The 48497-nt window shown below is 41.4% G+C and carries 42 protein-coding genes and 1 tRNA gene; 16 read left to right on the forward strand and 27 right to left on the reverse strand.

The features are described 5' to 3' along the window. Positions 1-198 precede the first annotated feature (198 nt). The gene (locus I8751_RS26195; RefSeq protein WP_214442021.1) at positions 199-2247 is read left to right on the forward strand and encodes a DNA polymerase III subunit gamma/tau; all 2049 of its coding nucleotides are present in this window, start codon (positions 199-201) and stop codon (positions 2245-2247) included. A 269-nt stretch (positions 2248-2516) separates the two neighbouring features. On the opposite strand, the gene I8751_RS26200 is transcribed toward I8751_RS26195, so the two are convergent. From I8751_RS26200 to I8751_RS26225, 6 genes are all read right to left on the reverse strand, one after another. Further along, a complete protein-coding gene (locus I8751_RS26200; RefSeq protein ID WP_214442022.1) occupies positions 2517-3434 on the reverse strand; it encodes an ABC transporter permease in 918 nt (305 codons plus the stop codon). 47 nt (positions 3435-3481) lie between these two features. After that, positions 3482-4567, reverse strand: a complete 1086-nt coding sequence (locus I8751_RS26205; RefSeq protein ID WP_214442023.1) for a polyamine ABC transporter substrate-binding protein — start codon at positions 4565-4567, stop codon at positions 3482-3484. Positions 4568-4612: 45 nt separating this feature from the next. Next, on the reverse strand, positions 4613-5047 hold the full coding sequence (locus I8751_RS26210; protein WP_214442024.1) for a type II toxin-antitoxin system VapC family toxin: 435 nt from the start codon (positions 5045-5047) through the stop codon (positions 4613-4615). Next, a complete protein-coding gene (locus I8751_RS26215) occupies positions 5044-5301 on the reverse strand; it encodes a hypothetical protein (protein WP_214442025.1) in 258 nt (85 codons plus the stop codon). The genes I8751_RS26210 and I8751_RS26215 overlap by 4 nt, the downstream gene beginning before the upstream one ends. 224 nt (positions 5302-5525) lie before the next feature. Continuing rightward, the gene (locus I8751_RS26220; protein ID WP_214442026.1) at positions 5526-6035 is read right to left on the reverse strand and encodes a hypothetical protein; all 510 of its coding nucleotides are present in this window, start codon (positions 6033-6035) and stop codon (positions 5526-5528) included. 162 nt (positions 6036-6197) lie between these two features. Continuing rightward, positions 6198-7325, reverse strand: a complete 1128-nt coding sequence (locus tag I8751_RS26225) for an ABC transporter ATP-binding protein (protein ID WP_214442027.1) — start codon at positions 7323-7325, stop codon at positions 6198-6200. Between the two features lie 405 nt (positions 7326-7730). Here I8751_RS26225 and mrdA point away from each other — a divergent pair, with 405 nt between their 5' ends. From mrdA to I8751_RS26245, 4 genes are all read left to right on the forward strand, one after another. Continuing rightward, positions 7731-9545, forward strand: coding sequence for a penicillin-binding protein 2 (mrdA, locus tag I8751_RS26230; RefSeq protein ID WP_214442028.1), 1815 nt, complete (start codon positions 7731-7733; stop codon positions 9543-9545). A 264-nt stretch (positions 9546-9809) separates the two neighbouring features. Continuing rightward, complete coding sequence (locus tag I8751_RS26235; protein ID WP_214442029.1) at positions 9810-10871, forward strand: J domain-containing protein; 1062 nt, start codon at positions 9810-9812, stop codon at positions 10869-10871. A 128-nt stretch (positions 10872-10999) separates the two neighbouring features. Beyond that, the gene (locus tag I8751_RS26240) at positions 11000-13318 is read left to right on the forward strand and encodes an alkaline phosphatase D family protein (RefSeq protein ID WP_214442030.1); all 2319 of its coding nucleotides are present in this window, start codon (positions 11000-11002) and stop codon (positions 13316-13318) included. A gap of 195 nt (positions 13319-13513) precedes the next feature. Continuing rightward, entirely contained in the window at positions 13514-15097 is a 1584-nt protein-coding gene (locus I8751_RS26245; protein ID WP_214442031.1) for a mechanosensitive ion channel family protein, read from the forward strand. Here I8751_RS26245 and I8751_RS26250 read toward each other — a convergent pair. The 3 genes from I8751_RS26250 to I8751_RS26260 form a co-directional block, all read right to left on the reverse strand. Beyond that, complete coding sequence (locus I8751_RS26250) at positions 15094-15711, reverse strand: exopolysaccharide biosynthesis protein (protein WP_214442057.1); 618 nt, start codon at positions 15709-15711, stop codon at positions 15094-15096. The two genes, I8751_RS26245 and I8751_RS26250, sit on opposite strands and share 4 nt — an antisense overlap. Positions 15712-15878: 167 nt before the next feature. Beyond that, on the reverse strand, positions 15879-16808 hold the full coding sequence (locus I8751_RS26255; protein ID WP_214442032.1) for a lipid kinase: 930 nt from the start codon (positions 16806-16808) through the stop codon (positions 15879-15881). Between the two features lie 726 nt (positions 16809-17534). Next, on the reverse strand, positions 17535-19160 hold the full coding sequence (locus I8751_RS26260; protein WP_214442033.1) for a serine/threonine protein kinase: 1626 nt from the start codon (positions 19158-19160) through the stop codon (positions 17535-17537). A gap of 822 nt (positions 19161-19982) precedes the next feature. Here I8751_RS26260 and I8751_RS26265 point away from each other — a divergent pair. The 3 genes from I8751_RS26265 to I8751_RS26275 all read left to right on the forward strand — a co-directional run bounded on the left by I8751_RS26265 (position 19983) and on the right by I8751_RS26275 (position 22395). Continuing rightward, positions 19983-20687 (forward strand): CAP domain-containing protein, encoded by a 705-nt coding sequence (locus I8751_RS26265; protein ID WP_214442034.1) that lies wholly within the window; start codon positions 19983-19985, stop codon positions 20685-20687. Positions 20688-20822: 135 nt separating this feature from the next. Continuing rightward, positions 20823-21461: a CAP domain-containing protein gene (locus tag I8751_RS26270; RefSeq protein ID WP_214442035.1), complete on the forward strand. Its 639-nt coding sequence runs from the start codon at positions 20823-20825 to the stop codon at positions 21459-21461. 94 nt (positions 21462-21555) lie between these two features. Beyond that, positions 21556-22395, forward strand: a complete 840-nt coding sequence (locus tag I8751_RS26275; protein ID WP_214442036.1) for an alpha/beta fold hydrolase — start codon at positions 21556-21558, stop codon at positions 22393-22395. A 387-nt stretch (positions 22396-22782) separates the two neighbouring features. On the opposite strand, the gene I8751_RS26280 is transcribed toward I8751_RS26275, so the two are convergent. The 6 genes from I8751_RS26280 to carA all read right to left on the reverse strand — a co-directional run bounded on the left by I8751_RS26280 (position 22783) and on the right by carA (position 27377). Beyond that, a complete protein-coding gene (locus I8751_RS26280) occupies positions 22783-22956 on the reverse strand; it encodes an N-acetyltransferase (protein ID WP_214442037.1) in 174 nt (57 codons plus the stop codon). A 208-nt stretch (positions 22957-23164) separates the two neighbouring features. Beyond that, positions 23165-23467, reverse strand: a complete 303-nt coding sequence (locus I8751_RS26290; RefSeq protein ID WP_214442038.1) for a DUF1816 domain-containing protein — start codon at positions 23465-23467, stop codon at positions 23165-23167. Between the two features lie 87 nt (positions 23468-23554). Further along, positions 23555-24541: a 23S rRNA (guanosine(2251)-2'-O)-methyltransferase RlmB gene (gene rlmB, locus I8751_RS26295; protein WP_214442039.1), complete on the reverse strand. Its 987-nt coding sequence runs from the start codon at positions 24539-24541 to the stop codon at positions 23555-23557. A gap of 99 nt (positions 24542-24640) precedes the next feature. Beyond that, positions 24641-25123, reverse strand: coding sequence for a Mini-ribonuclease 3 (locus tag I8751_RS26300; RefSeq protein ID WP_214442040.1), 483 nt, complete (start codon positions 25121-25123; stop codon positions 24641-24643). A gap of 509 nt (positions 25124-25632) precedes the next feature. Then, positions 25633-26028, reverse strand: a complete 396-nt coding sequence (locus I8751_RS26305; RefSeq protein WP_214442041.1) for an STAS domain-containing protein — start codon at positions 26026-26028, stop codon at positions 25633-25635. A 182-nt stretch (positions 26029-26210) separates the two neighbouring features. Continuing rightward, positions 26211-27377, reverse strand: coding sequence for a glutamine-hydrolyzing carbamoyl-phosphate synthase small subunit (gene carA, locus I8751_RS26310; protein ID WP_214442058.1), 1167 nt, complete (start codon positions 27375-27377; stop codon positions 26211-26213). Positions 27378-27713: 336 nt separating this feature from the next. Between carA and I8751_RS26315 the strand changes: the two genes are divergently transcribed. Then, positions 27714-28763, forward strand: a complete 1050-nt coding sequence (locus I8751_RS26315) for a retropepsin-like aspartic protease family protein (protein WP_214442042.1) — start codon at positions 27714-27716, stop codon at positions 28761-28763. Here I8751_RS26315 and trpD read toward each other — a convergent pair. Both trpD and I8751_RS26325 read right to left on the reverse strand, forming a co-directional pair. Continuing rightward, a complete protein-coding gene (gene trpD / locus I8751_RS26320) occupies positions 28693-29748 on the reverse strand; it encodes an anthranilate phosphoribosyltransferase (RefSeq protein ID WP_214442043.1) in 1056 nt (351 codons plus the stop codon). The two genes, I8751_RS26315 and trpD, sit on opposite strands and share 71 nt — an antisense overlap. Positions 29749-29888: 140 nt before the next feature. Further along, the gene (locus I8751_RS26325; protein WP_214442044.1) at positions 29889-30797 is read right to left on the reverse strand and encodes a PspA/IM30 family protein; all 909 of its coding nucleotides are present in this window, start codon (positions 30795-30797) and stop codon (positions 29889-29891) included. A 193-nt stretch (positions 30798-30990) separates the two neighbouring features. Between I8751_RS26325 and I8751_RS26330 the strand changes: the two genes are divergently transcribed. Beyond that, positions 30991-32193: a Coenzyme F420 hydrogenase/dehydrogenase, beta subunit C-terminal domain gene (locus tag I8751_RS26330; protein ID WP_214442045.1), complete on the forward strand. Its 1203-nt coding sequence runs from the start codon at positions 30991-30993 to the stop codon at positions 32191-32193. Between the two features lie 32 nt (positions 32194-32225). On the opposite strand, the gene I8751_RS26335 is transcribed toward I8751_RS26330, so the two are convergent. Further along, positions 32226-32603, reverse strand: a complete 378-nt coding sequence (locus I8751_RS26335) for a GxxExxY protein (RefSeq protein ID WP_214442046.1) — start codon at positions 32601-32603, stop codon at positions 32226-32228. 40 nt (positions 32604-32643) lie between these two features. After that, entirely contained in the window at positions 32644-33876 is a 1233-nt protein-coding gene (locus tag I8751_RS26340; protein WP_214442047.1) for a methionine gamma-lyase family protein, read from the reverse strand. 86 nt (positions 33877-33962) lie between these two features. On the opposite strand from I8751_RS26340, the gene I8751_RS26345 reads away from it, so the two are divergent. The 4 genes from I8751_RS26345 (at position 33963) to I8751_RS26360 (ending at position 38691) form a co-directional block, all read left to right on the forward strand. Beyond that, on the forward strand, positions 33963-34781 hold the full coding sequence (locus tag I8751_RS26345) for an acyl-CoA desaturase (RefSeq protein WP_214442048.1): 819 nt from the start codon (positions 33963-33965) through the stop codon (positions 34779-34781). A gap of 192 nt (positions 34782-34973) precedes the next feature. After that, positions 34974-36026, forward strand: coding sequence for a fatty acid desaturase (locus I8751_RS26350; RefSeq protein WP_214442049.1), 1053 nt, complete (start codon positions 34974-34976; stop codon positions 36024-36026). Between the two features lie 276 nt (positions 36027-36302). Then, complete coding sequence (locus I8751_RS26355) at positions 36303-37382, forward strand: fatty acid desaturase (RefSeq protein ID WP_214442050.1); 1080 nt, start codon at positions 36303-36305, stop codon at positions 37380-37382. A 187-nt stretch (positions 37383-37569) separates the two neighbouring features. Beyond that, positions 37570-38691 (forward strand): fatty acid desaturase family protein, encoded by a 1122-nt coding sequence (locus I8751_RS26360; protein WP_214442051.1) that lies wholly within the window; start codon positions 37570-37572, stop codon positions 38689-38691. A gap of 95 nt (positions 38692-38786) precedes the next feature. Here I8751_RS26360 and I8751_RS26365 read toward each other — a convergent pair whose 3' ends face one another. The 6 genes from I8751_RS26365 to psbZ form a co-directional block, all read right to left on the reverse strand. Further along, positions 38787-39254 (reverse strand): GNAT family N-acetyltransferase, encoded by a 468-nt coding sequence (locus I8751_RS26365; protein ID WP_214442052.1) that lies wholly within the window; start codon positions 39252-39254, stop codon positions 38787-38789. A gap of 16 nt (positions 39255-39270) precedes the next feature. Then, positions 39271-40536, reverse strand: a complete 1266-nt coding sequence (locus tag I8751_RS26370; protein ID WP_214442053.1) for a glutamate-5-semialdehyde dehydrogenase — start codon at positions 40534-40536, stop codon at positions 39271-39273. 4 nt (positions 40537-40540) lie between these two features. Next, positions 40541-40948, reverse strand: coding sequence for a hypothetical protein (locus tag I8751_RS26375; protein WP_214442054.1), 408 nt, complete (start codon positions 40946-40948; stop codon positions 40541-40543). Between the two features lie 700 nt (positions 40949-41648). Continuing rightward, positions 41649-41720: transfer RNA gene (locus I8751_RS26380), tRNA-Gly, on the reverse strand. A 122-nt stretch (positions 41721-41842) separates the two neighbouring features. Then, positions 41843-42421 carry a 6,7-dimethyl-8-ribityllumazine synthase gene (gene ribH / locus I8751_RS26385; protein ID WP_214442059.1) on the reverse strand — a complete coding sequence of 193 codons (579 nt, stop codon included), beginning with the start codon at positions 42419-42421 and terminating at the stop codon, positions 41843-41845. 184 nt (positions 42422-42605) lie between these two features. Beyond that, positions 42606-42794: a photosystem II reaction center protein PsbZ gene (gene psbZ / locus I8751_RS26390; protein WP_214442060.1), complete on the reverse strand. Its 189-nt coding sequence runs from the start codon at positions 42792-42794 to the stop codon at positions 42606-42608. Positions 42795-43131: 337 nt separating this feature from the next. Between psbZ and I8751_RS26395 the strand changes: the two genes are divergently transcribed. Next, positions 43132-45840, forward strand: coding sequence for a CBS domain-containing protein (locus tag I8751_RS26395; RefSeq protein ID WP_214442055.1), 2709 nt, complete (start codon positions 43132-43134; stop codon positions 45838-45840). A 144-nt stretch (positions 45841-45984) separates the two neighbouring features. After that, the gene (locus I8751_RS26400; protein WP_318780374.1) at positions 45985-46941 is read left to right on the forward strand and encodes a glycosyltransferase family 2 protein; all 957 of its coding nucleotides are present in this window, start codon (positions 45985-45987) and stop codon (positions 46939-46941) included. Between the two features lie 330 nt (positions 46942-47271). Here the strand turns inward: I8751_RS26400 and I8751_RS26405 are convergent, their stop codons facing one another. Together I8751_RS26405 and I8751_RS29895 are read right to left on the reverse strand one after the other, a co-directional pair. Further along, on the reverse strand, positions 47272-47445 hold the full coding sequence (locus tag I8751_RS26405) for a hypothetical protein (RefSeq protein ID WP_214442056.1): 174 nt from the start codon (positions 47443-47445) through the stop codon (positions 47272-47274). A 131-nt stretch (positions 47446-47576) separates the two neighbouring features. After that, positions 47577-47993, reverse strand: coding sequence for a putative toxin-antitoxin system toxin component, PIN family (locus tag I8751_RS29895; RefSeq protein ID WP_225894429.1), 417 nt, complete (start codon positions 47991-47993; stop codon positions 47577-47579). Positions 47994-48497: the final 504 nt, after the last annotated feature.

Consider the following 48497-nt stretch of genomic DNA (forward strand, 5'->3'; position numbering starts at 1 on the left):
GCCTCTTTCTGCTCCCCTGCTCCCCTAGCCCCTAATCCCTAATTCTCAAAATGGTTCAAATGTACTATAATTAAAAACAAAGTGCTGAAATTATTTAATTGTCTCCAAGGGATATTCCTGCGTTTAGAATAATTGAATGCCAAATTGCGTACTTGTGTTACCAAATCAATTTATAAAAGGCATTGACACTTTCTATCTATGTCTTACGAACCCTTACACCACAAGTATCGCCCAAAAAGTTTTGCTGAACTGGTGGGTCAAGAAGCGATCGCAACTACCCTCACTAACGCGATTCGCACAGCTAAGATTGCCCCCGCCTATTTGTTCACTGGCCCACGAGGTACAGGAAAGACTTCTAGTGCCCGCATTCTGGCTAAATCTCTAAACTGTCTCAAAAGTGACAAACCCACGGCTGAGCCTTGTGGTATATGTGATGTTTGCCAGGGAATTACTAAGGGATATTCCTTAGATGTCATTGAAATTGATGCTGCTAGTAACACTGGTGTAGATAATATCCGCGAGCTGATTGAAAAAGCCCAGTTTGCCCCTGTGCAGTGCCGCTATAAAGTTTATGTGGTAGATGAGTGCCACATGTTAAGTACCCAGGCATTCAATGCGCTACTCAAAACCCTAGAAGAACCACCGAAACATGTAGTCTTTGTTTTGGCGACAACAGACCCGCAACGAGTATTACCAACCATTATTTCGCGCTGCCAAAGATTTGATTTTAGAAGAATTCAGTTAGAAGCGATGGTCAAGCATTTAAGTGCGATCGCCTCTAAAGAAAACATTCAGATTGCTCTTGATGCTGTAACTTTGATAGGTCAAATTGCTCAGGGAGGCTTGCGAGATGCGGAAAGTTTACTTGACCAATTAGCGCTATTGTCTGGTGAAGTGACACCAGACAAAGTTTGGGATTTAGTGGGTTCGGTAAGCGAAAAAGATTTACTAGCGCTGTTAAATGCGATCGCTCAAGATAATCCAGAAGCAGTTTTAGATTGTAGCCGTAATATCCTAGATCGCGGTCGGGAACCATTAATTATTCTGCAAAATTTCGCTGCTTGCTACCGCGATTTATTGATTGCCAAAACAGCACCCAGTCGCCACGATTTGGTTGCTTGTACCAGCCAAACCTGGACAGCCCTAGTCGAGTTTGCCAAGCAATTCGATGTCAGTACAATTTTGGCAGGACAGCAACACTTGCGAGCTGCTGAAGTACAAATTAAAAACACTACCCAACCGCGTTTATGGCTAGAGGTAACATTACTAGGATTGTTACCAAGTGCAAATATTCAGCCCACAGCTACAGGGGTTTCGCCTAGACTAACTGCACCGTCAAGCAATCATCGCCCATCTCCACCTCCACAGTATCCAGCAGAGAAAGCAGCTTCTTCAACTTCTCCATCACAACCCAACCATAACGAAAGTCGTCGGGAAGGCACTTCGTCTCCCTCAGCATCTTCAGTAAATCACACCTTTTCTTCTCATAACTCAGTATCTCCGCCACCGGCAGAAAATGGATCAACTCCTCAGCCACCTGTTGAAGAAAAGCCATTCGTTGTACCTACACAGCACATATCTCCAGAATTGCCACCAGAAGAAGTTAGTGAGGTAAAGCACTCTGACTTGACCCAGGATTGGCAAAAAGTACTTGCTAACCTCCAGCCAATCTCAAGGCGAGAACTGCTGCGCCAAATGTGCTTTCTCATGGAGTTTGATGGTACTGCTGCTTGTGTTGGTGTTAAATCTGTATGGTATGACAAAGTTAAATCTGATTTACCTATGATTACGGCTGCTTTCCAAAAGACTTTTGGTCGTGAAGTCCAGGTCAGCCTAGAGAAAGGAACTTTGTCAAACTCCGCCGTACCAAGAAAAGATCCACCAAAAAACGGCTCCTCTAATATTCAGCAGCCATCTCCTTCTGGCTACAATAACCAGAATCAGCCATCAACCCCAACACCACCACCACAACCAACTTCAATACCCGCACCCGCACCCACACCTTTGCCACCACCTGCAAAAACCGAGTCGGTAGCCAGAAATGGAAGTGGAATACAAACTTTAACTCCACCACCAACTCGAACACTCCCCAATGATTGGGAAACTGATGAAGTGGCGATCGCAGCTCAGCGTCTAGCGCAATTTTTTGATGGACAAATTATCCGCCTCACAGAAGATGTAACAGAAACCTCTGAATCCATATCTACATCTGAATGGACAGATGAATCAGAAACAGATGATGAATAGAATCGCTATATGGTGAATCTGAAAGGCTTTAGCCTGAAGGGGGTGACAAAGGGGCTGAAGCAGAGCAAATAAAGGAGCGTGACCGTTTTGGGGTAAAAAAAGATAGGTCAGGTATTCTCAAAAAGACCTATCAAATGATAATGTTGCCTAAATTCTACCAAAACTGCTTTGAAAATCTAGTAAGGGGCTGCATTTTTGAGATCTGGTGAGAGTATAACCATTGTCTCGCTGGCGTTTGATGCCTTTATTGTAAGTGAGTAACCAAAAGTTTAGCGTTTGGGTGTAGCTTCACCAAATTTAATCAAAAAAGCGATCGCAATACTTACAGCCAAAATTAACGTCATACTCAAAGCTGAACCAAATCCCCAGTTTTGTGTAACTCCTAAAAACTGATTGTAAACTAATCGTGCTGCTGTCATACTTGAAGCACCACCGAGTAATTCTGGGTCGACAAAATCCCCTAATCCTGTGATTAAGACAAGCATTGAACCAGCAGTAATTCCTGGCAAAACTTGGGGTACAGTCACTTGATAAAAAGTTTGGATGGGATTTGCACCTAAATCGGCTGCTGCTTCTAGTAGCCGCTTGTCTAACTTTTCTAAAGAGGCATATAAAATTACCACCATGTAGGGTAATAAGCTGTAGCTCATTCCAATTAATACGGCTGGAATACGGTTCAGTAATTCTAAAGCAGGTAGGCCCAAACTAGTTAATAAACTATTTAATAAACCAGTAGGACGTAGAATAGTAATCCAAGCATAAGAACGAAGTAAAGAAGAAGTCCACAAAGGTAAAATAAAGCTCAGTAGCAGCAAATTTTGCCAACGTTTTGGTGCTATGACAGCTATCCAATAGGCAACAGGAAAACCTAAAATTAAACAAATTACTGTTGTAGCGATCGCCAGCCACAATGATCGTAAAATTACTTGCAGATAAAGGGGATCAAGTATCCGGATATAGTTACTAAATCCACTCGGATTCACTAAATCCCCCGGTCTAATATCTGGTACTAAACTCAACTCAAAAATTATTAGCGTTGGTAAGACTAATAAAAGTAACAACCAAATTCCAGATGGCGCAAGCAATATCAATGGTTGCAGCCAATTTAACTGCGGGTGATGCAATTTTTTTATTTTGGCAATATCATCTGGAGAATCGAGTTGAGAAGAACTATTTTTTGTAGGCACAAGCTTAATTTATGATTTCAAAACTAATTATTTTAGCCATTTATTATTCAACTACTAGTTAATTGAGTCCAGTAACGCTCATAAACGTCTTCAAACTCTCCCAAAGGAGTAATACGTTCGCACTTTTCTAGAAGTGCGGCTGGGGGGAATAAATTAACATCAGTTTTTATTTTATTTGGTAATTGTTCAAATCCTGCACTATTAGGTATAGAAACATTCATGCGCTGACTAATCATAGCAGCTACTTCTGGCTGCAAAATAAAGTTAATCCAGGCATAGGCTCCAGGCAAGTTAGGGGCTGTTTTGGGAATGACAATCGTGTCAGTCCATAACGAGGAACCACTACGAGGAATTACGTATTTGAGTTTAGGGTTTTCATTACTAACTCGAATTGCATCTGCTGAATAACACATCGCTAATAATAGATCTCCTGCCAAAAGTTGGTTTTGCCAAGCATCGGTGTCAAATGCTGCGATCGCTGGTTTAATTTCTGTTAATTTTTCATAAGCCTGTTTCACTTCGTTTTCATCTTTGGAATTATACGAGTAACCCAACATTCGTAAGACTGCACCCATTACCTCACGGACATCATTAAGCAATGTGATCCGCTTATTGAGTATTGTCTGATTTTGCCAAAGATAGTCCCAATCTTCAGGCGCATCTTTTAGTATTTCAGAGTTGTATATTAAGCCTGTAGTTCCCCAATTAAAGGGGATACTGTAGCGGTTATTAGAGTCGTAACTAGGATTCTTAAATTGGGTAAATAAATTATCTAGACCAATTAAGCGATCGTGATTTATTTCTGTTAGCAAATCTTTATCCACCATCTTCTGTACCATATAATCAGATGGATAAATGAGGCTATAAGTACCTCCACCTCCAGCTAACAATTTAGCTAGCATGACCTCGTTAGAATCGTATACATCTACAAGTACTTTCATACCCGTTTGGGCACTAAAAGTTTGCAATAATTGTTTGTCGGAATATTGTGTCCAGGTGTAAACATCTAGTCTGTCACTGTTACCATTCGTAGTAGTATTAGCTCTCACATCAGCTAGCCTCCAGCCACAACTAGTTAAAGACAAACTAGAAATTGCTCCTATCCATTGTAAAAATTGTCTTCTAGTAGTCATTAGTTAATAGTCTATTAGATATTACTGATTGATTTTATCTTTTTGTCACCATCCTGATTGCGGAATAAATATACGCTCAAACGCTTGTTTGCGATAACGTCGGTAAATATCGAAATCACTATCTAGAGTGGCGATCGCACTAATTTCTAACCGTTCTGAAATGGCAATTAGACTTAAATCCGCAAAATCTCCTGGCAAGTCTGCATATTGAGTATTTAGTTCAGCAATACGAGTGAAATCTTGTGGAAATAGGGGTACACATTCGTAGAGTTCCCTCGCCAGATCTAACAAAAATTCGTTTTGAGTCCGCCAATTAGAACTGAGTAACCACATAACCTCCGTAACACAGTTATGAGTAGTAATTAAGCGACTGGTACAACCTTCTAAAAAGCGACAAACTTCTAGGTGATAGTTGTCAGTAGCACTGTAATAAGCCGTTAAAATCCCACTGTCGATTAGGGTAAGGGGATGATAAGTCATGAGTGCCGATGCTTGAGATAATCAGCGATTGCTTGTTTTCGTGTCTCTCGTTCCGATAAATCAGGGGGTGCATCATGTAAGAGATGCTGAGGATGTCCGCCTCGTCTTTCAACAAACGTCCTGTCTAACTTGAGGGTTAACCATCGTTCTTTAATCAGACGTTTAATGAGTTCACTGCGATTGATATTTTGTTCGTGACTTAGAATATCGGCTAATTGTTGCTCGGTTTCAGGATCTAATCTTACAGACAACATTACTTGTATTACTTGTATGACATACACAGTAATTGTAGCCAATTTTAATAGCGATCGGTGAATTCTGTACTTGGTGAGGGAACTGAATTTCTAATTTTCTTAACAATTAACGGAACTTAAACAGAAAAACAAAGGGATGGTTAGGATTAAGAGAATATCAAGTTCGGGATAAAACCAGTCTCACTTGGCATTTTATTCTGGTTTTCTGTGCCTATACTTTTATTCTAATGATTTCCTCTTTTGTATACGACAATCACTCTATCTAAGTAAAGTTCATCCGTTACTACTGAGATAGTTCGTATAAGCTGTTCGCCTTGAACTTCAATGCTATCAGCTATTTTAGTGTCACCATCGTCGTATCTGAGCTTTTTTTTATTAACTTCATCGCTAGGTACAGCCCACGATGGCAGATCATCAACCAATAAGAAAACTTTAGAGTCATAGAAACTTAGATGACCATTAAACGGTATAACTTCAGACTCCAATACCCCTTCTTTGTCAAACCAATAAACTTTTGGAGTGCCCGTTCTTTCTTCAGAGAATTTACCATCTGATGAAATAGTTAAAGTAAGTCCTTCGGTCGCTTCTACCTGAGCAATTAAATTGTTGCTGTTACTATTCAACCAATTTTCGATACCATTCGGATCTGGTTCATCACCGAAAAATTTAATTTGGCTGTTTATAGAAATGCTTCCCGTTAACAGCCATATTCCAATTAATAATTCTATGTTCATAAGATTTTTTCTAATTATTTATTATGCTTACACCTCACTAATAAGTAAGTCAGCGTAAATAATTATCGTTGGGATAAAGCAATAGGGTTGAGAGCATCCCATTTCATTTTTATGGACATAGTTTGATTTTATTGTGTCAATTTACTTACAGATTGCTATCAATTATTGACTAATAGCTAAACAATCACTTTCTTCCCACCAAGCATAAATAGGCGTATCGCGTTCTGGTAAATTGCCAAAGGTATTCGGCTGTAAAACATTGATATTGGCACCATTTGTTAATTCCACAACATAATTAACATGGGTTCCCAAATACATCACATTAACTAGTCGTCCTTCAAAGCAATTAGTTGATAGGCTGGGCGAATAAAGCGACAGTTGAATTTTTTCTGGGCGCACACTTACCATCACTGCTTGTGATAATTCAGTTGGTGTATCTTCATGGCGAGTTACAACAATTGTGAGTCCGGTTTTAGTCATAATTTGCACACAAGAAGATTCCACAACAGCAATTTCGCCGCTGAATAAATTGGTATCACCAATAAAATCAGCTACAAATGATGTCTGGGGACGTTCGTAAATTTGGTTGGGAGTGCCGATTTGCTCAATTTTGCCTTGATTCATCACCGCAATGCGATCGCTCAAGCACAGCGCTTCCTCTTGGTCATGCGTCACCATCACAAAGGTTAATCCCAAATTTCTGTGTAAATTTGATAACTCAAACTGCATTTCTTTACGCAGCTTTAAATCTAACGCCCCCAAAGGTTCATCTAGCAGCACCACAGCCGGACGGTTGACTAAAGCCCTCGCTAAAGCAACTCGCTGCTGTTGACCACCAGAAAGCTGACTAGGAAACCGCGATCGCAGACTTTCCATTTTTACCAGTTTCAAAGCGTCTTTAACTCTGGTATCAATTTCTGATTTGCGTAATTTTTGCAAACGCAGTCCAAAAGCAATGTTATCCCACACATTCAGGTGGTTAAATAAAGCATAGCTCTGAAATACAGTATTCACGGGTCGACGATAAGGAGGGACATGAGTCATCGGCTGACCCTGAATTAATACTTTGCCAGCATCGACCCTTTCAAATCCAGCAATTAAGCGTAAAGTTGTTGTCTTGCCACAACCAGAAGGGCCTAAAATACTAAAGAATTCCCCCTGTCTAACATCCAAATCTATTCCATGTACCGCGGGTTCTTCGTTGAAAAACTTGAACACGCTACGCAGTTCAACATCAAGTGGCTGAAAAGCCGTTATCCCCCTCTGATTCTGCATGAAAGTTTGGGCCATAATCTTCAGTAGAATGCCGTGATTTTACGTGATTTTGTTGAGTTAATGTAGTTTATTAAGCTCGCTACATTTAACACTTTGGTTTATTGTATCCGTCAAAAACAATTGTTCAGGAATATACTTTCTCAATTGCTACAAGCTCACTATCTAGCAAATCGTCAATAAATTGTATAAAATCATACTCAAATTTTAGTAATATGAACCAACTCACTCAAATAAATCAAAAACTAAGACTAATAATTCCCGCATCCAGTACTGGAAACTAAATTAAATATGAAGTATAAAAGCTAAAAGTTCATTCTTCGTTATTTATTCTTATCCTGATAGCTTTTGTGCTAAATACTCAAACAAAATATTAGTGTAATTGTATACATATAATACTGGTGTGAAAATCTTTTTAATCTTATGGCTTTAATGCAACCATCTCCACTCAGTGGAAAAAAAAATACCCGCACAGTCGGTCGGAGTTTTCAGCCTCTATTTTTAATTGTATTTACTTTATTAATGACGACTGGTATTAGCGTTCGTTTGGCTTACCTACAAATTGTCGAAGGAGCAGCCCTCCGCAAGCGAGCAGAAGCGAACCGAGTTCGAGTGATTCCCAAACAACCAGAACGGGGTAATATTTTTGACCGCAATGGCAAACTTTTAGCCAGTACGCGCTATCCGCGTTCTGTATATCTATGGCCAATGGCACACACCAAGCCTTCGTGGCCAGTTGTGGGTCGGCGTTTAGAGAAAATCTTAGAAATTCCCCAAGAAGAGATAGAAAAGAAACTACAAGAAGCAGGAGCTAATTCTTCTTCACTAATTCGGATTGCTCGTGACTTGAACGAAGCCCAAATTACGGCAGTGAAAGAGTATGAAAATGAACTCAAAGATGTAGAAATACATACTGAGGCCGTCCGCTACTATCCCCACGGCAAACAACTAGCTCATGTGCTAGGTTATACGCGAGAATTAACCGCTGAGCAGTTAAAAGCTAGGGAAGAAGAAGGCTACCGCCTAGGAGATGTGATTGGTCAGATGGGAGCCGAAAAAGCTTATGAAAAGACACTGCGGGGTGAATGGGGTGGTCAGCAAGTAGAAGTTGATGGAGCTGGACGACCACTGAGAATTTTAGGAGAGAAACAAGCAAAGGCTGGCAAAGATTTGCATCTAACTTTAGATTTAGATATGCAAAAAGCAGCAGAAAAAGCTTTAGGCGATCGCGACGGGGCGATCGTGGCAATCGATCCCAAAAATGGTGCAGTTCTAGCAATGGTGTCTCACCCCACCTTTGATCCCAATATCTTTTCTAAGCAAAAACTCTCTCAAAAAGATTGGGAAACGGTACAAGGTGAAGACCATCCCTTGGTGAATCGTGCCCTCAGTGCCTTTCCACCCGCCAGTACCTTTAAAATTGTCACTACAACAGCAGGGCTGGAATCAGGTAAATTTTCTCCAAGCACAATGCTACAAACTTACGGTTCCTTAACTATTGGTGGGACTCGATTTGGTGAATGGAACCACAAAGGATTTGGCCCTTTGGGCTTTGTCGGAGCATTACAGTGGAGTAGTGATACTTTCTTTTATCAAATTGGTAGGGGAGTCGGCGGCCCAACTTTAATTGAATGGACTCGTAAGTATGGATTTGGTCAAAAAACCGGTTTTGAGTTCGCCTCAGAAGAAACCAAAGGTTTAGTGCCAGATGAAGCATGGAAGCAGAAAGTTTGGAAAATACCTTGGACTGTAGGCGATAGCATTAATATGTCAATTGGTCAAGGCGCTTTACAAACTACACCTTTACAAGTCGCTGTCATGTTTGCTGTGCCAGCTAATGGAGGCTACCGAGTTCAGCCACATTTGCTCAAAGACAATGAAACAGCCAAGAACTGGCGAGAATCATTAAACATGAAACCAGCAACCATCAAAGTTCTCCGCGAGGGACTGCAAAAAGTTGTATCGGAAGGTACAGGTAAAGCTTTAAAACAGCCGACAATTCCCCCAGTCGCAGGCAAAAGTGGCACAGCTGAAGCATGGAAGCGAGGCGTTAAACAAAATCATGCTTGGTTTGGTGCTTATGCCCCTGTGAATCAACCGGAGATGGTAATCGTGGCATTTGCTGAACATTCTGGTGGCGGCGGCGGCAGCATTGCTGCCCCGATGATCTTAAAAATTATGGAAGATTATTTCCAGCGCAAGTATCCAGGCAAATATCAGAAACCAGAGACTAAATAATCAAAATGCAGGTATAAGGGCGCACAAGTTGTGTGCCCCTATTATTGTGATATTGGGATGTTGGTAAAGCTGTACCGTGCATCTTGATAGTACAGTTTTGGGATGACTGTATATATACACATATAAAATAGTAAGGTGGAAATATTGTTTAATCTGACAATACCAATTGCTTAAATTTATCAGTATTCAGATGCCTTGTGTAGACATCCAACTGAAAATTAATAGCAAATTCTGCTCTGTAATCCAATTAAACTTACCTTTTTTATGCATCGATCAGCATCATCTTCATCCCAACCCCACCCAACACAATCGCTGGCTTTATCTTCTTTACATATTCGTCTAGAAGCTTTAGATAAAGAACATCAATGGTTACTGAAACAAATTAAGAGAAAACGGACTGAGTTAAATAACTTTGTCGAGCAAATGCGTTCTTTAGCTACAGAAATATTTCGTCGATGTAATCCTAGTTTCCAAAAATTGGCGGATATCGACCGAGAAATTCATACTCTGTTTGATGAAATTTTTACTACGAGAAAGCTTGGGAAACAAAGCAAAAAAGATATTGAAGGAGTTTACCGTAGCCTCCAGTTAGCAGGAATCATCAGTCAAAAATTCGAGTCTGAAGATGAAGATACAGAATTAGACGAATTATTTGAAAATAATGAACAAGAGCAGAATTGTTTTCAAGAACCTACCGAAAACAGCCATCAATATCAGGAAGCACAACAAGAATTAGAATATTCTAGCGCAAATAAAAATAATTCATCAAGAAAAGTTCGTCAGACTTTTTTAAGGTTAGCTGAAATTTTTCATCCAGATAAAGTCAAAGATGGCGAAACGCAAATGCGCCATACAGAAATTATGAAGGAAATCAATAAAGCTTACCAAGAAGGAGATTTTGCTCGTTTATTAGAAATTGAGCAACAACATCAATTAGGTGCGTCTATTGATAGTAATAATGAGGATGATTTAACCCGCAATTGTAATCGTCTAGAACAAGAAAATGAATTTCTCAAAACTCAATATGAAAACTTGAAACGAGAACTACGCTTAGTAAAAAATACACCAGAAGGAGAAATGGTTTCTGATTGTCGAAAAGCTGCTAAAGCAGGTATAGATCCGATGAATCAGGTATTAGAACAAGTTGAAGCTCAGATTCAAGTTATTGCTTCTATCCGCGATTTTGTCAAGGATTTTCAAGAGAAAAAAATGACAATCAAAGAATTTATCCGTGGGCCAGAAATTCTGCGTTCCTTGAACCGACAAATGATGGAAGAAATGCTGGAGCAGATGCTTGAAGAATTAGGTGAGATTGTAGTGTTTTGAACTTTTAGCCACAATTGAATGCAATAATTGAATACTTGCCCTATATATCCATAAAACTTTCTTAAAAAAATGAGGTAAATAAGTTTTTAATCATACATTGATTTAACAATTTGTTTTTGCAATTGGGAATGAACTATCAATCTGGGAACGAGTATTTACACGACATGCCGCTAATTTTGGCGGGGCCAATGTTACAACATACAGAACCTGAATCAGTTACGGTCTGGATTGCGCTCCAACAGGCTTGTCAGGTAGAACTCAAGGTTTACGACACCACGAATAACGGTACAGTGTTAGGTGATTCTTTATTCCAGGGAAGACGTTCTACCATTGCCCTCGGCAAATCGCTACATATTGTTGCTGTAACAGCTCGCTCTTTAGATATGTACCGCCTTAGGAGCGATCGCATCTACGCTTACGATCTCCAATTCATTGACCAGACTGACCAAACTCAGCAAACGTTACAGCAAGCTTTATGTTGCAACCGCTTTCCTACGGTCAACATCAGCTATTTTGCCCACCAAAAACCAACGTTTGTCTTACCGCCTAATAATCTCCAAGATTTGCGAATTGTGCATGGTTCCTGTCGCAAACCCCACGGACATGGGTTTGATACACTACCTATTCTCGATTGCCTGATTGAGGAAACTGCCAGTCAGCCTCGACAACGCCCCCATCAATTGTTTTTGACTGGCGACCAAATTTATGGAGATGATGTCGCGGAGCCGCTATTGTGGGTTTCTAGTATGCTCGGTGACGCATTGTTGGGTTGGGAAGAACGGCTACCAGTCACTCAAAAACAGCCTGGAGATGTTGCTTATTACACGCCAAAGCAATTACCTCCCGGTGATCGGGCTGATGTGGTAACTCACCAAGGTGGCTTCACCGCAGGATTAGACAATAAGCGCGCTAAGGTTGTTAGTCACCTTCTGAGCCTGGGTGAGTATTATGCATCTTACTTATTAATTTGGTCTCCAGTGTGCTGGCCAAATGCTTTTCCTCAGGGACGGGAAATGATGAGAACTCGCAAAGCAACTCGCCAGTGGGATCAGCAAGTTCAAAATCTCCGGCAATTTATTCACACTCTTTGGAAAGTCCGCCGTGCCCTGGCAAATATTCCCATGTACAGCATCTTTGATGACCATGATGTCAGTGATGACTGGAACCTCAACCAAGCTTGGTGTTTGCGGGTACTGGGACAACCCTTGGGTCAACGAGCTGTACAAAACGCGCTGTTAGCTTATGCAGTTTCTCAAGCATGGGGCAATACACCTTGGCAATTTGAAGCCGAGCAATCTGGTGAAAAACTATTAGCGGCGGCTCATAAATGGTCTGCTTCTCAAGGAACAGATACTGCGGCTTATGAGGCGATCGCTCGTTATGTGGGAATGCCACCCAATAACGCCCACACTGGCTTACCTGAGTTTGTCCCAGATGGTTCAGTGTTGGTTTTAGATCGACATCCAGAGGCACTTACTTGGCACTATACGGTACGCAGCAATTGCCATGAAGTGATTGTTTTAGATACACGTACATGGCGGGGCTACCCTGCCGAACAAAAACCCACAGCACCACCAATGCTGTTATGCCCACAAACCTTTGAGCGCCAACTCTCCGTACCTTTACAACAAGCATCTGGGATTCCAGCCACAATGGTGATTGCACCGACAAATGTGTTTGGTTTAAAAGTAATTGATAAAATTCACCATTGGCAGTTGCAACGCGATAAAGTGTTTGCCACGGATGTTGGAGATGCCTGGAATATTAACTCCAAAGCATTGGCGAAATTTCTGACAACTTTATTTGAACAACGCCAAAAAATAGTAGTTCTATCTGGAGATATTCACTACAGTTCAGCTGTTCGTTTATCTTTTGCAGGTACTTCTGGAAATTTGGCAACCCAATCAGTCTTAGTGCAGTTAACTTCGAGTGCAATGAAGAATGAAGAAACTATTACTCGCATCCTGCATACACGACTAAAACACTGGCTATTGCCCGAAAAGGTACGACATTGGATAGGATGGCTCAATCCGCCCAATATGGTAGAACAAAGAGCTAAAAAATCCCACCGTGCCCAAATGAAACCAGATTGGAATTGTGCCCTGGAATGGATTCCTCGGCAAAACATTCAGACTCCCAACTTTGGCGATCGCATATCATGGCTCAAGACTCCCCGACAAACCGCCAAAAACGAAAAATGGCAATGGTTACAGCAGTTAATGTTCTGGAAATATCCTTGGTTTCAAGATGGACGAGAAGTGGTGGGAGTCAATAATTTGGGCTTAGTTCATTTTGAATTAACAGACACTAATAATTCTTACAAAGTTATGCAAGATTCGTACTGGTTTTCTTGCTGGTATCCTACCCAAATTGTTTATAGTCGCTTCGAGAGCCAACTATTGCCTAATCAATCTTTATTACCTATAGAGATGAATTTGAGGGCTTAATTCATGGTATGAAAAAGCAGCAAATATTCCAAATTTTCATTAATTAACTTTTCTTAGAGATTATTTATAAAGTACATCTTAAGTAAGATGTGTTAAAGCTTTAGCCTAATGCTTATTTTATTCCCTTACTAGCTTAAAATATATGTTTATTCAGCAATAAATAAGCAGTAAGCTTCTTGGTTTTTATATTCAAATATGGAATTATTACTAATCATGGCTGAAGTCAGCCTTGTAATCGTCGTTTTTTTGTTAGTTAATTGGGTTGTGGGCAAGGTATTTAAGCTATTTTTGAAAGACTCTGTAATTCAAAATGAAAAAAGAAGTATTAAAACTTTGCGTCGAAATATTAAGGGTTTATTGATACTCGTTTGCTTAACACTATGCATTCTGATTGTAGTTGCTAATGGTTTTCTCCTTTATCGAGGCGAGAACCTCCAACAATATACACTTTTGTTGATTCGTCGCATTCCACCAGGATTTTGGATAAGTTTAGGAATTGGTATCGCTCAAAGCATTGGTCTTTTGATTTTAGCGGCGATCGCTTTAAAATTTGTGCGTTATTGGCTGAAGGTAGCTAACATTCGTGCTAAAAACATTGAACAAAACACTGCCGACGATCAAAGTATTGATACGTTTTTTAATAACCTCAACAATATTATTACCGCTGGTATTTGGCTGTGGGCTGTCATTTGGTGTAGCAAGTTTCTCAAAGTACCACTAGTGGTGTCTGAGTATTTGTACATCCTATTACGAATTTATTTAATCATTGCGATCGGCTTACTCATACCTAAAGCAGTTACTGCTATTATTGATAGCCTAGATGCTCTCAGTATAAGATATTCCAGTCCTGAGAACCTGCTGAGGTTCTATGATCACCTCCGACATCTCATCCCTTTTTTAAAAAGGTGTCTGGAATTTGTGATTTATGTCTGCGTCGCAACACTGGTGATCCAGCAGGTGCAGCTAATTGCTAATATCGCAGTTTTCGGGCCTCGAATCGTGAAGATAATCGGTATTATCTTCATCAGTCGTGTTTTGTTTGAGGTTGTTTACTTACTGGTTGAAGAAGTCTTATTTAAAGACCAAAATCTAACTGAGATTCAAACCAGCAGACGACGCACCCTCGTACCTCTTATCCGTAGTTTTTTACAATATCTAGTTTACTTTGGTGCTACTGTCTCTATTCTCTATACCCTTGAAATTAATCCCACTCCTTTATTAGCTGGCGCAGGAATTGTTGGTATAGCTGTGGGTTTTGGGGCTCAGGCACTAATCAATGATATAGTCTGCGGCTTTTTTATTCTATTTGAAAACTATTACTTAGTAGGTGATTATATCCAAGCTGGGAAAGCCGAAGAAAAATTTGTAGAGGGGGTTGTAGAGGCGATTGAACTTAGAACTACTCGTATTAGACACCCAAATGGTCAATTGCAGATTATTCATAATGGCGATATTGGCTCAGTTACCAACTACTCCAAACAGTATATTTTTGCAGTGGTGGAAGTTAGCGTGCCTTATAACTCTAACTTGGTTCAGGTGTACAAAGTGATTGAAGAAGTAGGAGAACAGTTAAAAGCAAATAACCCAGATATTATCGAGCCTACACAGGTGGATGGAGTAGAAAGCCTTGGAGAAGTTCACTTATTGCTCCGTACATTGACGAAGGTTAAGCCAGGAAAGCATCTTCAGCTCCAACGCGTTATTCGGAAGGTTTTTATGAATGCTTTACAGCAAGAAGGAATTACAATTCCCGTTCGGGTTGAAAGTGCCGAAAATTAAAGTTGGGCTAGTCTGAACATAGATGGCAGCAAACTAGGAGCTAACCAAAAAGCATAACCAATAAATCCAAATAGCAATGTAATTAAAGCAGTGATCACATAGCTAATACAAATTAGTAAACCATCAGCTTCGATGGTAGCAACTGCCAAAAGTAAAATACCTACAGTAGGGATGGGATTGGTAAAGGGAATTGGCGAAATTAACAATATTGTCAACCAAGAGATGCAAAGCCCATTAATTCGCCAAATTAAAGGATTTTTGGCTATCTTTTTCAGTCGGGGACGAGCAATTTTCTCTAAGATTTTGGTAAGACGTTGCAGATTCTGTAAAAGTAGTTGAGCAAAAGGGCGAGGAAATTTATAACGGGAAATTCTTCTAGGTAGCCAAGGCGATCGCCTGCCCAAAACCATCTGCACTGACAACAGCAAACAAGCCCCACCAAAAGGCCCTGTTAATCCCGGTGGCATGGGAAGCAAAAAAGGCAAAACTAATAATGCGATCACCAAGCTGAAACCCCGTTCTGAAGTTTCTGCCAGAATCTCGCCGAGAGTCAATTGCTGTTCCGTTAAACGTTGCAGCAAGGACTTAATTTCTTGAGAAAATCTCAAATGCATTTGGCGTGAGTTGATGTGAACTGCCACAATACCCAACTGAAATTAAATATACAAATATAAGTATTCATACAAATGCACCCACAGCTATTTCTGATCATATCAAATTGTTATTTACTGCAGACATAGCTTCAATGATGAGACATCAGCTATACTTCAAAACTCAACATTCAAAACGTTTCAAATGGCGGCACCAAAATAGCTAGAGCATTTGGTACAACACGGAAATGGGCAGGTGTATATGTCGTAATTTCACCATCAGTATTGATCGGACGTGGTTTACGGGTAAAAATCTCAATATTCTGCCCTTGAATGGCACGGACACCCCGGCGATAAATATGTCTTCCTTGTCGCATCGCTGGAAGTAAGGGTATAATTTGCCACCAATGCTCTATCTCTAAGCTATACAGGTCTAATCTTTGATCATCGATTGTCGCATCATGAACTACTGCCATACCGCCGCCATAATAGCGCCCATTACCAACAGCGATTTGTACAGTTTTTACATGTAAAGATTTACCGTTGATGCGAATTTCTGCACTAAAAGGCCGAGATTCCCAAATCACTTGTAATGCAGTAGCAGCATAAGCTAATATTCCCCAACGGCGTTTAACTTCTTTGGTAAGTCGCTGAGTAATCTTTACGCTCAGTCCTAAACTAGCAACATTAAAAAAGTATTTGCCGTTCACCAATCCTAAGTCAACGCGGCGTAGATCTCCATAAGCAATCACTTTACAAGCTTCGTTTAAAGAATTAGGAATTCCTAAAGTCCTCGCCAGATCATTAGCAGTTCCTAAAGGTAAAATTCCCAGAGGTAATTGGACTTCAACTAAAGCATCTACTGCGGCATTGAGCGTGCCATCACCACCACCAACAATTACCAAGTCAACTTCATGCTGATAGCGGAGTATCAATTCAGAAATATTTTTGGGATTTTCTATTGATTCTTCAACCACATTAAAGCCTAATTGTTTGAGACAATTAATCGCTTCCGAAAGACGCTTTTCTCCTTGACGAGCATGACGATTTATTAATAGTAATGCGCGGGAACTTATGGGTAGTGCCCTTTGTAGTCTATACGTCCAATTTTCCGCGTCCATATACTGTACTTGCAGTTGATTAACAAAAAGTGTTGAGGCTGTGATGAAATCTACCAATAATTTCGTTTATCAACGGTGATTATTTCGTGATATTTATTATTTTTGAACTTATTTATTTTTGCTAGCGAGCGCTCTTGCTATACGCAGACAATCAAGTGATTGCTCACAACATCGCTTTAACTTGGATATTTTATTTTTCACACAGGGATTTATTCTTATATTATAGGGTTAATCAAAAACTAAAGTTTTGCAGCTATAGGTATATATTTGTAGATCAAATTTATAAATATAGTAGTAATAGTTACAAATATTTAAAATTGACTTACTGTTATAGTGATTATTTATGTCAAGTCTTTATGTGTCAGATTGATGATTGTCCACGAATTTCACATAATGGTTGATATTAACCATTCACTTTTATGAATGCTAAAGAGTATCAATTAAAGCCTGATTATTGAGAGGTTAAAAGTCAAATTTAAACGCAAATGGACGTAGCATATTGCTTTAAGCTCATCCCTCAAGTTGGCGCATAAGAAATTTTGTGGATATGAGGTTATTGATTGTAGCGTTTTCTACCCTGAAAAGAGTTGTCATTAAAAAAGGTAAAAGTAGCAGGTGAAATTGTGTCCTTTGAACTTTTACCTAATTTCTAATTTTTCGTTGGCGATCGCATTTATAGCTTTGAAAGGTTCATCTCAAATACTGTAAAATTATTTTTAACAATTCCTAATTGTTATCTTCTTGCAGCTTTTCTTGAAGTTTGTCATACTTTTGAGTTTGAATATCAGCAGAAGAAGAATTTTGCTTCATCTCTAAGGTTGGTACTACGACAGCAGGAGGATCTGACCGTTTTGATTCCGCAGATGGCGATGCTGGTATGATTACAGGATTCGATTGCCTTAAAAACTGGGGTGGGGTTGATTCTTTATTAGAAGAGGGTGAAGTCTTTTCTGATGATGATGCGGGGGAAGCACTACGAGAAGAACGAATTGCCCGTAGCCTTTCTACTAATGATGGTGTAGGAGAAACTGAGGGTTGCTGAGAATTACGGCTTGGCGATTCTCCTGAATTAGATTGTGATGATTTTTCTGTAGAATTACTGCTATTTGTAGATTCTTCTTGTCTTCCAGAAAGATTACGCCTGCGTCGTCTAGAAGCCGAAGTGGACGCAGATTCACTTGTGGAATCAGTTTTAGTATTTTGTGTAGTGTTATTTTCTTGACTAGGTAATGGTGTGAAATCAATAGTAGGTTTTTGTCCAGCAGAGTCTATTTGGCGCTGTTCAAACAAAGGTTTTGAAGGTGACTGTGGCTGAAAACGAGAAAACAATGTCGTAATGCCAAAGCCTGCTATAGCAGCAACAAGGGCTACACCTGTACCCAGAAATACCTTAGACTTTCCTAGTTTCTTGCTAGATGTCGAATTTTTTGGTTGTGATTTCCCTTTAATACGGCTTCCAGGTAAATTTTTTCGTTGCTGCTGAGCAGATAAATTGATAGTTGCCACTGACTGAGTAGGTACTACTTGAGGTGTAACATTAAATCCAGTTCCAGGTAGTAATTGCAGCCACTCGGCAACAGTCGCCGGACGAAAGCGAGAATCTACAGCCATACCACGCATGACGGCTTGATTGACTGCTGCACTCAGGTGGGGTTGTAGTTCACGGGGAGAAGGCATTTTTTCGCGATCGCGCAACAAGGCTGGCAAGGGAACTTGTGCTGTCAACAAAGCATATAATGTTGCTGCCAACCCATAAACATCTGTGGCGGGTGTGCGCGGTGCTTGGGTTAGGTACTGTTCAAGTGGAGAATAACCCTCAGAAACCATACCAGTATGAGTTTGTCTCACACTGCCGTTAAATTCTCTGGCAATGCCAAAATCAATCAGCACTACTTCCTGAGTTCCTTGGCGAAGGATGATATTATCCGGTTTGATATCTCGGTGTAGCAGACCATTGTTGTGTACTACCTGCAATGATGCCCCGATTTGACGGATGTAATGAATTGCTGTTGCTTCTGGCAAAGGTATGGCTGGCAATACGAAAGCATTTCCCAAGGTTTCGCCAGGAATGTATTCCATTACCATGTAAGGCAGTCCATCTTCCACAAAAAAGTCGCTGACTCGGACAATATTTGGATGGATACAAGTAGCTAATCGTCTGGCTTCATCTTGGAATTGGCGCTCAAACTTGGCAAAATCAGGATGTTGTCGTAACCTTTCATTAATGGTTTTCATCACTACATCCTGACCTAAGTAATGATGAGTAGCCTTAAACGTAATGCCAAAGCCACCGCGCCCTATTTCTTGAATTAGGGTATACTTTCCACCCTGCAAAATTGTGCCTGCTAGCATAGAGAGTTTTAAGTCCTGATTCCTGAGTGAGCAGAGAAGTACTAATTCCTAAGTTTTCAGTGACTTCCAAACAATAAAGCTTTCCCAGATATTTTATAAGGCAGGCACTCATAAGGTTTGTATACCTGTCTTCAGGGACGATTTATTTTTTGGATCTCCCGAAGTGGAAAAAACCTCCTGATTCTCGCAATAGCTTTATCTTTTTCATAATACAGTAGGGCAACAGTAATGCCCATCGATGTTAAGTCAAGCTGTCAGTAAGCTTGTGTTCAACACACTTACCAAGAGGGGGTAAGGGGTAAGGGGTAATACCAATTCGCAATTCGCAATTAAAGAACTTAGATGCAGCAAAGTTTTCAATGGTTAAATCTGTATCATATTTTTAGTGAAATGATATGAGGGGTAAAGGAATTAAAGTTAAAACTTTTCCCCAGATGGTATAAAGCCCGCGAAGTCTGCCACATGGAAGATTCCACGTGGCGAGCTTCGCGCGAAGCTCTTTGGGCAGAATCCTCTGTCCGGAAGACTTCGCCTATTTTTAAACATGGGGTTCCCTTTCCCCCTTTTCCCTTCTTCATTTTTTCTGTGTGCGATCGCTCTATTTTTAAGATACTCGTTATGAATATCGGAGAACTTACTTATTGGTGTTTTTTTATACATTTTTTGTATATATTAGAAGCAAATTATACTTATTTGTTTAAATAACCTTTACGGTTGATAGTTATTAATGCTACAACCAATTTAAGAAAAATTTTGCCATAAAGCTTTGGTGCATCTAAAGTTAGCCAAATAAAATCTACGTATAAACGTTTGAGGTAACTAATGCGCTCAATTAAAATTTACGTGTTTATTCTTAGTATACTACTAGCCAATTGTTCTTATCAACTTCTACCACCTAACTCATCTTTAGCAAAATCTACACCGAATACAAACCAAACAGCCATTCCGACTTTGTTGGCAAAGGCAAGTTACCTCTCACCATTAGAACAAGAAGTGATAGCAGAAATGACCAAGGTGCGGACAAATCCCCAAGCATACATCCCCATCCTTGAAAATTATAAAAAGCGCTTCCAAGGCAAGCATGTTAAATTATCTAGCACTAGCTATTTAGTAACTCAAGAAGGTGTAAAACCAGTTGATGAGGCGATCGCTTTTCTGCGGTCAGTCCGTCCTATCGGTGCATTAGGCAAATCTAAGGGTATGTCTTTGGGTGCTAAAGATCATGTTAAAGATCAAGGGCCAAAAGGTGCAACAGGTCACTATGGCAGTGATGGCAGTGATCCCTTTAATCGCATTAGTCGCTATGGCAAATGGCAAACCACCGCTGGCGAAAATATCAGTTACGGGCCAAATACTGCCCAAGATATTGTCATGCAGTTAATTGTTGATGATGGAGTACCGTCACGCGGACATCGCAAAAATATCTTTAACAGTGCTTTCAAAGTCGCTGGCGTTGCTTATGGAACTCATAAAGTCTATAGAACAATCTGCGTAATTACTTATGCTGGTGGATATCAAGAAAGATAGGTTAAATCGTAGAGACGGTGATTTATCGCGTCTCTCTAACCATCAAAATGATTGTGACTACTTTCCGAAAACTTTTACTCATACTGTGGAGCTAAATGCATATTGATTTTTAGCTCCTCAACCGTGAGGTTATTGATGCAAAGACTACAATTTTGGAAATTTTGGCCGGAAGTGACTCAAAAAGGTGCTGAGAACTTAGCACAGAAAAATACTATCTCAGTGTTGGAACACCAGGTGATAGCAGAAATGAATCAAGTGCGGACAAATCCTGCTGCATATCTCCCAATTTTGGAAAATTATCAAAAGCGCTTCCAAGGTAAAAAAGTCAAAATCTCTGAGTTTGTGTATTTACAAACCCAAGAAGGAGTAAAAGCAGTTGATGAGGCGATCGCCTTTCTCAAGTCAGCCCGTCCGGTGGCAGTATTAAGCTTATCTCAAGGTATGTCTTTGGGTGCTAGAGATCACGTTAAAGACCAAGGTGCAAAAGGAACTACAGGTCATAATGGCAGTGATGGCAGCGATCCCTTTACTCGCATTAGCCGCTATGGCAAGTGGGAAATTACTGCTGGCGAAAATATCAGCTATGGTTCGAGTACAGCCCAAGATATCGTCATGCAGTTAATTATTGATGATGGAGTCCCGTCACGCGGTCATCGTCATAATATTTTTAACCCCGCTTTTAAAGTCGCAGGAGTTGCTTTTGGTATTCATAGCACATACAGGCAGATGTGCGTGATTACATACACTGGAGGATATATAGAAAAGTTACTCTAATCAAAAATTCTTATAATCGTTGTGTTATCGGTCTGTTGGAAATTAGGGATTAACAACAGCCGCGATCGCACAAGTCTTCCAAAAACTTCAGATAATGCGTTATCCTTCCACAAAAGCTACCAAATTGAATGTCTATATTCAAGGTCAAGGATTCCCCATTCTAGGCATACACGGTCATCCTGGTTCTGGTCGTAATCTTTCGGTTTTTACCAATCACTTATCAAAGCGCTACAAAACGTTTGCCCCAGATTTGCGCGGTTATGGCAAAAGTCGCTTTCATGGCAAATTTGAGATGTACGACCATTTGACTGACTTAGAGGCGCTGCTAGACCGCTTTGAGATCGAAAAATGTCTATTACTGGGATGGTCACTTGGTGGAATTTTGGCGATGGAATTAGCATTACGCCTGCCACAGCGTGTGACTGGTCTAATTTTGGTAGCCACAGCGGCTAGACCTCGTGGGAATCACCCCCCAATCAGTTTACAGGATAATCTTTATACTGGCGTTGCCGCCCTATTGAATGTTGTGCAACCAAGTTGGCAGTGGAATATAGAAACCTTTGGCAAGCGATCGCTTTTTCGTTACCTAATCCAACAACATACACGCACTGCTTATGGCTACATCGCTAGAGAGGCAGTGCAGGCTTATTGGCAAACCTCTACTACTGCAACTAATGCTCTTTCCACAGCCCTACGGTCTGGTTACAACAGACTTACAGAACTACACCAAATTCAATGTCCTAGTTTGGTACTTGCCGGCGATCAAGACCGCCACATCACAGCTGAGTCTAGCTTAGAAACTGCTCGACATCTTAAAAACAGCCAGTGGCAGTGCTATCCCAACACAGCCCATCTTTTTCCGTGGGAGATTCCCCAGCAAGTACTGGGAGATATTGACCGTTGGCTGGCAGTGCATCCGCAGGTAGTTGGCTAATAGTTAATAGTCCAAATACCATTCAGTTAAACCAAAAAGTCTTATGGAGAGACACGATTTATCGCGTCTGAGAAATCTCGAATACCGAATAAGCCAGAATTGAATGCTGATTCCAAAACGGCTCGGTTAACAGGACAAATTACCATAGCAGTCAGCGTTTCTGAGATAGCTTGCCGTGCTTGCTCAACGCTGCGAGTATGCCTACGAGAAATATAGAAAATATCTGTAGTCTAACAGGTTTCAAGCTTTGCTCCATAGACAACTGAAAGCCGCATAACGGTGAAGTTGTACGGCGGCAGATAACCTTGAACTCTCACCGACAACCTTCATACCGTCCGAACCAACGCAGTGTTGGGCGGCTGGCTTTTAACAATCAGCGCAGAAATACTATCTATCCGCTTCATAAGTTTTCTCAAGATCATGGACTTCGGGAGCATCTTCCCGTTGTCCTAAATCGACCCATCCTTGCTTGAGATAAAATCTCATCGCGACTAGATTCGTAGGGCTAACGCTCAAACGGGCTGATTGACAATTGGGACACAAGTATGTCAAAACCACCATGATTTATACTCACGTTCTCAACCGTGGTGGAAAAGCTGTACGTAGTCCCCTAGATTAGAACTACTGGCACATATTTTGCATGAATCTTGAACACCTAAAATGGTACAAAGTTAACACCCTAGGTCAGTGGTTAAGAATACAAAAGAAGCAAGGAGGTAGAAACCATTACCCTTGCTCCCCTGCCTCTTCTTCGACTTTGTTGCCTTACTTACATCAGACCGCTAAAGACAGGCTTTACTTTGCGGTCAATCCTTTCCCCCAAGTCTTCAGCAATTGTTAGAGTACCTGGTTTGCAGCGCTTCACATTCACAAGTATTCCCTGTGCGCCTTCTACCTCTAAGTCTTCTACGTAGCCTTTAAGTGCCACTTTGGCATCAGCAGAACTTAGAAATGGCCCAAAGTAGTAAGTGCAACGCGGATTTTGCGTTACTATCTCTACCCACCAAGCCAAGCCGAGACTATTAAACGTGCTGATTAAAGACTCTTTCAGGTTATCCCAAATTGTTTTCATAGTTGTTGCTGATTTATCAATGTGGTACTGAATGTTAAACGACGATATTTTCTTTTACATTTCTTTATACTCTTTTCCTCTTAATTTTTAAAGAGGTTTTGGTAACTTATCTAAGTACACTGTGTTTAACGACCGTTGGCGATAAATCTCATAAAGCGCCATACCTGCGGCTACTGAAGCATTCAGGCTAGGGGTCTTACCCAGCAGGGGGATTGATACCAGTACATCGCAGGAGCGTTGTGTCAACATACTCAGACCTTCACCTTCAGAGCCAATTACCAAAACAATAGGGCCACTGAATTTCACTGTATGTAGAGGTTCGCTGCCGGCGGCGGCGGTACCATAAATCCAAAAGCCAGCCTCTTTCAACTCTTCCAAGGCACGGCTGAGGTTGACTACTCTAGCGACAGTAAAGTTTTCTAACGCGCCTGCTGCCACTTTCACAACGGTAGAAGTGATTCCCGATGCCCTTCTTTGGGGTATGACTAATCCTTGAGCGCCTATGGCTTCTGCGGTGCGAATAATTGCGCCTAGGTTATGGGGATCAGTGATCCCATCAGCTACTACAATTACAGGGTCAGTTACTGATTTTGCCTGTTCAATCAGATCTGACAATTCAATGTAGCTGTAGGGAGCTATTTGTGCTGCTATACCTTGATGATTAGCACCGTTGGTAATTTGGTCTAAGCGCTTTGGTTCTACTTCGTCAATGACTGTGCCATTGTCCTTGGCTTGGAGAATCAAATGATGAAAACGGGGATCATAGCGTAGGCGAGGTGTAACCCAAATGCGGTTCAGTTCTCGTTGACTTTCCAAAGCACTCAAAACAGGATGACGACCATAGATCAGATCGCTATCTTCTGTGGGTTTTGCAGATGGAGATGGATGGGAGAAATTGCGATGTGAACGTGGGCTGTTGGATACAGGATGACTATCCTCATCCTTGTGTCTGGGTCGTGGACTGGGACTAGGACTGTGAATAGAATTAGCAATGACACGCTTAGCTTTAATTTTCAGGGGTTGCCCACGGTTTGGCTCGCCAGAAGTCTTGATTTTTCTTGGTTTATTCTGCATATCAGTTTTGGGTATAGCTTATGGGTAGGCTTCCAGATTCCTTGAATTTACGGGTCTACACTGCTGAATTTCCTGTCATGAGATATGTTTATGTGCCCACTATTTCTCTAGATGGAGTTTTTGCAACAGTTCGGTTAAGCGCTGGGAATCGGTTAGATAAAGATAGCCAATCAAAGTTTCTAGACTAGTTGCTTGTTGATAGATGTCGGGATCAACCCGCTTTGGGCGCCTTGTGGCAGCGTTACGGCCCCGTCGGACAATTTTTAATTCTGTTTTTGTGAGATGAGGAATCAGCGATCGCAAATGAAGCGCCTGTGTTTCCGCTCTTACCTGTGCTACTACCAATTGATGGTAGGTGTCTGTCCGCTGTAATGGCAGCAGATAGAACATTCTAACATATAATTCATATATCGCATCTCCTAAATACGCTAAGGCAGCAGGAGAGATTTGTGGCAGTTGTGTCTGGGAAATATCTTGTAGTAATTGCGCGGTGGTTGCCAAGAATGCTTGGGTCAAAGATGAATCCAGCTTAGGAGCTTCATCTTGTTGTCCATTTAATAGCTCTTCCTCCTTTGACTTCACAAGTTAATCATTCCTTAATGGACTATATTCGGAAAGCATCTGCAAAAATATTTACTTTTTCTTGTGTATGCCATGCTGAGCGTACTTAGCATAATTAACACTATCAGAATTACTGACTAAATTTTATCTTTTTTGATTGTTAGTTTGCACTGAGAAGTAACCTTTTAATATATACCTATTAGAGAGTCTCGCTGGCTTGACAAATAATCATTTAAAGTATCCAATATTTAATAGGCTACAAATACAAATTACTTAGTTTTAAATGCCTCAAAGCGTTATTTTTTTGATTACAGCTAAAGGCTACAAATTTTTTATTGTGCGTATATATCCTTTGTTTTGACATATTGAGATATACGTGTTTACTTCGCAATATGTTGACATTTTAGATCTGCTGGCTTTTATGCCTCTCCCACGAGGAGAGAGGTTGTCTGCCAGCGTCTCTAAAAATTAAGCTACCCAGATCAAACATTCGGATAGCCAAGTTGAACTCTCTAATCAAACGATCAATACTACTTGATATTTTCTAACGCTGCGTCAACTGTGGTTTGCAGCGAGAGAAACTTCTCTAAGCGAACAAGTTTGACTGTTTGAGTTACTCGCGCATTAGTGACAATTTGCAAGGTGCCTTCAGCGGTTTGAGCCTGCTTGGCTAGCTGTACCAGCGCACCCAAGCCAGAACTATCAACAAAATCGATTTGTGAAAGATCCAGGATAATGTGCTTTGGGCCTTCATCAATTTTGTTGCCAAGTACCTTACGAAATGTCGGTTCAGAAAATGCATCTAACAAGCCTGTGAGGCGGAATAGCTGACAGTTATCCCGGACTTCACGAGTGCCTCTCAGGCTCACGGTTAGATTAAGTGGCTCAGCAATAATTCCCTCCTCATCATTAAAGTGAACGCTCAAGTATAGATGGTTTTTGTGCAAGTTGTCTAGAACCTGCTGGGGTAGGGCATGGGGGATTGGGAAGAAGGGGAAGGGGGAAAGGGAAAAGGTTAAGGGGTTTATTTCTTCATCTTTTACCCCTTCCCCTTTACCCTTTAACCTTTTCCCAAGATTGTTTATCCCAATTCCTTATATCCCTATTCTTACCTCACTTCTTCTGTAGTAGTTTGACGTGCTTTTTGCATTGCTTGCACAAATTGTTCAAACAAATAATCAGCATCGTGAGGGCCAGGACTGGCTTCTGGGTGATATTGTACGGAGAATATCGGTAGAGATTTGTGACGTACCCCAGCAACAGTGCGATCGTTGAGGTTTAGGTGACTAATTTCCACAACTGCCGTAGGTAAAGAATCTGGGCTGATCGCAAAGCTGTGATTCTGGCTAGTAATTTCTATCCTTTGTTGTAGACCCGCAGGCTGATTCAGACCACGATGACCAAATTTTAATTTAAAGGTTTCTGCTCCAAGAGCATGACCTAAAATTTGGTGTCCCATACAAATACCAAAGATGGGTTTTTGACTTTGAAGCAATGCTTTGGTAGTTGCAATTCCTTCAGTGACTGCCGCCGGATCGCCAGGCCCATTGGAAAGAAACACACCATCTGGATTGTAGTTGAGAATTTCTTCTGGTGGTGTATCAGCAGGAACAACTATCACCCGACAACCATAACTTGCTAAACGACGCAATATATTGCGTTTTACGCCAAAGTCAAGGGCAACAACGGTGAAAGATTCTCCAATATTTGCCGCAGACTCTGAGTTGAATTCCCAGGCTGGAATTGTGGGATCTGACCATTCATAAACCTTGGAGGTCGTGACTTCACGTACCAAATTTAATCCTGCCATGTTGGGAGCTGCCTGTACCTGCTCTAACAACTCCACCTCATCTAAGATTGTGGTGGAAATGCCGCCGTTCATGGCTCCAAACATGCGAATTTTCCGGGTAAGAGCGCGGGTGTCAATTCCATAGATACCTGGGATTTGGTGCTGTTTAAGGTAGTCAGGCAAGGATTGTGTTGAGCGCCAGTTACTAGGCCTGTGACAAATGTTACGAGCGATCGCACCTTTGACTTGCGGTTGAGCCGATTCTTCGTCTTCAGGATTAACGCCAGTGTTTCCTAATTCGGGATAGGTAAAAATCACAATTTGACCGCAGTAACTAGGATCAGTCAACACTTCTTGATATCCTGTCATCCCAGTATTAAATACCACTTCTCCGATTGTGGTTCCCGTTGCACCGAAAGACCAACCGCGATAAGTAGTTCCATCTGCCAGGACAAGTAGAGCAGGTATTGCGTCAGACAAAGGCATAAGCAAAAGGATTAGGGATTGGGGAATCGGGAATGGGGCATTGGGCATCGGGCATAGGATATGAGGTATTGTTATTCTCCTCTGCTCCCTGCTCTCCTGCCTTCCTTGCTTACTCATTCCAGTTCTTGACAGTTGACATTTAGCAGTCAACAGTTAAGAATGAGCAGTCTTTGATCCCCACTTTAGTCAATACTGCGAGTGTAATTATCCCATGAGTTCAGAAATTCCGCGCTCTTAAGGGAATTAATTAAAAATTAAAAAGATAAAATTCTTAAAGGGGAATCGGTGGCAAAAGTAGATTTGCAGTCCCTTGGGCAGTTTAAATCGAAGTTAATTATGCTTCAGTCTTTTTTATCTCGTGCAGCCCTGATTTTTCTCTCAAGTGCTTTAGCGGTTTTGGGCGTTGCTTGTAGTGAAGAAAAACAGACTAGTGCGATTCTTCGCAATCAACAGTCTGTAGTTACTGACAATCAGGTAGCACCATCTCTCGGAGAACCAACAACATCATCAGCCATTCCAGAACCAGAAGATCTGCCACCGTCGGTAATGGAGCCAAGTTCTTTTGAACTAGGATTAGACAAAGCCGCGGGTGCTTTGAGTATCAGCCAATCTGCCCAATCCCCAGATGATTGGAACTTAGTAGCGAGTCAGTTCCAAGATGCGATCACGCTGATGAAGAAAGTGCGGCGACAAAGCTCTGAGTTTGCGATCGCCCAAGCTAAAATTTCAGAATACCAGCGTCAGGTTAAGTATGCCCTACAAAAAGCTAATCCTAGCCCTCAACCATTAGCCAAAGCCAATGCTCAAAGAATAGTAGTTACTCCTCAAGCAAAAACTTCACCCCAGGTTCCCATACCAGTACCCCCACCTGTACGAGTCAAACTACCACCAACTAGGCCTGTCTTTTCCTCATCAGAAATACTCACTCCAGAAAAAGCAGTATTTATTGCCCCCATTAGACGGCGAGTTGGGGGAACCCCAATTGTCACAGTTACCTTTAACGGACAGCAACAATTCGACATGATTGTGGATACAGGAGCCAGTGGGACTGTAATCACCCAACAAATGGCCAATGCTTTGGGGGTAGTGCCAGTAGGAAAAGCCAAGGCTAACACCGCCAGTTCCAAAGCGGTGGAGTTTCTTGTTGGCTATATTGATTCGATGGCAGTTGGCGGGGTAATAGTGAATAAAGTACCAGTAGCGATCGCTGGTTTGGAATTAGAAACTGGATTACTAGGACATGACTTTTTTGGCAACTATGATGTCACCATCAAACGTAATGTTGTAGAATTTCGCCCACAGTCACACTCAGAAATCAATCCTTCAGAAACTGGACTAGCTGCTCCAATTTTGCCCAAGGAGTACCGTCCTGGAGAATCTCCTTAGCTACACTAATACCTTTAGCGTGATCCAATAAAGGGATAACACCCGCCACTTGTAGCGCCAAAGAGGCATTTAAAGCTACTGCATCTTGTTGCGCCTGAGTTCCCTTACCTTGCAGCACCGACTTCAGAATCACTGCATTTTCTTGGACATCTCCACCCCGAAGCGCACTTATGGGAGCAGGCGTTACACCTAAATCTAGGGGATTCACGGTAGTTAATTGCACTTCACCCCCAGACAACACCGCCAAGTCTGTAACATCCCCTAACCCAGCTTCGTCAAGTCTTTCTCGTCCATGTAGAACAATCGCTTTTTGTTTGCCCAAATTATTTAATGCTTGAGCAACTGTTGCCAAAAGTTTAGGTGTAAATAGTCCTACAACCTGCCCAGTGGGATACAACGGATTAACTAATGGCCCAAGCAAATTAAATACCGTTCGGATCTTCAAACTTCGGCGCAACGAAGCAACTGCCTTCAGCGCTGGATGCCAACCGGGGGCAAATAAGAAAGTGATCCCCACCTCTGATAGTGCTGCTTGCACTTTTTCGCTGGAGGCACTCAGGTTTACACCCAAGGCTTCCAAAACATCTGCACTGCCTGTAAGACTTGACGCTGAGCGATTACCATGCTTGGCAACGGGTACACCATAAGCGGCGGCGACAAAGGCAACTGCTGTAGAAATATTAAACGTTGACGAGCCATCGCCACCAGTACCACAGGTATCTATTACAGTTTTAAGTTCTGAGTTCTGAGTTTTAAGTGGTGAACATTGTGATTGCAATACCTCAGCCATCCCAGTTAATTCATCAGCAGAAACGCCTTTAAAGTTCAGTGCTGTTAAAATTGCTCCTGATAATTCTGGGGGAACCGCTTCACTTAACCACCCTTGCATCAATTCAGTGGCTTGAGTGCGGGATAAGGATTGACCATCAATTAATTGTTGCAGGAGGATATACCATTCTTGAGCAGGGATTGGCGAGGTTGTCATAGCTCAGGTTGAAGTGTGTTGAGAGTCTGGGAGCTATCCTACCGAAAAATGGGAACTTAGTAACAAAACTTAGTTAAATCTCACGCAGAGGCGCAGAGGCGCAGAGGAAGAGGAGATATTTTAGATTAATGTCTTAGTGACTACATTTGCTCTAGTTGCTTTCGCAGTGATTCTAGTTCCAAGTTAACGACGGTGCTTGAACTGGAAGCAGTTGTTTCTTTGAGACTTTCTAGAGCAGTCAGATTTTGTTGGAGTAGAATTATTGTTGCTTCTTGCTGTTGAAGCTGTGTCTTAAGAGCGATCGCAATTTTGCTTTGAACTGTCTTACTGAGTATGGCTTGAATTGCTAAATTATCATCATTATTTTCCAAAGCCACTTGAGCCTTTTTATGCCATTCCTCAGCTTCATTTTTAACTTGGGCGTAATATTTTTGGATATATTCTTTGTTAGTAACAGCTTTATTTACAGCTTCTCGTGTCTCACTAATAGCATTTACTAAAGTATTTAAAGTGCCTTTTTTATCCTTGGATTTGTTTTGAGGTTTAAGTAGTGACGATACTTCTTCTTTAAGTCGCTTCAATTCTTCATCAACGTCTTCAAGGTCAATTAAAATCCCCTCATCAAAATTATCTGACTGTAAAGTTTCTTCTAAACTAGCTTCAATCTGTAAAGTTTTCTCTTCTATGTACTCGGAAGTAATATTTGGATTGCTGCATAATATTCTATTCTGTGCCTCAGATATCTTGCTCTCCCAAGAAGCTAGGTTATTTTTGATGGTGTCTAGCTGTGGTGTTTGATCGTCTATAAGGGTTTTCAGCCTACTAGCTATTGCTTGGTAGCGTTCTTTTTGGAATTTTGCTTGAGGAGCTAAATCCTCACGACCTTCTTTAAGAGCAAGTTTATATCGTCTTGACCATTTATCAGCTTCGGCTTGAGCTTGCGCGTAGTCTCGTTGAGCAATTTTTTGAGCTGTACTAACGCTAGCAGTGGCTGCACGTAAATTTTTTAGAGCGTTTTGCCCTGGTTGAGTGGGATCGTAAAGTGCCATAAGCTTATCTGAGAAACCTGATTATCCAGAGCTTAGGCTAAGTTAAACCATCACGTCTTCGTAAAAATTACTTAAGCATTTTAACTATAAAGCGTCCATCCTCTTTTTGTTCACGCTCTATTGTGAAGTTCATAGCATTGTGAAGGTATTGTATATAAGAAGCTATGCCTGATAAAACAAACAATTTATTATTATGACCTCAGTTGATTTTAACAAGCATAAAAAAGCCAAAGCTTTAAAACCTAATAGCCGTCGCCCTGCTAAAGAACTTTGTAGCGAGTGCGGATTGTGCGATACATATTATATTCATTATGTCAAAGAAGCCTGTGCTTTTATTAATCAGCAAATAGGTGAACTTGAAGAACAAACCCACAGGCGATCGCGCGATCTTGATAACGCCAATGAACTCTACTTTGGTGTTCACCAAGACATGATGGCAGCGCGAAAACAGCAGCCTATTGAAGGCGCACAATGGACGGGTATTGTTAGTAGTATCGCCATTGAAATGCTGAATCGCCGTTTAGTTGAAGGCGTTGTCTGTGTCCAAAACACCAAAGAAGACCGCTTTCAACCTATGCCTGTCATTGCTCGTACCCCAGAAGAAATACTAGCAGCACGGGTAAATAAACCAACACTTTCACCCAACCTTTCTGTATTGGAACAAGTAGAACAATCCGGGATGAAGCGACTATTGGTAATTGGTGTTGGTTGCCAAATTCAAGCTTTGCGAGCCGTAGAAAAACAACTTGGGTTAGAAAAATTATATGTTTTAGGTACACCTTGTGTAGATAACGTTACACGCGCCGGGCTGCAAAAATTCTTAGAAACTACCAGTCGCTCGCCTGACACTGTTGTACATTACGAATTTATGCAAGACTTCCGGGTTCACTTCAAACACGAAGATGGATCAACAGAAACTGTACCTTTCTTTGGTTTGAAGACCAACCAACTTAAAGATGTCTTTGCTCCTTCCTGCATGAGTTGCTTTGATTACGTCAACTCCCTGGCAGATTTAGTTGTTGGTTATATGGGCGCACCCTTTGGCTGGCAATGGATTGTTGTTAGAAATGATACAGGCAAAGAAATGCTGGACTTGGTGCAAGACCAGTTAGATACCCAGCCAGTGATGTCCCAAGGAAATCGAAAAGAGGCTGTGCAACAAAGTATTCCTGCCTATGACAAAGGTGTGACTCTGCCCATGTGGGCAGCGAAACTGATGGGTGTGGTGATTGAAAGAATTGGGCCTAAGGGTTTGGAGTATGCGCGGTTTTCGATTGATTCGCACTTTACCAGGAATTATCTGTATGTGAAGCGGAATCATCCGGAGCAGTTGGAGGAGCATGTGCCGGAGTTTGCTAAACGGATCGTGGGGCAGTATAGGTTGCCGGAAGAGTAGCTCACGCAGAGGCGCAGAGACGCAGAGAGTTTTTAGAGATTGTTGACTACCCGCGAGATACCATCTTTGATGAGTGTGACGTTGAAATTGATTAATAACCCAACTCGTTTATCAGCAAGGCGTAAGTAGGTTAGTAATTGTTTTTTGTGTACTGGATGAATAGTTTCCACTGATTTGAGTTCAACAATTACCTTGTCTTCGACTATCAAATCAGTGCGAAAGCCTTCCTCTAAAAATACACCTTCATAGACAATTGTAATAACCACCTGTCTTCTAACCTGTAACTTTCGCCTCCTTAACTCAAAATCCATAACCGTCTCATAAACTGATTCCAGTAAACCCGGTCCCAAAGTTGTGTGAACCTTGTAAGCAACATCCACAACTGCGCCCGAAACCTCATTCTCAATCATCTCTCTGCGCCTCCGCGTCTCTGCGTGAGACAATCTTAACTCATGTAAATTGTGTCACAGCATCCATCGCCGCCTCCAATGCGATCGCAATATGAGTCCAATGAGTCCCCCCCTGACAATAAACCACATACGGCTCACGCAAAGGCCCATCCGCAGAAAACTCTAAAGTACTACCCTCAATAAATGTCCCCCCAGCCATGACTACCTGGCTCTGGTACCCCGGCATATCATCGGGAATAGGGTCAAGGTAGGAACCAACGGGAGAATGCTGTTGTATGGCTTTACAGAAAGCAATTAGCTTGGCAGCAGAACCAAGTTTAATAGCCTGAATTACGTCTCCACGGGGAGCAAGGGGGGCAGGATTCACGGGATAACCTAGTTTGTCAAACACATAACCAGTTAGGTAAGTCCCCTTCATTGCTTCCCCTACCATCTGCGGTGCTAAAAATAACCCTTGAAATAACAAACGATTTTGATCAAAGGTAGCACCGCCGTAACTACCGATACCAGGAGCAGTCAGGCGACAAGCGGCTGCTTCTACTAAATCAGCGCGACCAGCAACATATCCACCAGCGTTGACGATGGTACCACCAGGATTTTTAATCAGCGATCCCGCCATCAAGTCGGCACCTACGTTGGTGGGTTCTTTTGTTTCGATAAATTCGCCGTAGCAGTTATCTACAAAGCAAACAGTGTTGGGGTTTTGCTGTTTAACTATGTGGATAATTTTTTCTATATCAGCAATTGATAAACTAGGCCGCCAAGAATAGCCACAAGAGCGCTGAATTAACACTAAACGCGTGTTATCAACCACGTTAGTACTTAAAGCTTGCCAATCTACCTTTCCGTCTGTAGTTAGCTCCAATTGGCGGTAATTTATGCCAAACTCGATAAGGGAGCCTTGTCCTTGACCCCTCAAACCAATGACTTCTTCAAGCGTATCGTAGGGAGAACCGACCACTGCTAACATCTCATCTCCAGGACGGAGTACACCAAATAAAGCGCAAGCGATCGCATGAGTTCCAGAAACAAACTGCACTCGCACGGCCGCAGCTTCTGCGCCCATAACTTCGGCAAAAACTTTATCTAAAGTTTCTCGTCCTAAATCATCGTGGCCATAGCCACTTACACCAGCAAAGTGATGTGCGCCTACACGGTGATTACGAAAAGCATCTAGGACTCGTTTCAGATTATGCTTGACCTGTGCGTCAATTCCAGAAAAAATTTCTAACAGTACCTGCTCTGCTTGCCGCAGCTGCTCCAAGCTGTTCATTAGTTCCTCTTTCACAAAAAATTTATAGATATGCGGATTTTTAAATCGCGCAGATTAGGCTGGACAATTTCAATTCGGGTTAATGCATGACAATTGCTACTTCAACTAAACCTCAAATCAACTGGGTTAATACCCTATTTTTCCTTGGTCTGCACTTCGGCGCTCTGTTTGCCTTTGTTCCTAGTAACTTTAGCTGGACAGCAGTTGGTGTGGCTTTGTTGCTTTACTGGATAAGTGGTGGTCTAGGCATTACCCTAGGATTTCATCGCCTTGTCACCCACCGTAGTTTTCAGACTCCCAAATGGCTTGAGTATTTCTTGGTTTTTTGCGGGACATTGGCCTGTCAAGGAGGGCCAATTGAGTGGATCGGGACACATCGCATTCATCATGTACATTCTGATACTGACCCTGATCCCCATGATTCCAATAAAGGCTTCTGGTGGAGTCATATCGGTTGGCTGATTTATCACTCTCCCTCTCACGCTGATGTCCCTCGCTTTACCAAAGACATTGCCGAAGACCCAGTTTATCAGTTTTTACAGAAATATTTCATTTTGATCCAGGTAGCCCTGGGTTTATTGCTAATGCTTCTGGGTGGCTGGTCTTTCGTTGTTTGGGGAATCTTTGCTCGCATTGTTTGGGTTTACCATTGCACTTGGTTGGTGAACAGTGCTACTCATAAATTTGGCTATCGTAGCCATGAGACTAGCGATCGCTCAACTAATTGTTGGTGGGTAGCCGTACTAGTTTTCGGCGAAGGCTGGCATAATAACCACCATGCCTTTCAATACTCAGCTCGTCACGGGCTGGAATGGTGGGAAATCGATTTTACTTGGATGACGATTCAATTGCTACAAGTACTTGGTTTAGCGACTAATGTGAAACTTGCAGGCACAAAGCAGTAAGTCAATGGTCAAAAGTCAATGGTCAGGAGCTATAACTTTTGACTGTAGGCTTTTGACTTTTGGTAAATTTGCTTACGGGTGCGCTTGTGTAGGTTAGGTTGCTATAATCCGAAACGCTAATGTTAAGAAACTTTGCGGCAAGCCGCTTTTTTTAGTGACTTGATAGTGGAGTTTGTTGTTTTTCAGGTGTCCATGACTACATCAACAATTCACAGCCAGAAACTAAGTGAAGACCTTAGTGATTCCGACCTGAGGCTTAAAGATATTATCAAAACGCTGCCACGGGAATGTTTTCAGCAAAACCGTCGCAAAGCTTGGACTCAAGTGTTGCTCAGTGTTTTTATGGTCGGCTTGGGCTACTATTTTCTGACGATCGCTCCTTGGTTTCTCTTGCCCTTTGCCTGGATTTTTACTGGGACTGCTTTAACAGGTTTTTTTGTAATTGCTCATGATTGTGGTCATCGGTCATTTGCCAAACGTCGTTGGGTAAATGATTTGGTGGGGCACATTTTTATGATGCCGTTAATTTACCCCTTTCATAGTTGGCGCATTAAGCATAATTATCACCATGCTCATACCAACAAGCTGGACGAAGATAATGCTTGGCATCCGATTAGACCAGAAGTTTTTGAAAGTTGGGATAAAACTAGGCAGTTTGCTTTTGAGGGGTTTATGCGTAAACGCCTCTGGTGGGTAGGTTCTATTGGACACTGGGCTGTTGTACATTTTGATTGGCGGAACTTCAAAACGAAAGACCAATCAAGCATCAAGCTTTCTGTGACTGTAGTCGTGATTTTTGCCGCGATCGCCTTTCCTCTACTCATTGCTAAAACTGGTATTTGGGGATTTGTCAAGTTTTGGCTTGTACCCTGGCTGGTCTACCATTTTTGGATGAGTACTTTTACTATTGTTCACCATACTGCTTCAGATGTTCCTTTTGTGGCAGCGAATAAATGGAATGAGGCTCTAGCACAACTATCTGGTACTATTCATTGCGATTATCCCCGTTGGATAGAAATCCTGTGCCACGATATCAGTGTTCATGTCCCACATCACCTTTCTACCGCAATTCCTTCTTATAATTTGCGGCTAGCATATAGCAGCATTAAAGAAAATTGGGAGCCTTATCTGCATGATGAGTGTCAGTTTTCTTGGTCTTTAATGAAGCAAATTGTAGACCAATGTCAACTATACACAACTGATGTCGGTTATGAGTCTTTCAACGAATATTATGCAGACCGATAACTAAGGATGAAGTGCCAAGTATAAAGGATGAAAACAACCCATGAAATAATTCAAGGGTTTGTATTAGATATTAATTACTCTTTTTCAAACTTTAGCTTTCAGCCTTGCTCCTTTAATATAGATTCTGGCAATTATCTACCCAGTAAAATCGTTAGGTATATTGCCAGAGATTATCTTCGTGTGTCTTAGCGAAAGCTAGTGCCGTAGTATCGCAGATGTGAGGGAGGTTATCTTGCCTCAAATAAAGTCCGATTTCTATCCAATATAAAGAATCCAGTGCAATCAAATACCATCACTTTCAATCATCCTGATGGCAATGAACCATCTGAGGATACGACCAAACTGCCTTTTACTCTTCAAGATTTAAAAGCTGCCATACCTGCTGAATGTTTTCAGCCCAATGTGACAAAATCCCTATTTTATTTCTTGCGTGACATCCTGATTATTGGCTTGCTTTATGCAGTTGCTCATTACTTGGATTCTTGGTTTTTCTGGCCTATTTTTTGGTTAATGCAAGGAACAATGTTTTGGGCTTTGTTTGTAGTAGGACATGACTGCGGACACCAATCTTTTTCTAAGCATAAATGGCTCAATGATTTCATTGGACATCTTTCTCACACACCGATACTCGTTCCCTATCACGGCTGGCGTATTAGCCATAGAACCCACCACAAAAATACTGGCAATATCGATAATGATGAAAGCTGGTATCCAGTCACAGAATCACAATACAAGGAGATGCCATTAGAACAAAAGATAGGTCGATATTATGTTTTTTTATTGGCTTATCCTGTATATCTATTTAAGCGTTCTCCTAATAAAGAAGGCTCTCATTTTTTACCCGGTAGCCCACTTTTCAAACCATCGGAAAAATGGGATATCATCACCAGTACTACACTCTGGATTGGGATGGTATGCTTGCTGGGTTTCCTTACCTATGAATGGGGATGGATGTGGTTACTGAAATATTACGCAGCTCCCTACATTGTGTTTATTATTTGGCTAGACTTGGTGACATTTTTGCACCATACTGAGCCAGATCTTCCTTGGTATCGCGGAGAAGATTGGACTTTTTTGAAAGGTGCTATTTCTAGCATTGACCGCAACTACGGTTTTATCAATCATATCCACCATGATATTGGTACGCATGTTGCTCACCATATATTCCTTAATATCCCTCACTACAATTTGTTGAAAGCCACAGAGGCAATTAAACCTGTGATGGGTGAATACTTCCGCAAATCTGAAGAACCGATTTGGAAGTCTTTATGGCGCTCATGCTTCAGTTGTCATTTTGTACCAGATACTGGCAGCAAAGTTTACTACACATCCAACAATAAATTAGCAAAAAGCTGATAATAACCTTGATTTCATGGTCAAAGTGTCATGAAGTCATAAATGGATTGTGCCGATATCTGCAGCAAAATTTTAGGCGTAGTTTAAGAGGTTTGATATTGAACTTCGATCTATATTTTGCTACGCCTTTTTTGAGATTTTATCCAGCTTTAAATCAAGTCAGATGTTATTTAAGTGAGCAGTTTTTATGACACAGACACAACCAAAAGTAACTTTTACTAAAAACTACGGTTTTAGAAAAGAACTAAGCAAACGAGTTGATGCTTATTTTCAGTCTAGGAACATTCCTACTAGAGATAATCCTGCAATGTACCTCAAAACGGTAATTATTTTGGGATGGGTAATTTCTGCCTGGACATTTACTCTTTTCGGCCCACCGCAAATTTGGATAAAAGTAATTAGCTGTGTTGTCCTTGGATTAGGTATTGCTGGTGTTGGTTTTAGCGTAGGGCATGATGCTAATCATGGCGGTTATTCTCGTAAAAAATGGGTGAATAACACTATCGGTTTACTCTACGATGTAATTGGTCTATCTAGTTATTTATGGAAATTTAGGCATAATTATTTACATCATACCTTTACCAATATATTAGAACATGATGTAGAAATACATGGTGATGGATTAGTGCGGATGACTCCCTACATGGAGCATAAATGGTATCACTCATTTCAACACATATTCATTTTATTTATATATACAGTCATACCAATTTATTGGTCTATTGCTGATGTTCAACTGATTCTGTTTAAGCGTAAATATCATTCCCATGCAATCCCTACACCTAAACCATTAGATATGCTGATCTTATTGGGGGGCAAAGTCATCTGGCTAGGGCTTTTCCTGGGAATACCGCTGGTAATAGGTTACACCCCTATTCAGGCTATTGTGGGATTTCTCATCACTTACATGACTTATGGGTTGGTGATTTGCATAGTTTTCATGCTTGCTCATGTACTAGAAACAGCAGAGTTTATTCAACCGAATTCTGAGACAAATCAAATCGATGATGAATGGGCAGTTTTTCAAATTAGAACAACTGTTGATTTTGCTCCTAAAAATTACTTTTTAAACTGGTATCTTGGTGGACTTAACTATCAAGTTGTACATCATTTATTTCCTCAAATTTGCCATATTCATTATCCACAAATAGCTCAAATATTAGCAGAAGTATGCGAAGAATTTGAGGTCAAGTACAATGTTTATCCCACATTTAGATCAGCACTAACTTCTAATTTTTCCTGGCTGAAACGTATGGGAGAGCCGAATGCAGATTATCCAACTACTCTAGTGGAAAAACTACCTAATTGAGCCAAAAATGCCACCCCTCCAAGGGGTGGAACTATAATAAACAAAATCCGCGCAAGCAAAATTTTTTTATAAGGAATTGAAATATAAGATAACTGTTAGGCGAGTTTTTTTTCTAAGAAAAGACTCAATGGATCTGGCTTATATTCTCCAAATGGGGTTATTCTATAAAATCCAACCTTTTCATACAATCGAATAGCTTCGTGTTGATATATACCTGTTTCTATACGCACAGTGTAAATATTCGCTTCCTTTACATATAATTCTATCTGATTCAAGATTTTTTTACCAATTCCTTGCCCACGAAAGGCTGGTTTAATATACATCCGCTTGACTTCAGCGTAACCCTGGGGAAAAAACTTTACAGCACCACAGCCAACTGGCTCATTGTCTAGTCTGGCAAGGAAAACGGTGACGGATTTATGAAGTAGAGCAGAAATATCAAGACCGTGTCTACTCTCAGGAGGGTAAAGAGTTGCCAAATAATTGTCAAGTTCTCTAATTAATTCTTGTATAGCAGAACAAGTTGGCTTCTCAGGAATAATTACAAGTTGTGGCGTGATCATTGATCATTCTCCACTGCTAAAACCGTCCATTCCCCTGAACAATGTGCTTGACGGTCGTTAGAGTTTCCAAACTAATAAATCCCCGGCGGTGTCCTTTTTGGTTAGACATGCCGAGAAATACTGAATCCCCCCGCGAGGGGTTGCGGGAAAAACGCGGGGAAGTGTTGATGTAAGTAGAGGCGCTATTAACTCCTAAAGCAAATTGCCGACTTTCTTGGTAAGATTCAGTCACAATACAGTCAGCATGACCGCTGCTGTGTTGATTAATCCAGGCGATCGCTCCATCTAAACTATCTACTAATTTAAAAGCTATTGTCTTGGTTAAATAAGGGGTTCCCCATTCGCCTTCTTTGGCTAGATGCAATTGGGGAAAAGCCTCTACTAGTTCTGCATCCCCTTTAACTTCAAAGCCTTTTTCTTTCAAGCTGTTCCACAGAACAGCCAAAGATGATGGCATGGCTTGGCGATGAATTAGGACTTTTTCAATGGCGTTAACTGGATCTGGTTCACTTTGATGACTATCAATAATCATCCAGCGTACCATCTCTAAACTGGCATTGAGCGACCAGTAGAGGTAACAGTTACCCATCGCTGACTTTAAAACTGGGTAGCTTGCTTGCCGCATTACCTGCTGTACCAAGCTAGAACGTCCATAGGGAATCACCAAGTTCATGTACTGGTCTTGGGTAACTAAATCCCGAATTGAAGCACCATGTTCTGCTGCTATGAGTTCTACACAGCCTGGCGGGAGACCAACTTCTGCGATCGCACTTTGTAGTACCTCAGCAATCACTGCATTAGAATGGCTAGCTTCAGCACCCCCTTTGAGAATAATACTATTACCAGTTTTTATACAAAACCCCGCCGCGATCGCCCCTAAATCAGGAAATGCCTCATAAATAAATCCAATCACTCCCAAAGGCATTAACTGAGTGTAACTCTGAGAGTCTTCTAGTTGATAATCAGCATTCCTGACTCGCCTTAGTGGATCTGATAGTTCCCCTAACCTTTGAAGAATTTCCACTGTTGTCTCTAGCCGTGTAGGAGTCAACTTCAGCCAATCCAAAATCAACTCTGGTACTGCCATTTCTTTGCTGGCTTCTAAATCCAAAGTATTGGCTTCTAAAATGTCGTCAAATGAGCGCTCAATCGCCTGTGCCATTGCCAACACAGCGCGACTGCGGTCTACTCCCTTTGTGAAGCCCAACTTTAGGGAAGCCTGATAAGCGCGTTTAGCGCTAGTAATTGGTTCAGGGCAATCATCCAAAACTTCAATGGTCATTGAATTAACGTCTGTAGGTAAGCCAGACCATTAGTGCTGGCAGAATAGCTAACAGCACTGCCACCATCGCCCAAGCAATAATGCTAGAACCATTCGCTAATCGCAATGCTAATGGCAACCATATAATCACTAGCACGAAAAGAATGCCCAATGCTATCGGTAGATAGCTTTCTCCCAGTCGTGGTTGTACTACATGCCAACTATTTCCCGTCCAGCGCCAAGCTCGCTTGTAGGGATAGGTGGTAGAAAGCTGTTCTAAGACATGACCATTATCTTCTACGACAAAGATTTGCTGACAGCGATCGCAACCAAATGCTTCTGTCAGAGTAATGGGAATCAACTGCCCCCGGCGACGACAGGGACAAGGATATTCCGTATTGAAGTCAATTTTTTCAGGTTTTTGAGATTGCACAAGCGTTCTAATAACTTGAGCGTGTTTTTACTGGCTGCGAGAATACATTTCCCTGGCAATGCCTGGGTGGCTTCTCTGTGGTCAACTTTTGAGCTAAATAATGATTTAAGGCAAACACTGTCATGATTGCAAACAAAAATAAAGTAATAATTTCATATTTGTCCCCCCAGGATGGATATCTTTGGCTGAAAGATATCTTTGGCAATCTTGTTTAAGAATTTCTTGATCTTCATTTGATGGCTTTAAATTTGGGCATTAATTGTGCTTGTATCTCTGCTACAATTTTAAACTTACGTGGGGGTAACTTCTGAAAACAACCGATCTCAGAGAGTTACGCCTATAAGCAACTCATGTACAGGACTTTTGACAGTGCCCTAGGTTTTCTTGTGAATTACTGGGGTCACTATTATTGTTTTCCTGTGATCAAGCTTTGATCGGGATCACTTCTATGTCAATTACTTATGATCACCTTTAAGTGTTGATGCTGGTTTCGATTCAAGAAGCACAAGCATTTTTCAAGAGCAATAAGTGCCTTACACATTTTTAGTTAGATTGCTTGATGCTAGCTTCACAACTGCAATCAATATGTAATCTGGATTACCATACTCTAAACCCGATGAGTCAGGTACACTCCCAAAAATTGTAGCCAAACTACCCTGCGGTTAGAACAGATTAGAGTTAAGATTCATATTTTTTAACAAGCGGGTAACGCGATTCGAACGCGCGACATTCACCTTGGCAAGGTGACGCTCTACCACTGAGCTATACCCGCATTTGCTACTTATCTATGATCTCAAATCTATCTCTATTTGTCAACTCTTGAATTCAATTATTTTAGTCAATAGTCCATAATCAATAGTCAAAAAATCTTGGAATACGGACTATTGATTGGCTTCAGACGATTTCTTCAGACTCCGCAGTTAAATTACCGACGCTGGCACTTGGGAAAGAAGCGGGCAACGACTGAGGATTACGAGAGTATGGCTCTGCTAGGTTAGAACGCAGTTGCCGCATGAGACTAGCCATTTCCAGAGCATTCATGGCGTAGTCCCAGCCATGATTACCTTTGATGCCTGCACGCTCTAGGGCTTGCTGCATAGTGTCTACTGTCAAAATTCCAAAAATTACTGGAACTCCAGTCTGAAAACTAGCAGCAGCAATACCTTTGGCAGCTTCAGAAGAGACTAAATCAAAGTGGGGTGTTTGTCCTCGAATCACAGCACCGAGACAAATTACAGCATCATAACGATGTGAGAGTGCCAATTGGCGAGCCACAATTGGTACTTCAAAACTTCCAGGAACCCAAACATAGTCCACTTGATTACCGTGGGGATTGGGGTCTACGCCGTGGCGTTTCAAGCAATCTTGACATCCCTCTAACAGTTTTCCGGTAACAAGGTCATTAAATCGACCAATAACCACTGCAAAACGCAAAGGTTCCGTTTGAGTAAAAGTTCCCTCAAAAACCGCCATGACTGCCTCTGAATCAACTACACTCTTGCCACTATACATTTGTTCTTTAAACGTAGAAGAGCAAGAAAGCACAATTAGGCAAAAAGAACAATGAAAAATTATCCATTGAGATTTTGCTGTATTCTTGGCTTTCCTGCTCTTGTATTCCCTATGCTATTTGCTGGCATTAGGGCAAAGCCGTTGCTTAAACAACAAAAAAGTTTAACAGGCCAACTAAAAGCACTAAAGCAATCCAGGCTCCAGAACCAAGCCAGAGCAGCTTTTTAGATTCAACCCAGTTTTGTGGAGTTGCATAAGCAACAGGAACACCAACAACTAGAACAAAAGACAAAACTACGAGAGCTATTAAAGCAAATTGGAATATTATCGTCATTTTTGTTTCTCCCAAGACAGCGAAATAGTGACATATCCTACCTACACCGACTGCAAGCATTATAGTGTAGGCTTCTCAGTGACTTCCGGTAAAACGCTGGAAGTTTCCTGAGCTTTGATTGAGGTTTTCCGTGATGTTCCACGGAAAACACTTTAATTTTTTCTTCCTTATTTGTAAGCTAGCAGAAATTGCGTCACTATAGTCATTAGTTAGTTGTCAGTTGTTAGTCCTGACCGTTAATCATGAAGGGATTTGCCAGTTACTTATTTTGGAAACTAAAACTACCACGCTGGCTCACCACTGACTACTGACTACTGACCACTGACCGCTGACAATTATGGATTTAATTCTTTGTCACACAACAGCTGACTTTGACGCACTAGGAGCAGCGGTAGGACTAACGTGTTTGCTCCCAGGAAGTAAGATTGTGTTGACTGGTGGTTCTCATCCACCTGTGCGGGATTTTTTAGCGTTGCATCGGGATGAATATCCCTTAATTGAACGGCGTTCGGTCAATCCTGAGAAGATTCGTTCCCTAACAATTGTAGATACCCAACAGCGCGATCGCCTGGGAAAAGCTGCTGAGTGGTTAGATTTATCTCATATCAAAGAAATCATAGTTTATGACCATCATCTAGGACAAAAACAGAATATTCCAGCTACCCAGTCTTATATTTCTGCTGTAGGAGCCACCACTACTTTAATGGTGGAACAATTGCAACAACAGCAAATTTCTCTTACACCCTCCCAAGCGACGGTGATGGCGTTGGGTATCCACGTTGATACTGGCTCGTTAACTTATGATAGTGCTACACCACGGGATGCCCTGGCTTTAGCTTGGCTGATGCAGCAAGGTGCTAGTTTGTCGGTAGTTTCTACTTATCGAGACCCTGGTTTATCTCCCCAATTACAACAACTATTAACAGAAGCAATAGAAAACTTACAATCTTTCTGTTTGCATGGATATACTGTTGCCTGGGTAACTCTCAAAACGAATGATTTTGTACCGGGTTTATCTAGTCTGGCTTCGCAATTAGTTGAGTTAAGCGAGATTGATGCTTTGCTTTTGGCCAACGAACATCATCTGGGAGAAGATGATTCACGCTTAACTATAATAGGGCGATCGCAAATTCCTGGTGTTAATCTCAATTCATTATTCCAACCCCTAGGTGGCGGTGGACATTCCCAAGCAACATCACTGAACCTACGCAAAGTAGATTCCCAGGAAATCTTAAAACAACTGCTAGACGGCATCAAAGCCTCAATTCCCCATCCTCCCACTGCGCGGGATTTAATGTCCTCACCCGTCCGCACCATTCGTCCTGAAACCACAATTGCAGAAGCGCAGCGCATTTTATTACGCTATGGACACTCTGGTTTGTCTGTAGTCGATGCCCAAGGGCAATTAGTAGGGATTATTTCGCGGCGAGATATCGATATTGCTCTGCACCACGGCTTTAGTCACGCGCCAGTCAAAGGCTACATGACAACAAATGTAAAAACTATTACACCGAGTACGACATTGCCACAAATTGAGTCGCTGATGGTGACTTATGATATTGGGCGCTTGCCAGTATTGGAGAATGGACAGTTAGTGGGTCTTGTTACCCGCACTGATGTATTGCGAGAATTACATCAAGCAGATGAAGATAGGGGCGCAGGAACAGAGGCACAAAGGAGTAGAAGAGGGGAAGGTAATATTAATCTGCCTCAATTACAAACTAAACTTGCTCCTCAACTGTGGCAATTACTCACCACTGCATCACAAGCAGCAGAAAAACGGGGTTGGCATCTTTATTTGGTAGGGGGTGCAGTGCGGGACTTGCTGTTAGCTGAATCAGCAGCAGGTAATTTGATGATTACAGACATTGATTTGGTAGTTGATGGTTTTCATCAAGCAGCAGATGTTGGCGCTGGTGTGGAATTAGCAAAGGCACTCCAACAAATTTATACAGCAGCTCGCTTAGACATCCACGGGGCTTTTCAAACTGCTGCTTTGTTGTGGCACAAAGATCCAGAATTAGACTCTTTATGGGTGGATATTGCCACCGCCAGGACAGAATTTTATCCTTACCCAGCAGCGAATCCCGAAGTTGAGGCGAGTTCCATTCGTCAAGATTTGTATCGCCGAGACTTTACCATTAACGCCCTCGCTCTACGTCTCACTTCTCCCCGTGGTGGTGAATTACTCGATTTCTTTGGTGGTTTACTAGATTTACAAGCCAAGCAAATTCGGGTTTTACATGCCAACAGCTTTATCGAAGATCCCACCCGCATTTATCGCGGTGTGCGTTTTGCTGTGCGCTTCGGGTTTGAGATTGAACCGCAAACAGAAGAGTTTATTCGTTATGCCATCAATAGTGGTGTTTACGATCGCACTTCCCAAATAAATAGTAGAACCCCAGCGCTACAAACTAGACTCAAAGCAGAACTAAAACATATTTTAGAAGCTCCTTACTGGCAACTAGCTTTGCAGTTACTCGATAATTTGGGAGCTTTGCAATGTATACATCCTACCCTGCAATTAAATAATTCACTCCTGCGGCAACTGAGTTTATTAGAACGCTGTTTGCGGCGATTTGATCCCCAACAAAGTCTCATTCACTGGCAAATGCGGCTAGAAGCCATAATTGCCCACCTAGCACCCGAATACCGGGAGAAAGTAGCAAAAAATCTGCAATTGCAAGAGGATAGCATTAAACGCTTGGAAAATTTGGCTTCAGCCCAAACTGATGTACAGGAATCTCTCCCTCTGTGCCAACGTTTCAGTCAGATAATGCAGATCCTCAGACAGTACGATTTACCAATGCTGATTTTAATTGCCTTACAAAGCTCACGCCTCATTAGACAGCAAATTTGGCATTATTTCACAGTTTTGGCAAATGTGCAGCCAATTCTCAATGGTAACGACCTCAAGAAATTAGGTTACAAACCCGGCCCACAATATCGGCAAATTTTAGATGATTTACTCGCTGCTACTGTGGATGGAGTGGTTAAAGATAAGACACAAGCAGAAGAATTTTTAAGCAAACATTATCCCATTTAGATTTAGTGATATGTGTTTGTAGTCGGGACTTTAGTCGTTGCTTTTTTCAGCACTAAAGTCTTACTACGAACAACTTACTTATCCTGACTCAGGTAAGGAACAGTGTGCAGTCCCCTGCTGTCCTATCCTGGAGATAAGTAATATGTGGGTGAGACTGTGTTTTTCAGCGTTGTGATACCAACTTATAATCGTCAGCCGATTTTAGAAAAATGCCTCCGCGCCTTGGAGGTGCAAGAGTTCAGTACGTCAAGTTCAATCAGTGATTACGAAATTGTCTTGGTAGATGACGGTTCTACTGATGGCACATTAGAGTGGTTAGCAGCACACAAAGACGAGTTTCCCCATGTACGTTGGTTTCAACAGAATCATGCTGGCCCAGCTGCGGCGCGGAATTTGGGGGTAGAGCAGGCACAGGGAGATACAATTATTTTTATTGATAGTGATTTAGTGGTACTAAAAGATTTTTTACAAGCTCATGCAGATGCACTAGTAACAGGAAAAGAGCAATTAGGCTGCGATCGCTTTTTTACTTACGGTGCAGTAATTAATACTTGCAATTTCGATAATCCTACTGCTGAACCTTATAAAATTACAGACTTTTCTGCCGCATTTTTTGCCACAGGAAACGTAGCAATTTCCAAACATTGGTTAGAGAAAGCTGGACTTTTTGACAACAGTTTTCAACTTTATGGATGGGAAGATTTAGAATTAGGGGTAAGACTAAAAAATTTAGGATTAAAGCTTATTAAATGTCCGGCTGCTGTTGGCTATCACTGGCATCCAGCATTCAAATTAGAGCAAATTCCCAGTTTGATAGAAAAAGAAATTCAACGCGGTCGCATGGGAGTTTTATTTTATCAAAAGCATCCTACTTGGGAAGTACGGATGATGATTCAAATGACTTGGTTGCATCGCTTACTTTGGGGAATACTCTCACTCAATGGCGCACTCAATGAAAAAACGATGGCTCCATTTTTGCGTTGGCTGATTAATTTAGGTAAACCTCAATTGGCTTTAGAAACTGCTCGAATTTTTCTGAATTGGTACAATGTTAAGGGAGTTTATGCAGCTTATTTAGAAGCTGAACAAAAGCAAAGCTAACCACCTACTGTGTGTCAATAAATAATGGGAGCATCCCGCTTTTTTAATCAATACCCTTCTAGGGTATTGCTACACGAACGAAGCCTGCCTTCGCAGTCTATAAACATTCATAGCCTGCGAAGGCAGGCTTCGTATTTGTAGCCCCAGGCTTATAGCCTGTGGGCATTTTAAAAACTGGGATGCACCCATAAATAATTGACCAGTTTTAATTAAAGATTAAAAATTGAAATAAATAATCATTTTTAATTAATTCTGGGTACAAGCCTCTACTAAATCTTTGATTTAGTGGTCTACAGGCTGAAATCCAAACATTGACATCAAGGATAACTCTCATGAATTAGACCATAACTCTAGTCTGACATCCTTGACAATTTCACTAATTTCTTCCAAGGTGGGTTGATTGGGATCGGGTTCTAATTCATCAAGACGTTGTAAAAACTCATGTAAATCTATATTTGGGTGAGTTATTTTTTCTAAAACAATACAATTTTTTTTTATAATCACTCTGTATTCAGAGGTTATTTATAAAGTAAAAATAAAATTACCGTAGGACGCATTTCGACTTCGCTCAATGCTCGCTCGCTGAGAATACGAGGGTTGAGCGGAGTCGAAACCCGGCTAGGCTACTTAAAGATTTACTTTATAAATAGTCTCTCATCACCCGGTTTAAGTTGAGATTGAATTTCTGCTGGTAGATTTATTTGCTTTTCGTCAGTTACTCTGATAATTGGATCTGTCTGCATAATTTTTATATTTGAATCTGGTATAACCGTAGCATCTGGATCTCGCAGTTGGGGAACTTCAACAGAAGTGATAATACATGAATGTGATAACTGTTCTACTATAGAAAGCAACTCTTTTACAGTTGTATTTAAAGCATTTATTTTTGATTGAAACTTCTTACGTGCAAGTATTTCTTCAACATCTGCAAGGATAGCCTCAGATGTATAAATGGTGATTTTATTTGCTGCTGCTAAATCGAAAATTCGACCTGGAACACTACGCCAAAGTAAACCAGAAACCCAAACATTAACATCTAAGACAACTCTCATTTTTTAGAGTGTCGTTCCCGTCGCATTTCTTTGACCATCTCACTAATTTCTTGAAGAGTAGGTTCATCGGCATCTACTCCTAAAGTTTCAATTGCATTTAACAGTCTTTTGGTGGAGGATATAAAAGCGGCGCTTGGGAGATGGTATTTTTATTCATCAGTTTCAGGTATTACTTCTTCTACTGTCGCTTCATTCTCAGAAATGTCAATGGCTTGTAGAACCTGTTTAACTATTTTTGGGTGCAATATTTTTCCTGAATGAAAAGGAATCACTACTCTCACTTCTTCTCAAAAATAAATCCTGTGACTTCCTTTACTTCTCATTTGAATAAAGCCTGCATCTAATAAAAGTTTTTCCGCTTCTGTTGCAGTCAAACGTGGCAGCTTAGGCAACTTTTACCTCCAAGGTTATTGTGAATGTTTCCTTGTTCTGAAGTGCCTGTTTTTCTGAATTTGACAAGGTTTCTATATAAAGCTCAACTGCTTCTTTGATATTTGCCTGTAC

The sequence above is a fragment of the Atlanticothrix silvestris CENA357 genome, assembly GCF_016056295.1.
GTDB lineage: Bacteria > Cyanobacteriota > Cyanobacteriia > Cyanobacteriales > Nostocaceae > Atlanticothrix > Atlanticothrix silvestris.

Excerpts from the sequence above, each read along its gene's own strand:
- ribH (WP_214442059.1), bottom strand. The coding sequence starts at position 42,421 with ATGGCGGTTTTTGAGGGAACTTTTACTCAAACGGAACCTTTGCGTTTT.
- I8751_RS26235 (WP_214442029.1), top strand. The coding sequence starts at position 9,810 with ATGCATCGATCAGCATCATCTTCATCCCAACCCCACCCAACACAATCG.
- I8751_RS26345 (WP_214442048.1), top strand. The coding sequence starts at position 33,963 with ATGACAATTGCTACTTCAACTAAACCTCAAATCAACTGGGTTAATACC.
- mrdA (WP_214442028.1), top strand. The coding sequence starts at position 7,731 with ATGGCTTTAATGCAACCATCTCCACTCAGTGGAAAAAAAAATACCCGC.
- I8751_RS26270 (WP_214442035.1), top strand. The coding sequence starts at position 20,823 with ATGCAAAGACTACAATTTTGGAAATTTTGGCCGGAAGTGACTCAAAAA.
- I8751_RS26330 (WP_214442045.1), top strand. The coding sequence starts at position 30,991 with ATGACCTCAGTTGATTTTAACAAGCATAAAAAAGCCAAAGCTTTAAAA.
- psbZ (WP_214442060.1), bottom strand. The coding sequence starts at position 42,794 with ATGACGATAATATTCCAATTTGCTTTAATAGCTCTCGTAGTTTTGTCT.
- I8751_RS26370 (WP_214442053.1), bottom strand. The coding sequence starts at position 40,536 with ATGACCATTGAAGTTTTGGATGATTGCCCTGAACCAATTACTAGCGCT.
- I8751_RS26275 (WP_214442036.1), top strand. The coding sequence starts at position 21,556 with ATGCGTTATCCTTCCACAAAAGCTACCAAATTGAATGTCTATATTCAA.
- I8751_RS26325 (WP_214442044.1), bottom strand. The coding sequence starts at position 30,797 with ATGGCACTTTACGATCCCACTCAACCAGGGCAAAACGCTCTAAAAAAT.
- I8751_RS26340 (WP_214442047.1), bottom strand. The coding sequence starts at position 33,876 with ATGAACAGCTTGGAGCAGCTGCGGCAAGCAGAGCAGGTACTGTTAGAA.
- I8751_RS26215 (WP_214442025.1), bottom strand. The coding sequence starts at position 5,301 with ATGTTGTCTGTAAGATTAGATCCTGAAACCGAGCAACAATTAGCCGAT.
- I8751_RS26255 (WP_214442032.1), bottom strand. The coding sequence starts at position 16,808 with ATGGACGCGGAAAATTGGACGTATAGACTACAAAGGGCACTACCCATA.
- I8751_RS26265 (WP_214442034.1), top strand. The coding sequence starts at position 19,983 with ATGCGCTCAATTAAAATTTACGTGTTTATTCTTAGTATACTACTAGCC.
- I8751_RS26395 (WP_214442055.1), top strand. The coding sequence starts at position 43,132 with ATGGATTTAATTCTTTGTCACACAACAGCTGACTTTGACGCACTAGGA.
- I8751_RS26220 (WP_214442026.1), bottom strand. The coding sequence starts at position 6,035 with ATGAACATAGAATTATTAATTGGAATATGGCTGTTAACGGGAAGCATT.
- I8751_RS26205 (WP_214442023.1), bottom strand. The coding sequence starts at position 4,567 with ATGACTACTAGAAGACAATTTTTACAATGGATAGGAGCAATTTCTAGT.
- I8751_RS26240 (WP_214442030.1), top strand. The coding sequence starts at position 11,000 with ATGAACTATCAATCTGGGAACGAGTATTTACACGACATGCCGCTAATT.
- I8751_RS26335 (WP_214442046.1), bottom strand. The coding sequence starts at position 32,603 with ATGATTGAGAATGAGGTTTCGGGCGCAGTTGTGGATGTTGCTTACAAG.
- I8751_RS26360 (WP_214442051.1), top strand. The coding sequence starts at position 37,570 with ATGACACAGACACAACCAAAAGTAACTTTTACTAAAAACTACGGTTTT.
- I8751_RS26245 (WP_214442031.1), top strand. The coding sequence starts at position 13,514 with ATGGAATTATTACTAATCATGGCTGAAGTCAGCCTTGTAATCGTCGTT.
- I8751_RS26350 (WP_214442049.1), top strand. The coding sequence starts at position 34,974 with ATGACTACATCAACAATTCACAGCCAGAAACTAAGTGAAGACCTTAGT.
- rlmB (WP_214442039.1), bottom strand. The coding sequence starts at position 24,541 with ATGCAGAATAAACCAAGAAAAATCAAGACTTCTGGCGAGCCAAACCGT.
- I8751_RS26195 (WP_214442021.1), top strand. The coding sequence starts at position 199 with ATGTCTTACGAACCCTTACACCACAAGTATCGCCCAAAAAGTTTTGCT.
- trpD (WP_214442043.1), bottom strand. The coding sequence starts at position 29,748 with ATGACAACCTCGCCAATCCCTGCTCAAGAATGGTATATCCTCCTGCAA.
- I8751_RS26225 (WP_214442027.1), bottom strand. The coding sequence starts at position 7,325 with ATGGCCCAAACTTTCATGCAGAATCAGAGGGGGATAACGGCTTTTCAG.
- carA (WP_214442058.1), bottom strand. The coding sequence starts at position 27,377 with ATGCCTTTGTCTGACGCAATACCTGCTCTACTTGTCCTGGCAGATGGA.
- I8751_RS26280 (WP_214442037.1), bottom strand. The coding sequence starts at position 22,956 with ATGGTGGTTTTGACATACTTGTGTCCCAATTGTCAATCAGCCCGTTTG.
- I8751_RS26210 (WP_214442024.1), bottom strand. The coding sequence starts at position 5,047 with ATGACTTATCATCCCCTTACCCTAATCGACAGTGGGATTTTAACGGCT.
- I8751_RS26315 (WP_214442042.1), top strand. The coding sequence starts at position 27,714 with ATGCTTCAGTCTTTTTTATCTCGTGCAGCCCTGATTTTTCTCTCAAGT.
- I8751_RS26365 (WP_214442052.1), bottom strand. The coding sequence starts at position 39,254 with ATGATCACGCCACAACTTGTAATTATTCCTGAGAAGCCAACTTGTTCT.
- I8751_RS26290 (WP_214442038.1), bottom strand. The coding sequence starts at position 23,467 with ATGAAAACAATTTGGGATAACCTGAAAGAGTCTTTAATCAGCACGTTT.
- I8751_RS26250 (WP_214442057.1), bottom strand. The coding sequence starts at position 15,711 with ATGCATTTGAGATTTTCTCAAGAAATTAAGTCCTTGCTGCAACGTTTA.
- I8751_RS26260 (WP_214442033.1), bottom strand. The coding sequence starts at position 19,160 with ATGCTAGCAGGCACAATTTTGCAGGGTGGAAAGTATACCCTAATTCAA.
- I8751_RS29895 (WP_225894429.1), bottom strand. The coding sequence starts at position 47,993 with ATGAGAGTTGTCTTAGATGTTAATGTTTGGGTTTCTGGTTTACTTTGG.